Here is a 57,671-nt window from a genome sequence, read left to right as displayed (position 1 = left end):
ACACTTTTCAGGATATCCGTTCCATCTACCCTGAAGTTGCCCCTGTCCCATTTCTCCTTGAGTGCCAGACATCGCAACAGTGTCGATTTGCCGCTTCCGCTGGCTCCCAGCAGAACCACAAGTTCACCTGCTTCTAATTGAAAGCCAATATCCTGCAGTACCGGATTCTTGTCTTCTCCTACTGCTTTGGCCAGATGTTCAACTGTAATCATAGTTCAGCCTCTCCCTGTCTTCTTCTCTACTCTACTCTATAGTGTACTCTGAAAGCGGGATCAAATTCCATGCGAGCACTCGTTCTTATCTTACCTCAAATCAGCTTCCGTGGCGAGAATAATAACCCTGCCAGGCCGAACACAATATATAGAACACCCAGAAGAACAAAAACCCCTCCGCCCCAGCCAAACTGCAGCAGCACGCCGCCGATTCCCGGACCCATAATGCTGCCGAAACTATAATGAAATGACGAGACTACGTTGGCGGCAGGCAGTAAATTGCGGGGAAGAATATCTGCAGCATAGCTGAGACCGAGTGAGAAAAAAGAACCCACAAGCCCGCCTGCTGCCATAAGCACAGCCAAAGTCCACAGGAAGTGGTCTCCCGTAAGCGGCAACAAGGCAAACGCCAAGCCCCCGCCCACACCGGAGAAGATCAGAATCTTTTTCCGCCCGTACCGGTCGCTCCATATGCCTAACGGCATTTGAAGCAGCAAGCCGCCTATCCCTGCGAATGGAAGAAGCGCTGCAATCTGATTAGCACTGAAGCCGATACGCAGCCCGTAGACCGGAAAGTTGCTGTTCAGGCTTGCCTCCATATATCCGTATAAAAGAGCGGGGATCAGCGCATACCACGCAAGACTGTAGCTCCGGGCGAACCGGCGAGCTTGCCCTTCCCCATGTTCTACTTTGTCCGGATGAGAGACCGGCAGCTTCAGCACCACCAGGATCAACACGAATAGAAATAATAACGCAATCACAACAAAAGGTGCCGCCTGCCCGAAACGGAGCAAACTTATGCCAAGCGGCCCCAGGCTGAATCCTAATCCGTAGGACATACCATACAAGGATAGATTACGTCCCCGGTGCTCCGCAGGTGTCATTAACAGCACCCAGAGCTGGGCAGCGTAATTGATAGCTGAGTCCCCGATCCCTACCAGAAGACGCAGCACGAACCATGCCTTGACACCCGGCAGCAACGGAAAACATATTAATGATACCAGCACAAGACTGATGCCTGCTGAGATCAATTTTTTGAAACCGATTGCGCTGAGAATCCGTTCCGCTACCAGCGTCATGGCAAACGAGCCTACATACAGTGCGGCGGCATTCAACCCGTTGAGTGAGGATGAGACTCCTTTTTGCTCCAGCAGAATGGATAAGACCGGCAGCAGTAAGCCTTGGCTCAGTCCCGCTGCGATGATAACAGTAATCAGAATGATGTAATTGAGCCTGCTGCTCTGGTTCACAGATATTGAGTGACTGTTAGACACAGATGAATCCTCCTATGTATTTCTTTGGTTATGGCTCGTGACACCGCCCTGGCAAACACGGAACATTATAGTGGACAACCTTCTTCAAAACAAGAGATAATAAATAGAAGTGACCGATTTTTCTGGGGGTGCAAGCTTCATGAACTATAAATTAGAAATTGATGTTTCGCCGGTATATGAGCTGCTTGACAGTTTTATGTTATATGTAACAAAAAAATGGATTTCCAATCTTGACATCGGCCCAGACTGGATCCGTGATGTGGACAGCCGGATTGCTCCACTCCAGATTTCAGTCTTGCGGCAGGCCGCAGAGTGGCCTTTTGACGACTATGATGTGCTCTATGCGTGGGCGTACAGCAGAGGTACGGCTTCCAAAGTAACACAGTTCCTCGATGACCTTGAATCCTGCTCGCTGGAAGAATGCTTCGAGCGTACAACCCCTTTTTTCCAAGAGTTTACTCTTGAAGAATGCGCCAGGATCAAATATGGATACACTCCACTTTTGCGCCTATGGTACGAGCAGTATTTCCGTCATACAGAGCAAAAGATTCTCCCGCTGCTGATTGAAGATGCCTCCGAGAAAAAAATGCTGGAGAGTAAAATGGACATTGTACCTCTAATTGAATATGCCTCCGGCGGAATTGTGATTGAAGACATCCCGGAGCTCGAAACCATCGTACTGCTGCCCACCGTTCATAATCGGCCCATTAATACCTATTGCTTCTATAAAACAATGATGTTGGTCCAGTATCCGGTCGATGTGCCCCTGGACAGTGAAGATGAGCCGCCTACAGTGCTGCTCCGCTTGACAAAAGCCCTTTCGGACCCGACCCGGCTGCGCATGTTGCGCTTTATTGCCCATGAGCCTAAGACCCTGTGGGAGATGCAGACAGAACTCAGCCAATCCAGAGAAATGCTGATGCATCACCTGCTCATCCTGCGTGTCGCCGGCTTACTGCGTGTACACCTTCGGGGAGAAGGCACAGAACGCTACAGCATTAGGCCTGACGGTGCTTCGGAACTTCAGATGTTCCTGGAGTCCTATATTCGTCTATAATAGTTATACAAATTCAGAAAGAAAGAAATACAGTCACAGAGCAGTTGTTCTCAAAACATGGCCTATGCTTCCGAAGCGAGTTTTGAACGAAGCCAGTCAAGGAGCAGTTGCTCTCAAAACATTTAGGAGTGAGCACTATGAAATATTTGACACAGCAAGTGATTTTTGATCTAGACGACACCCTGGTGCATTGCAACAAATATTTCGACCTCATTCTGGGGCAATATTTCGAGCTGATGTCCGAGTGGTTTGGTGAATATGGCGCGACTACCGCAGAATTCCGCAGTAAGCAGGTGGAAATCGATGTGCAAACCGTAAGCACAAGCGGCCTCGCCAGCGATAATTTCCCGAAATCACTCATTGCGACTTACCGCTTCTTTTGCATCAAATATAACCGTCCCGCTGAGCCTTTTCATGAACAACAGCTGATGAAGCTCGGGATGAGCGTTTATGACCAGGAGGTCGAAGCTTATCCGGGCATGGTGGAAACACTGGACACGCTGAAGCAGGACGGTCATGCGCTCTACCTCTACACCGGAGGCGACGATACCATCCAGCAGCGCAAAATTGAGCAAATGAAGCTTGATGTTTATTTTGATGACCGCATCTACATCCGCCAGCATAAAAACATCGAGTCACTGGAGAATATCCTGAGTACGCATAGCTTCGACCGCAAAAACACCTGGATGATCGGCAACTCTCTGCGCACAGATGTGCTTCCGGCTTTGACCGCAGGCATCAACAGCATCTACCTGAAGCAGAAGAATGAATGGCTATACAATCTCATTGAACTGCAGCGTGAGATGCAGCAGTCCGTCCAGACGATCTCCAGCATCAGCGAGGTTCCTCCGGTCATCCGATCTGCAGTACAGTATAAGAGTCACGGCTGATGCGCTTCCAGGTTCCTTGTTACAAATGACATATGCAGCCTGCAGTGGGTATGATTATACTATTTGAGTAGATTTTCATCCCACGCAGGAGGTTAGCAATGAATAAGAAAACAAACCCAAACACCTCAGCGAATACCAGACGATTATTGCCAATGCTGCTCGGGGTCGTTGTCATTCTGCTGATTGGTGCTCTTGTCTTTGTTACTACAAAAGGCAAAGCGAGCGAAACAGGCGAACTCGACCAACTCCCGAACTACACAGATGTCAAAGGAACCATCGTTGTGGACGGGCTGAAATACGAAAAACAACCGCATCTGGGAAGCGAAGATGCCAAAGTGAAAGTCATTGAATTCGCTGATTTCAAATGTCCCGCCTGCAAAAAGTGGACCGCCGCTTATCTGGATACATTCATTAAGGATTATGTGGATACCGGAAAAGTACAGTTCTATTTCATGAATTTCGCCTTTCTCGACCGTGACTCCTATCTTGCCGCCAGTGCAGGCGAAGCCATCTATCATCAAAGCAATGAGAAATTCTGGGAGTATGTTCACAAGCTGTACGAGAACCAGGGTGACGAGAGCAAAATATGGGCAACCCAGAAATTCATTCTAGGCTTCGTGAAGGATAACATTAAAGGCATTGACTACAACAAGTTCGAACAGGATCTGAAGAACCAGACCTACATGTACGATGTAAAAGAAGACTTCAAAATCGCCGGCTCCTATGGTGTAAACGGCACGCCGAAGTTTATGGTAAATGGAAAACTGCTGCCTGACTCCTCCTACGAGGGACTGATTGCTGCAATTGAAGCCGCCTCGTCTGACAGCAAATAGATTCATCAAAAGAGGATGCACCCCGGCCAGGAACCCTGGAGGCTGGAGTGCATCCTCTTTTATATTGTATAGACAAACATTCAGGCTGCGGATTGGTCAGCTGCTGGTATTCTTACTCGATGCCGAGCTGCCCTGTTTCACTGCTCTTCAGAACCAGCTTGCCCTCCAGCGGTGAGCAGTCCTCCGCAGTAAGCTTCAGCTTGCCGGTGCGCCCCTTCTCAATCAATGCCTTCACTTGGGCATCGGTAAGCGTCCGTCCAAATGTTTCTTTCCAGATCACGAACTTACAGCCTTCCTTGTAATGGGAGCAGCCATAACCTTTACGTCCCATAAAAATCAAACCTCCACAACCCGGACGCGGACAAGCTCCGATAACCTTAGGACCGGTATCTGTTGGGCTTTCTGATGTAGTCTGCTTGCTGCGGGGAGGCTTTGCTGCTGTAGCTGTGCTTGCCTCTTCCCCACTACGCTTCCTTGGCGCTGACTTCTTGTTGACTGGTGTCCGGGAGCCTGCGTTGCTTCGGCTCTTGGCTCCACCGCCGAGGGCAGGCGTCTCCCCTTCGAAAGAGGTTCTGTCCGCCCGGGACTGCACACGGACCTTATCCACGATCATGGAGGCGAAGCGCTTTACATTCGCCATGAACTGGCTGTCTGCAGCTGTTCCCCGGGCAATTTCATTCAGCCGCCGTTCCCACTGACCGGTCATTTCCGGTGAAGTGAGCAGCTCAACACCCGCTCCACGGATCAACTCAATCGCGGTCCGGCCTTTTTGGGTAATGGCAATTTTTTTACCCTGCATTTCCACATAACCCACATTCTTCAGCCGTTCAATGGTTGCCGCCCGGGTAGCCGGTGTGCCGAGCCCTGAATCCTTCATAGCGTCGCGGAGCTCTTCATCTTCAATCTGCTTACCCGCACTTTCCATCGCTTTGAGCAGCGTCCCTTCGGTATAGTGCTTGGGCGGTTGGGTATCCTTCTCTTTCACTATAGCATCGCTGCAGTGAACCTCAGCATTGGGATCCATCGAGAAGGGCTCACTAACCTCGATTTCTTCCTCTTCCTCGTCCTCCTTGCCCTTGCCTTTGGCCGGTTTGGACTTGTCCTTCTTCTGATCCCCGTAGATTACCTTCCAACCCAGACTCAGCAGTTCTTTGACAGTTGTTTTGAAGTTTTCCCCTTCAACCTCGGTAATGACCGTATGCACCTTATACTCCGCAGCCGGATAGAATTGCGAGAGAAACCGGCGGACAATCAGATCATAGAGCTTGGCCTCATCGGCGCTTAATCCGGAAGCCTTGCGGTTCGTTGGCAGAATGGCATGGTGATCCTCAACCTTGGACGGGTTGCAGATGAATTTATTGCCCTTGTGTACAAGGTTCCGGTTTGCACCTTTGACCCATTCGTCATAGGCTGTACCCTGGAGCGCAGACAATGTCTTGTGCATTTCCGGAATATTCTGCTCGGTCACATAGTTGGAATTCGTACGCGGGTATGATATCACCTTATGCTTTTCGTACAGTGCCTGGGCGAGATCTAGCGTTTTTTTGGCAGAAAAGGCATATTTGCCGTTGGCTTCCCGCTGCAGCAGCGTCAAATCATACAGCTTGTTCGGATATTCTTTGGTTTCCTTCACTTCGTAAGAAGCAACCCGCGCCGGCTTACCCTTCACCTTGGCAGCAAGTGCTTCAGCCTTGGCTCCGTCGGTCATCCGTTCTCCTTGCCACATGCCTTTGTAGGTCATCTCATTCTGGGCAAAATGACCCTCGACTTCAAAAAATTTCAGTGAGGAAAAGGCCTCGATCGTCTTTTGCCGGTCATAAATCAGCGCAAGCACAGGGGTCTGCACTCGGCCTACCGACAGCAGTACATTATGTTTGGTGGTAAACGCACGTGAGCCGTTCATTCCAATTAGCCAATCCGCTTCACTACGTGCCTTCGCAGCCTTGGTAAGATTCTCGTACTCAGACCCGTCCTTCAGCTCCTGAAAGCCTTTGCGGATCGTTTCCGGGGTCAGATCGGAGATCCATAGTCGCTTCACAGGCTGTGCAAGCTGCAGGTGACGCTGAATCAGTGAAAAGATATGCTGGCCCTCACGCCCGGCATCGCAGGAATTCACCAGCAGATCACTGCGCTTCGCCAGCTCCCCAATCACCTTCAGCTGATCCAGCGTACGCGCATTCGGCACCAGCTTGAACTCTTCGGGAATGATAGGCAGATCATTAATATTCCATTTTTTGTACTTCGAATCATACGCTTCCGGCTCGGCCAGACCGATCAGATGACCGATAGCCCAGGTAATGATATACTGCTCACCTTCCAGATAAGAGCGGTAGTTTTTGGCCTTCGGTTCTATTGCGGCGGCGATATTCCGCCCCATATCCGGTTTCTCCGCAATAATAAGTGTCTTCAAAAAGATTCGCTCCTTAGCCTCATTCTTCCAAAATACGTCCAGTAGTCTATTATAACATTAACTCCGCTACTTTTTAACGTATTCCAGGAATCTTTATCCCTTCATCTGATCTGCCCGGAAGCAACACGGGACACCGCTTCAGCAATGTCCATAACCTCTTTACTGCTCAATCTCCGGTCCATGTACTCCACTTTGTGCTCCCCAGCATCCTTACCGACAACAATGGCCACTGGTATGCCTATCAGACTGGAGTCTTTAAATTTCACCCCTGCACGTTCATCCCGGTCATCCAGTAAAGTCTCAATACCGAGCTCTGTGAGCTGCTTGTACAGTGCTTCTGCAGTAGACTTCTGTACCTCGTCTTTAACGGATAACTGCAGGATATGCACCTTGTAAGGCGCGAGGGCTACAGGCCAGATGAGCCCCTGCTCATCGTAATTCTGTTCAGCCACCGCAGCCAGCAGTCGAGAGATTCCTATACCATAGCAGCCCATAATCATAGCTTTACTTCTGCCGGTTGCATCGAGGAATGAAGCACCAAGCTTATCACTGTACTTCGTCCCCAGCTTGAATATATGTCCGATTTCAATCCCCTGATGAAAGTGTAGGACCCCTTTGCCGCAAACTGGACAACGCTCCCCTTCCTGAGCTGTTCGAAAATCCCCCACTTGTGTAAGACTGAAGTCGCGGCCAGGCACCACTCCACTGATGTGAAAGTCCTTTTCTCCAGCTCCAGTGGTCCCGGAAGTCATTGCAGCTACCGCCCTATCGACAAGCACAGTTAGTGAGAGTCCCACAGGCCCGACATAACCGCTCTCCACTCCTGCAGCCGTTTCTACAGCCCCGGCATCAGCCAGCGCGATCTCGTTAGCTCCGATATAGTTCCTTACCTTGACCTCATTAACCTCATGATCTCCCCGGACAAGTACTGCAAAGGTCTGGCCCCCGCCTTGATAGATCAACGTTTTGATTACCTGTTCCGGTACAATCTGCAGTTCTTGCTCCAATTGATCAATGGTGCGGATACCAGGAGTATGGAACTTCACTGCGGCAGGAAGGCTGTCCGTTGTGCACAGCACATCCTCCTCCCCGGAATAAACCTCTGCCTGCTCCAGATTAGCGGAATAATCACAGGAAGGACATACAGCAATCGTATCCTCGCCAATACTCGACAAGGCCATAAATTCGTGGGTTTCTCCTTCGCCCCCGATGGCTCCAGCATCTGCTTGAACGGCCCGGAAAGAAAGTCCACAGCGCTCAAAAATCCGTTGATACGCCTTGTACATCCTTGAATATGTCTCGTCTAGTCCTTCCCAGCCCGTGTCAAAAGAGTATGCGTCTTTCATCAAAAATTCTCTGCCACGCATCAATCCGGAACGGGGACGGCGCTCGTCACGGAATTTGGTCTGAATCTGATAGACAGTAACCGGAAGTTTCCGGTACGAACTGACTTCTCCCCGAATAAGAGAGGTAATGACCTCTTCATGCGTCGGTCCCAGTACAAACTCCCGCTCGTGCCTGTCCCTCAGCTTCATCAATTCCTTGCCATATACCTCATATCGCTCCGATTCCCTCCACAGCTCGGCGGGCTGCATGGAAGGCATCAGCATTTCCTGTGCACCGGCAGCGTCCATTTCCTCCCGCACGATATTCTCAATTTTACGTAATACCCGTCGTCCCAAAGGCAGATAAGTATAAATCCCGGCAGCCAGCTGGCGGATATATCCGGCACGCAGCAGCAGTTGGTGATTAATGGTTTCCGCTTCCGCAGGCGCTTCGCGAAGGGTTGTTGCTAACAGATTACTTTGGCGCATACTAATCAGCCTCTCTTATGGGAATAAAGTGAATTTCAGGCCCCTGAATTAACGCAAAAAAGACACATCCGTCAGGGACGAATGTGTCGTGATACCACCCTAATTCAACTGCCAGTACATGCCTGGCAGTCCTCGATACGGATAACGGCCGATCCCGGCAGCAAAGGATGCTGCAGCTTCCAAGGCAGGATATGCTTCTCTCGTTCTTTGAGGGACCTTTCAGCGGTGAATCCCTTCTCTGTTCGAACGATCCTGGAAACATAGATCCCCGGTCAATGCTTTTCGATATGAACAATGCTTTTAATCTATATGATTTTACTGGCAACGTCAAGTTAAGCTTGTATGGCTCCCTGCCTTGATCCAGAAGCAAGAGCGTCCACTCAACAAAAAATCAATGTGTAAGTAAATTTTTTCTCAGATCTTTTATTAGATATGAAATTAATGAGTCAAACAACCGAAATATCTATAGAGTTAAATAAAGAACGGTTGCGCAAAGATCAACTGATCATTTTGCGTATCCACGGGGGAGCCAACCATATGAAGCTTATTCAACTACTTGTCCAAAAAATCTCATCCAGATCATTGCAGAAACGGTTAATGCTAATATTCACCTTAATGTTGGTTATCCCCATTCTACTTGTAAGCTACTTCTCGTATTCCAGCTCAAAGAAACATTTGGAAATTAAAATGCAGGATTCAACCCGCGACAGTGTAGAGATGCTGCAAGGAACCATTAATGAAACCGTTACTGCTGCAACAAGAAATGTCCAGCAGCTCAGCCAGCAATTCGCATCCAGTAACATCGATGCCAAAACGCCGGAGGCCCGTGCGCTGATGGATTTATTCATGAAAGAACATCCTGAACTCGAAATCCTAATCCTCGGAAATGAGAACGGTGCCTGGATGAAATCTCCCAATGGCGGTAAAAAGGACTATGACCCCCGGGCCAGAGATTGGTACAAGGCTGCTATGAAGAATACCGGCAAGGTTACCATCATTAATCCTTTCATATCCGCTACATCAGGTAATTACAATCTCTATATCTCCGAAACACTTAAGGATGGCAAAGGCGCAGTCACAAGCAGTCTGAGCCTCAAGCATATGAGTGAAATGATTAACAAAATTAAACTAGGGAAAGACGGCTATATTTTCATAGTGGACGGCAATCACAAGTTTGTCTCCCATCCCGTCAAAGCAGCCGGTGAAGACGTTGCTCCCGATGTAGTCAAACTACTCGACAAGGACAGCGGACCTATATCCTATACCAGCCCGGATACAGGTCTGGTAATGCGCGGATACTATACCACCGACAAAGCTACAGGATTCAAAATTATCGGTGTACTTTCCACCCAGGAATTCTCCGACGCTTCATTGCCCATTCTTTATAACGGACTTCTGGTCCTGGGAGCCGCACTGCTTATTGCTATAGCGTTGATGTACTTTATTATCCGCGCCATCACCCGCCCAATTCTTAGCCTTAACCGTTCTGCCCGGCGGGTCAGCGAGGGTTACCTGAATGAGCAAATTCAGATTAACCGTTCGGATGAGATCGGGCAGCTGGCCCAAAACTATAATCTGATGGTTGGCTCACTCCGCAGCATCGTTGTCGATATCTCAGATACCTCCGGTTTGCTCGCTTCGTCCAGCCAACAATTGACGGCCACTACAGAAGAGAATTCCAAAGCAACCGGATATGTTGCTGAACTGGTACAAGATTCATCGACTGGAGCAGAGACCCAAACAGCAGCGATGGCTGAAACGGCCCGGGCCATGGAAGAGATGTCTTCCGGCATTCAAAAAATTGCCGAGGCTGCCGCCACCATTGTAGATTCCTCCGCTGACACCGAAGCCGATGTATCGACAGGCAGCCGCACAATCGAACAGATGACCTTGCAAATGGACGCCATCAGCCATTCTACTCACCAAGCCTCTGAGCTGATTGGTCAGTTAAACGGATTGAACAGTCAAGTTTCGGCGATGAGCAGCGCCATCTCCACAATTGCAGTCCAGACTAATCTGCTCTCACTGAATGCAGGCATCGAAGCTGCCCGGGCAGGCGAACACGGCAGGGGCTTCGCAGTTGTGGCTTCAGAAGTACGGAAGCTGGCAGACCAATCCAAGACTACTGCTGACAACATTCAGGAAACAATAGAACAGATGACCGCACTCATTGACCGCACATATGAAGCTATTCATCACACCGTCGCAGCCGATGTCGAGCTTGGCATTAAAGTTACTGTTGAAGCCAAAGAAGCATTCCATAGCATTGAACAGTCTACAGCCAAAATCAATGGGCAGATCCATGATATTTCCGCCATCACCGAACAAATGTCGGCCGGTGCGCAGGAAGTTGCAGCCTCCGTTCAGGAAATTTCCAATATTGCACGTTCAACGTCCGATGCCTTTCAGAACGTTACAGCGGCTACGGAGCAGCAACTGGCCTCCATGGATGAGATTTCCGCCTCCTCCACTGAGCTATCCAAGATGGCAGCTGACCTGCAGCAGAAGATCGAACATTTCAAGCTAGAGGAGTAGACTTACGTCTCTCCTCAACAAGCTATTTTAGATAATCTCGAATATTGCTTCCGGTTATGAATGTACATTAAAAGCCGTCTCTCCCGCACGATGCGGAAGAGACGGCTTTTATTTGGCTTCTATGTCAGCTTACACTAGAACTGTCGAGCCCATCAAATATTTATCTACTTCACGAGCGGCTTCGCGCCCTTCATTGATTGCCCATACCACAAGGCTTTGTCCACGGCGCATATCCCCGGCAGCGAACACTTTATCCACATTAGTGTTGAACTTGCCATAACGGGCCTTCACGTTGCTGCGGCGGTCCGTATCCAGCTTCAGTTCCTCAATAACATCCTGTTCCGGCCCGTCGAATCCAATAGCGATCAGCGCGAGCTGAGCTGGGTATACAGCCTCTGTTCCAGGAACCGGCTGATAGATCTTGCGGCCAGTCTCATCGACCATACGCCGGATTTGCACCGTATGAAGTTCCTTCAGGTTCCCTTCTTCGTCACCAACGAACTTGGTAGTCATGATGGAGAATTCGCGCGGATCATCTCCGAATAATGCTTTGGCTTCCTGCTGTGCATAATCCAGTGTATAGACATTCGGGAATTGCGGCCAAGGATTGGCGATCGGATCACGTTCAAGCGGAGCCTTGTCATGCGTACCGAATTGCGTGATGCTGCTGCAGCCATGACGCAGAGACGTGGCCACACAGTCAGAACCGGTATCTCCACCTCCAAGCACAATTACATCTTTGCCCTCGGCAGATACAAAGTTTCCATCTTCCAGGTTGGAATTGAGATAGCTTTTGATCGTTCCGTTCAGATAATCCATCGCGTACATAACGCCCTTCAGCTCAGCGCCTTCGACATTGAAACGGCGGGCTTTGGTTGCACCGCCACACAAAACGACTGCATCATATTCATCAACCAGCTGCTGGGCAGGAATATCCTTGCCGATCTCTGTGCTCACCACAAACTTCACACCCTCAGCAGCCAGCAAATCCACGCGGCGCTGAACTACTCGTTTGTCGAGTTTCATTGTTGGAATGCCGTAGGTCAGCAATCCTCCAATACGGTTACTGCGCTCAAAAACCGTTACCGTATGCCCGGCTTTGTTCAGTTGCGCCGCAGCCGCTAGACCAGCTGGGCCGGAGCCCACGATAGCCACTGTTTTGCCTGTACGCTTCTCTGGCGGATTTGGTACAACCCAGCCTTCCTCAAAGCCTTTATCGATAATCGCCAGCTCTATTGTCTTGATTGTAACCGGTTGTCCAATCAATCCAACAGTACAGGAGCCTTCGCAAGGTGCAGGACAGATACTGCCTGTGAATTCAGGGAAATTGTTTGTTTTGTGCAGCCGCTCCAGTGCTTCCTTCCACAAGCCACGGTATACCAGATTGTTCCATTCTGGTATAAGATTATGAACCGGACAACCCGAAGTGCCGCCGCTCATATCAATGCCGGTATGGCAGTATGGAGTTCCGCAATCCATACAACGCGCACCCTGTGTCCGAAGCTCGTCCTCGGTTAGGTGATGATGGAACTCTTCCCAGTCCTTTACGCGCTGCTCAGGATCACGATCACCTGGGAGCTGGCGCTTATACTCCATAAATCCAGTAGGTGTAGACATATTTACGATTCCCCCATCCGATCTCTTCGTGTTGATGTATAGTACATTGTAGCATATTGCGGCATCCATATGTTTTTCAGCGCAATGAAGTACCTGCACATTCTATAATACTTAAACCTTTGGCATTTGTAATTTTAATAATTATAGTAGCATCCAATACTTTCACACTGTAATGGACTAATCTGCTGATTATTTGTACTATTTCACATGTTGTGTCAGAGAAAACGCTTTATCCTCAAACCGATCGCTCGTAAATGAAAAATCGGTAATCATACGGATTCTTTTCATCCCGAATTCCCTGAATACTGGAGATCTCTCTCCACTCACTCCAGTCCACATCCGGAAACTTTGTATCCCCTTCAATGTCCTCCTCGATCCGGGTTACCATCAGCTTGTCGGCAAAAGGGAGCATCATTTTATAAATTTCCGCACCGCCTATAACCATCAGTTCATCGTCCTTGTGCCCTTCAGCTACAGCTTCCTCCAGCGAATGTACGACTTCAGCACCCATAGGAGCAAAGCTGTGATCACGTGTGAGAACAACACTAGTTCTGCCTTTTAGCGGTTTGCCGCCAAGCGAATCCCAGGTTTTGCGCCCCATCAGCATTCTCTTGCCAAGGGTCTGCGACTTGAAATAATCAAAGTCCCGCGGCAAATGCCAGGGCATGTCATTATCCTTGCCAATCACATGGTTGGCAGCCATGGCCCAAATCATGCTAATGCTCACAAAAATCCTCCCCTGCAATTAAAAATATTCCCATCACTTAAGGATTATATTGCAACCGGTGCTTTGATTCCCGGATGATAGACATAATCGGCAAACTCGAAATCTTCGAAGGTATAATCAAAAATACTCTCTGGTTTTCTTTTGATCACCAGCTTAGGAAGTAGAAACGGCTCTCTGGCCAACTGTGTGGCTACCTGTTCCAGATGATTTGTATAAATGTGCACATCTCCCCCGGACCAGACGAACTCCCCTACCTCAAGCCCTGTCTGCTGGGCAACCATATGTGTCAGCAGCGCGTAACTGGCTATATTGAAGGGTAATCCCAAAAAGGTATCAACAGAACGCATAGTCAGCATGCAGGACAGCTTGCCATCCGCCACGTAAAACTGAAATACAAAATGGCAAGGCGGCAGCTTCATCTGCTCAATCTCCCCCACATTCCACGCACTGACAATATGACGGCGGGAATCAGGGTTATTCTTAATAGATTCTATAACAGCTGAAATCTGATCAATATGGCGCCCATCCGCACTCTCCCAGGCCCGCCATTGCGAACCATATACAGGTCCAAGCTCACCATTTTCATCAGCCCATTCATCCCAGATAGAGACTCCATGCTCCTTCAAATAGGAAGTGTTGGTATCACCCTTCAGAAACCACAGCAGCTCATGCACTACCGATTTCAGGTGGATACGTTTGGTGGTAACCAGCGGAAATCCTTCAGCCAGATCAAACCGGAGCTGCCGTCCAAAAACCGATATAGTGCCAGTCCCGGTCCGGTCGCTTTTGGAGGCGCCGTGGTCCAAGATATCCTGAAGTAAATCCAAATATTTACGCAATTGTTCAGCACCCCTCTCCACTATTTTTCTTTAATCATTTTAACATGACCTTACCATCCTTGTAACTTGTTAAGACGCAGAAAAAGTAATTTCCATCACAGGTTGGACTGCTTCACTCTATGGTTTTTCCTCTTCATGTAAATAGTGGATATTTAAGCGGCTCGCTCCCCCGCCGAGCTCCTGCATCTTTAGTTTTCGGCTACATTAACGATTATTCGGCACGGAGGTCCCTGAACCATTCTTCATGCTCTATGTACTCTGTGTTAATCTCCTGCCTGCCATTAATTCCCTTGACCAACCGCCGCAATGTATCCAAAGATTCCTTCGTATGCATCAGGTAATGTGAACGAGCTAATCAGACAGTTTAATAATTACTGTGAGCAGTATGAAAAGAGGATGCTCCCAGCAACCGTCAACGGCTCTGTAGAGCATCCTCTTCCATCGCTTAAGTTACAAGCGTTAAGTTATATTATTTCACAACGTGAATCGGGTGTCCCTCAACCAGTTCAGCAGCTTCCATGACGATTTCGCCAAGGGTTGGATGCGCATGGATGGTGAGTGCGATGTCTTCGAGCGTTGCGCCCATTTCAATCGCCAGTCCCAGCTCAGCAATCAGGTTGGATGCTTCAATACCAACGATTTGTGCGCCGAGTACCAGGTTGTTCTCACTGTTAGCCACAATCTTGATGAAGCCTTCGGGAGCGTTCAAGGAAACCGCACGGCCATTGCCTGCGAACGGGAATTTACCCGCTTTTACTTTGAAGCCCTTATCTTTAGCTTCTTTCTCAGTCAGACCTACGCTGGAGCACTCAGGATCAGTGAAAACAACCGCCGGAATGACTTTGTAGTCAACAACGGATTTGTGACCGGAGATGGCTTCAGCAGCGATCTTGCCTTCGTAAGAAGCTTTGTGTGCCAAGGCCAAGCCTGGAACGATATCGCCGATAGCATAGATGTTAGGGATATTAGTGCGGCCTTGGTGGTCGACTTTGATCAGACCCCGTTCGTCAAGCTCTACGCCGATCAGATCAAGCCCTAGTTCGCCATCTGTGTTTGGACGGCGTCCTACAGTAACTAGCAGGTAATCCGCTGTAATCTCCTTGGACTCGCCGCCCACAGAGTATTTTACAGTTACTTCCTTGTCGTTCTGAACAGCACTTTCCGCTTTGGCATTCGTCACGATCTCAATGCCTGTCTTTGCCATGTTTTTGGCAACCAGACGGGTCATATCTTTATCGAAGCCTGGCAGTACCGTATCCAGACCTTCAATAATCGTTACTTTAGTGCCGAATTTGGAGTACATCTGGCCAAGCTCGGCACCGATGTAGCCGCCGCCAATAACGATCATGCTCTTAGGGATCTCAGGCAGATCCAGAGCTTCAGTCGAGGACAGAATGCGTCCGCCGAACGGGAAAGGCTTCAGCTCAATCGGACGGGAGCCTGTAGCGATGATGCAGTTATTGAATTTGTAGCGAGGGGATTCATGTTCATTGAACAAACGGGCTTCGTTTGTGTTGATGAACATAGCTTCTCCGCTGAATACTTCGATTTTGTTGCCCTTCATCAAGCTGGTAACACCGGTGGTCATTCTTTTCACAACACCGTTTTTGAATTCCATAGTTTTGGACCAGTCTACTTTAACGTTCTCAGCAGTTACACCGAAAACTTCGCCGTGCTGTGCAGCTTCATATTGATGGGCTGCCGAGATCAAGGCTTTGGACGGGATACATCCGCGGTTCAAGCAGACACCGCCGAGCTCCGATTTATCTACGATCAGTACCTTCTGGCCGAGCTGGGCGGCACGAATTGCCGCCACATACCCGCCGGGACCTGCACCAATTACCAATGTGTCGATTTCGATTGAAGCGTCTCCGACTACCATTTATTACACCTCCATAACTAACATATCAGGATTTGCAAGCAGGGTCTTAATGTAATTCATAAAGTTCTGTGCTGTTGCACCATCAATGATGCGGTGGTCAAAGCTCAGGGACAGCGCCATTACAGGAGCAGCAACAATTTCGCCGTTCTTAACGACCGGTTTCTCGGTAATACGGCCGGTACCCAGGATCGCCACTTCAGGGAAGTTGATGATCGGAGTGAAGAACATACCGCCTGCGGAACCGATGTTACTGATGGAGATCGTGCTGCCTTTCATTTCATTAGGAGCCAGTTTACCGTCACGTCCGCGGACAGCCAGATCAGTGATGGCACTTGCAATCATCCAGATACTCTTACGGTCAGCATCCTTAATTACAGGAACGATCAGACCATTGTCTGTATCTGTAGCAATACCGATGTTGTAGTATTTCTTGTAGACAATCTCATTGGTCGCTTCGTCAATCATTGCGTTAAGCGCAGGGAATTGACGGGAAGCGGCAACCAGTGCTTTGACGATGAACGGAAGGTAAGTAACCTTCACGCCTTTCTTCTCGGCAATAGGCTTCATGCGGGCACGGAAGGCTACCAGTTCGGTAACATCCACTTCGTCCATGATCGTAACATGCGGAGCGGTGTATGCCGATTTAACCATCGCATTTGCAATGGCTTTACGGATACCCTTGAACGGTACACGTTCTTCTTCGAGACTCACGTTGCCGGAAGCAGCTGCTGCTGGTGCCGCTGCTGGCGCCTTGGCTGCTGGTGCTGCAGCCGCCGGAGCTGTTGCTGAGGACGGTGCTGCTACTGCTGGTGCTGCCGCAGGTACTGCGGAGCCGCCTTTCAGGAAAGCTTCCACATCTTCATGCGTGATTTTCCCGTTTTTGCCTGAGCCATTCACCTTGGCGAGGTCAACCCCTTGCTCGCGGGCAGACTTGCGGACACTTGGTGTCGCTAATACATCGCGGTTAGGAGCTGGAACCGCCGCTGGTGCAGCCGCAGGAGCTGTTGCTGCCTGTGCAGCCGGAGCTTCAGCATGGCCGCCTTCCTCATGAGGAACATCGCCTTCTGCAGCAATAATTGCCACAACTTCTCCTACGCGGCAGACCTGTCCGTCTTTGGTGAACACTTCAAGCACTGTACCATTGACCGGTGAAGGCACTTCTACGACGGCTTTATCATTTTGAACTTCCATGATAATATCATCGTCTGTAATTTTGTCGCCCACTTTGATATGCATTTTGATAATTTCACCTTCATGCAGACCTTCACCAAGCTCAGGGAACTTATATTCAAAATTGGACGTTCCGCCAGTTGCAGGGCTGGTCGCTGCCGGAGAGGAAGTTGTATCTGCTCCGCCTTTGGCTGCATCCGCTTCTTGAGTGGAATGCGTATCGGCATGGCCGCCTTCTTGTTCAGGGACATCGCCTTCTGCATCAATGATTGCTACAACTTCTCCTACACGGCAGACTTGACCATCTTTAGTGAAGACTTCAAGCACTGTACCGTTAACCGGACAAGGCACTTCAACTACCGCCTTGTCATTCTGTACTTCCATTACGATATCGTCATCGGTCACTTTATCGCCGGCTTTGATATGCATTTTGATAATTTCACCTTCATGCAAACCTTCGCCCAGCTCAGGGAACCGGTACTCAAATTTTGCCACCTTAATTACCTCCTAAAAGTTTTGATAGCACTCACTTCTTAAATTTTGATAGCTGTTCAATATATTGCAGACACGGGTGCCGCCCTTTTACAAGGACGGCAAGGTCAGTTCCTCTTAGAATTCCATAACTTTCTTAACTGCTGCAATAACGCGTGCAGGGGTAGGAATCCATGAATCCTCAATTTGTGCGAACGGGAAAATAGTATCTGGACCTGCTACACGAAGCACAGGTGCTTCCAAATGCAGCAGAGCTTTTTCGTTAATCTGAGCAATAACCTCTGCGGCTACGCCGGAGCTCTTCTGTGCTTCTTGTACTACAATTGCACGATTGGTCTTCTTAATCGAAGCAACGATAGTATCGATGTCAATTGGGCTAACCGTACGCAGGTCGATGATTTCGGCCTTGATGCCGTCTTTTTCAAGCTGATCGGCCGCTTTGGTAGCAGTATGTACCATCAGGCCGTAAGTAATAATCGAGACATCCGTACCTTCACGAACGACATTCGCTTTGCCCAGTTCAACGGTATATTCACCTTCAGGAACTTCAGCGCGGAAGGCATGGTACAAGTTCAAGTGCTCCATGAAGAATACAGGGTCATTGTCGCGGATAGACGCGATCAGCAGTCCCTTGGCATCGTATGGATTGGAAGGAATAACAACCTTGATACCCGGACTTTGGGCAATCAGGCCTTCCAGGGAATCTGTATGAAGCTCGGCTGCTTTTACGCCGCCGCCGAATGGAGTGCGGAAGACTACAGGAGCATTGTATCTGCCCCCGGAACGCCAGCGCAGGCGCGCAGCCTGAATGACGATTTGATCGAGTGCTTCAAAGATGAAGCCGATAAATTGGATTTCAGCAATCGGACGGAAGCCTTGCACCCCAAGACCGAAAGCCAAACCGCCGATAGCGGATTCAGCCAGCGGAGTATCGAATATGCGCTCCTCGCCAAATTCCTTTTGCAGCCCTTCCGTTACACGGAATACGCCGCCTACATTACCAACATCCTCTCCGAAGATAAGAACATTAGGGTCACGAGTCAGTTCAACGCGCATTGCGTCACGGATTGCTTCTTTCATATTCATTTGTGCCATTGCCTGATATCCCCCTTATTCAAAATCGGCTTTTTGTTCTTCCAGATGTTTCGGAGTTACCTCGAACATGCTGTCGATCAAGCCGGGAATGGTCATTTTTTCGGTCTGCTCTGCCTTTTTGATCTGCTCGTTTACAGTCGCTTTCGCTTCTTCTCTTACACGCAGCGTGTCCTCTTCGGTCCAAAGCCCCTTCTTCTCCAAATACTTGGCCAGACGGGCAATCGGGTCCTTCTCGTTCCATTGGCCTTCTTCTTCCTTGGAACGGTATTTGCTGGCGTCATCAGACAGGGAATGCGGACGGAAACGGTAAGTTACAGCTTCAATCAGCGTAGCACCTTCACCTTTACGGGCACGTTCAGCAGCTTCCTGTACCGCGGAAATAACCGCAAAGATATCCATGCCGTCGATCTTGATACCGGGAATACCCGCAGCAACCGCTTTGTGGGCGATTGATTTGGCTGCCGTTTGTTTGGCAAACGGAGTAGTGATTGCATAACCGTTATTTTGTACAAAGAAGATGACCGGCAATTTGAAACGTCCGGCAAAGTTCATACCTTCGTAGAAGTCGCCTTCGGAAGAACCGCCGTCACCTGTATAGGTGATTGCTACATTCTGCTGTTTTTTAAGTTTGAAGCCCATTGCAATACCAGTGGCATGCAGAATTTGTGCACCGATGATGATCTGTGGCATAAGTACATTTACACCTTCAGGAATCTGTCCACCATGCTGATGTCCGCGAGAATATAGGAAAGCCTGGTATAATGGAAGTCCGTGCCACACCAGCTGTGGAATATCACGGTAACCCGGGCATACAAAATCTTCTTTCTGAAGAGCGAACTCACTGCCGATCATTGTCGCTTCCTGGCCGGACACCGGTGCATAGAAACCTAGACGGCCTTGACGGCCAAGGTTGACAGCTCGGTCATCCCAGGTCCGGGTAAATACCATACGATACATGATTTCTTTCAGCTGATCGTCGGTAAGTTTAGGCATCTTATCCTTATTGATAACTTCTCCATCGGGGGAAAGCACCGTAAGGGCCTCAACATCCTCTGTATACACTTCGTAAGGAACTTTAGTCATCATCTTCACCTCAATAAAAAAATTTGAATATCAGTGTCCTCTGTTATAGAATTATTATACACCTGTTTTATCTGTTTCGTCAAAGAAATACGCATAAAATTTATGTTTCCATAAATTTTGTATGTATAACAGGATGCTAAATATCCTATAACAGATAGACAAATATTTGGCAAGTAAATGATATTTAACACATTTACCACTTGGGTAATATTAACGCAACCCCGAGAGTAATGCAAAATCCGACAAGAAAGGATACGATTCAGCTATGAGCGAACCTGTTTTTCTGAAACGTACAATTGTAAAACAAACCTTATGGAGCGAACATCTTAATGAAGAACGCAAACTGCGTATCTATCTTCCTCCCGGATATAATGAGGTGCTCAGCTACCCCGTAGTCTACTGCCAGGACGGAGAGGAGTTTTTCAACTTCGGCCGTATTGCCACCCTTGCCGGTCAGATGATCCTGGAGCAGGATATAGAGCCGTTTATTATTGTCGGGGTAGAAGTGAATGTAGCCGTCCGGACACAAGAGTACGCTCCCTTCGGCAGCCGGTTTAAGCAGTACCTCTCATGCTTTGCCGAAGAAATTATTCCCTTCATTGAACATAATTATCCGGTCCGCCGCACACCAGATGAACGAATCATCGCCGGTGATTCGCTTGGCGGCAGCGTATCGCTGCATCTAGCACTGTCCTATCCCGGTTTGTTCAGTCGCGTACTAAGTCTTTCCGGTGCTTACTATCCGCAGACACGCGATCTCCTCGCTCAGGAGGAAGATCTGTCCTGGCTCGATATCAACATGGTAGTGGGACTGCAGGAAACGGAATACAAGACCGACACCGGTGTCTACGATTTTGTGCAGATGAACCGGGATACAAGGTCTCTGCTGGAGTCACGTGGGGCAACCGTTTCTTACCGGGAAAAAGACGGCAGCCATCTCTGGGGATTCTGGCAGAAAGAGCTTCCAGAATCGCTACTCTATTTCTTTAACCAATAAAACAGGTTTGAAAGACAAAAAAGTGAACATCTTAAGAACATATGTATCTTTTGTGCGTGATCACGCTTTCATAAAAGGATAGGCACTCCGGTGCCTGTCCTTTTTATAAGGACGGCAGCCGAACCTGCAACCCTTTCCGCAAACATTCCGTTATAGCCTATCCTTTATTATCTGATCCAGCAGAACATCACAACCCGCGTTGATCAATTGATATACCTGCTCGAAATTCCCTGTAAAATAAGGGTCTGGCACTTCCCTCAGCTCTTCATCTGGCAGCAGGTCCATGAAGAACAGGAGGTTCGCTTTTTCCCCACCCGGAATTTTGCGCACATTTTCGCCATTAGACTGATCCATGCAGAGGATGTAATCAAAGTCATCGAAATCATTGCCGCTTACAAGCCGCGCTTTCATATTCTCATAACTGATTCCATGTTCATCCAGAATATGCCGGGTTCCTTCATGCGGCGCTTTGCCAATATGCCAATCTCCGGTACCGGCAGAATCTACCGCAATCCGATCTGTCAGCCCCCGCTCCAGGATTTTGTGACGAAGAACAGCCTCAGCCATCGGCGAGCGGCAAATATTGCCCAGACATACAAACAGCACCTTAACGATCCTTCTCACCTCCAGCACAATTCTTCACTTCTTATACAGTATATTAGTTGTACAATATTTATTTTAGCGCGGGAGGATCATTTGTACAACTTTTCGTTCTGCATTATACTGGGTCTGGAAAAACTAAGTACGCAGTCACAAATCAGGAGGTACTCTATGCCAGTCAAACGGGTTGTTATTTTTGCCGGTGGAGATCTGTCGGCGGATTATTTGTCATTATTAGATGAAGAGGATTTTGTTATTGGAGCAGATCGGGGAGCTTTATTCCTGATTACTCACGGGATCGTTCCTGACATTTCGGTTGGAGATTTTGATTCCGTGACTCCTGATGACCTGGAATTTATTCACGCCGGGAGTAAAAAGACCATTACTTGTGATCCCATAGACAAGGACTTAACCGACAGTGAAATGGCGCTTGATCTGGCACTGGACACTCAGCCGGAATCCATTCTGCTGTTCGGGGTAACGGGCACCCGGATCGATCATACCCTTGCTAGTATTCAAATGATGACCAGAGCGCTGCAGCGCCAGGTTCGCTGCTCCGTAATGGATTCGCATAACTATATCACCTTGACCGGTTCAAAGGCTGAGATTCATGATGCAGGGTATACCTATGTATCTCTGCTGCCTCTTACCCCGGAAGTGACCGGAATTACGCTGGAAGGCTTTCAGTACCCTTTAGTTGATGCCACACTGAAACTGGGACAATCCCTTGGAGTAAGCAATGTTTTATCGGCGAAGATCGGAACCGTTTCAATAGACAGCGGACTGCTGCTGATCATTCAAAGCAAGGACTAAGTACATACGATTCAAGAGACAGCTCTGTAACCATTGTTTCAAAAGTATAAAGTCGGGAATCCCTTTCCGCAAAAGGGTTTTTCGACTTTTTTTGTTTATACTACGCTTCAAATATTAATTTTTTGTAACTTTTAATCATATTTTAATAAAACGCTTCCATCCCAATCCCCGCAAGGGTTTGAACTCCCTCCTCCATAAAATAGGAGATTCATAACCTGCTATACTACGAACAGGCAAGAAGATAGATATTTAGATATAACCTGGGAGGAATTACAACATGAAGAAACATCAATGGTTTAAGCAAGCAATTGTAGTAGGCATGTGCACCACGATTGGCCTGAGCACACTGATGGCAACTGGAGCAGGTACAACACCCGTTGCAGCCGCATCCGTGTCCTCTTCAACCGGTCAAAACATTGTAAACTTAGGTAAAAAATATATGGGAGTACGCTATGATTTCGGAGCCTCCACTTCATCTACCAGATCCTTTGACTGTTCATCATTCACCAAATATATTTTCGGGAAATATGGTGTGAACCTGCCCCGTACCTCTGTAGCTCAATCCAAAGTGGGAATATCTGTATCCAAAGCGAATTTGAAGGCAGGAGACTTGGTTTTCTTCTCCAGCGGCAGCAGAGCTAACGGTTCAAATGTAACTCACGTAGCTGTCTATATGGGGAATGGTAAAATCCTTCACACTTACGGTTCACCCGGTGTAACCATCTCCAACCTCAATTCCGGCAACTGGAAAAGAACTTATCTGAAAGCACGCCGCGTTCTGTAACAGCTCTATAATAACCTCTTTCAGACTTTTCCGGCGGTTGCTTACAAACAAAAAAGTGGTTGGCTTTGTTCAGAGTATGGTGTCAGCATGTGGCGCGCCTTCCGGCGCCCTCATTACATATCCGGTTCCACGTACCGTATGAATCAGTTTATTCTTGTGGCCTTTGTCCACTTTGAGCCGGATATGCCTGATATAGACGTCAACCACGTTGGTGTCTGCATGAAAATGATAACCCCATACCTGCTGCAGGATTTCATCGCGGGGACAAACCTCCCCCAGATTCTCAGCCAGATAATAGAGCAGATCAAACTCTTTAGGTGTCATTTTCAGATCCATTCCATCCCGTCTAACCATTCTGCGGGCGGGATCCAGTATCAGGCCATCCACCACCAATAGAGACGAAGGGTCGCGGCGGCGGCCTGTAAGTCTTATAATATTATCCACTCTGCACATGAACTCACCGGTATGTACAGGCTTTACCATATATTCATTGCCACCCGCTTTAAAAGCAGCAACCGCCGCCTCGCCATATGCTCCATTCGAAATCACCATCACCGGAATTCTTTTCCCCTGATCCCTCAGATCCGATATCAGCCTCCATCCAGTCCATTCTGCAGCATAATCCAGCTCAGCAATCAGCAATACGGGCTCCTCCCTTGACAGCAATAAGCGAAGATCCTCGAGATCTTCGCTTATTGCCGTATGCAGCCCCAGATCCTGAAGTGCCTGTAGCAGATTCATGCGTTCCTCTTTGTCACGACCCGCTTCTATGCCCTTAAGGGCACCAGCGGTCTGTCCGGACACAAACCAGGCGATGGTCTCATTCACTGTAATCCCCCGCATCAAGTCAGCCTTGCACCGGCATTGCCGCTGCAGAATAGCCTTAGATTTCCCGCAAAGCAAAAAGGCCATTCCCCGGAATGGCCTTTTCCCATCAGAATTGTTAATTATGATTCCATGAGGTCGATTTCCTGAAAACGCAAAACCTCGGTTTCCCAGCGTTCGCGCACAAACCGCTGATGATCCGGATGTGCGTTATAGGCATCGTATGCCTCCTGATTCTCAAACTCCATGGAGAAGCCATAATCGAAATCGCATTTCACACTAATCTGACGCAATACCTCAAAGTTTGCAACTACCGGAATAGCACTGAGGATTTCTTCTCCGTCTTTCAGGAACGCAGCCGCTTCCGCTGAACCCGAATCATGCTTCAATGTGAATAATGCCATATGTCTGATTGCACCGTTTGTCATCATCATGCCTCCTCTTTATCCGAAATACCGGTGATAAAAACTGCGGGCAGCAGCGACATCACTGGTTCCATGAATCAAAGCCCGTCCATCTCCAAAAACCACCATCCGGTACGGCTCTTCCGTAAAAGAAACCAAGTAAGCATTACTCTCGACCTTGCCGCTTCCAAGCTTTGAGAGCCTTGCAGCCGTATCCTGCAAATTCAGCTCCTGGCGGACCGCTGGCCTGATTTGCACTGTATCCCTGCCGCACAGCACATCACTGCGCTCAGTATTGGCTGCTGATAAATAAGATAAACAGGATGGCTTCCGCATGAAGGACAGCTGTCTTTTTTGGCAGCCTTGACGCCAATCTCCTGGTGCTCATTGCGCCATACATCAAACGACAGCAGTTTGCCTCTGAGCTGTTCCTGCCGCCCGCCCAGCAGTTTTAGAGCTTCCGCTGTGGCATTTGCGGTAACCAGCTGCACGGCTTGCGGAAGAATACCCGCCGTATCGCAGGTATCGCCCCCAAGCGGCACAGCGCCCAGCAGACAGTTCAGGCATGGCGTTTCACCCGGCAGGATTGTGAATGTTATTCCATAACTGCCGACACAAGCCCCATAAATCCAGGGTATACCGTGCTTTTGAGCCATATCGTTAATAATCAGGCGGGTGTCGAAATTATCTGTTCCATCCATGATGAGATTCACACCACCCAGCAGACTCTCCAGCTCTTCGGCCCGCACATCCAGTACCTGGGCCTCAATCGTAATCTCCGAGTTAATCTGCTCAAGTCTCGCCTTGGCCGCTGCGGCCTTGGGCATCCGCCGCAAAGCATCCTCTTCCGTATAGAGCTGCTGGCGCTGGAGATTGCTCCATTCCACATAATCCCGGTCAGCCAATATGATTCGTCCTACTCCACAGCGGGCTAATGTCTCGGCAATCCCTGTTCCCAGCGCGCCTACTCCGATAATCAGCACCGTCGAGCGGGCAAGGCCAGCCTGCCCGTCTGCACCAAAAGGGGTGAATCTTACCTGACGCGAATACCGGCCGTCCCGCCCGCTTTCCCGGAAAGCTGTAGTTTGTTCTTTATCCATGTGGCTCATTCTAAGGTCCCCCCATATATGTAAAAGCCGGAAAGGAGCATGTACTGCTCTTTTCCGACTTCAGATGATATTAGACCGTCTGCGCTGACCACTGCTCAACATCCCAAATTTTGGTGACCCAATCCTCGTAGAAATCCGGTTCATGGGAAACCAGCAGAATTGTGCCCTTATATTCCTGCAGTGCCCGCTTCAGTTCTGCCTTGGCGACAACATCCAAGTGGTTCGTAGGTTCATCGAACAGAATCCAGTTGCTATCGCGCATCATCAGCTTGCACAAACGAACTTTAGCCTGTTCGCCCCCGCTCAGCATGTTCAGCGGACGGGTGATATGCTCGTTTTTCAGGCCGCAGCGGGCCAAATGTCCGCGCACTTCATTCTGGGTGAGACTGGAGAATTCATTCCACACATCATCGATCGGCGTAATATTCTCTGCTTTCATCTCCTGCTGGAAATACGCAGAACTCAGGTAATCGCCCAGATATGTTTTGCCGCTGAAAGTAGGGATCACTCCAAGAATCGTTTTGAGCAGTGTCGATTTTCCGACACCATTGTAACCGACAATGGCGATCTTCTCGCCGCGTTCAATCATCATATTAAGCTTGCTCGGCAGCAGTGGACGATCATATCCGATTTCAAAATCAACACCCTCGAACACCGTCTTCCCGCTGGCCCGGCTCTCTTTGAACTGGAAGGAAGGCTTCATCGCTTCTTCCGGACGGTCAATCCGTTCCAGACGTCCGAGCTGCTTCTCACGGCTCTTGGCCCGGCCCGATGTGGACGCCCGCGCTTTATTGCGCTGGATGAAATCTTCCTGCTTTTTGATGAAGTCCTGTTGCTTCTCATACGCATCGATATGCTGCGCTTTGTTCATATCCGCCATATCCAGGAATTTCTCATAGTTGGCTGTATAACGGGTCAGCTTGGAGAACTCCAGATGATACACCACATCCACAACTTTATTCATGAATTCTGTGTCATGGGAGATCAGCATGAAGGCATACGGATATTGCTTCAGGTAATTAGTCAGCCAATCGATATGCTCCACATCGAGATAATTGGTAGGCTCATCCAGCAGCAGCACATTGGGTTTCTCCAGTAGCAGCTTTGCCAACAGAACCTTGGTCCGCTGCCCCCCGCTAAGAGAGGCTACGTCACGGTCCAATCCGATTACCGACAGACCAAGGCCGCCCGCCATATCTTCTACTTTTACATCAATGAGATAGAAATCGCCGATATCCAGCTGTTCCTGAATATCCCCCATCCGTTCCAGCAACTGTTCCAGCTCTTCCGGAGTAGCATCACCCATTTTATCAGTGATAGCCAACATTTCTGTCTCCAGCTCCAGAAGCGGCAGAAAAGCATCCTTGAGCACATCCCGGACGGTTTTGCCTGGTGTTAGCAGGGTGTGCTGATCGAGATAGCCATAACGGACGCGCGGGGTCCACTCGACTTTTCCGCTGTCCTTCAGTAATTTACCGGTCAAAATATTCATCAGCGTCGATTTGCCTACGCCATTCGCTCCAACAATCCCTACATGTTCTCCATCCAGCAAGCGGAAAGAGACATCCTTGAATAATACCCGGTCCCCAAAATTATGGGAAACGTCTTCTACAGTAAGTAAACTCATAAATTCTCCATATGCTCCTATCTATATTTAAAAATAAGGCGACATTCTAGTTCCAACGATACATTCAACGATTAATTTTAGCACAAGTAAGCGCCACACTGATATAGGAGATTGCCTTTGAACTGCTGTATGGAAAGAAAAAACTAGTTATTCCACTGTTTTTTCTGAAACTTTCCAAGGCTTTTCGCAAATATCCTTCTCTTCCCAGGTTCTTTTATTAGACGTTCAAGAGCCTCAGACAGTTTGCCCCTAGCTTGAAAAGGGTCCGGCTGAAACGGTAAGCTGTGTACCTTGATTCCGCCCAGGGCGGAGCCCAGCAGATCCGCTGCGGCCTGAGTAGAGAGCGGCAGACATATCCTCCAGTCCGGCAGTGGAGTGAGTCCGCTGCGGGCCAGCCAATGCAGGGTATCCTCCAGCCGCCAATCTGCACCAGAAGCTACGAGCAGCGGAATATCGCTAGCCGTAAATTCTTCCAGTGCTCCCTCATACTCGCCTATACCCAAATCCAGAATTACAAAATCATACGATCTCCCCGGCAAGAAACTGATTTCGCCTTCGGATGGCCTATTATAGAAATGTACTCCTTTCCATATAACTGGAGTCTTGGCTTCTCCTGGTTCACGGTCTGACACCTGTGTCCCCAGCATACTAGAAATTCGGTTATAGACTGGTGATAACGGGTTGAAATCCACCCAAGCGACAGTACCCAACCGGCTCAGACAGCGGCTGGCAGCCAATGAGGTATGCGTAGTGCCCAGTCCCGGAGCGACACCAAGGAGCGCAACCACAGTCGTTTCCTGCTTTGGACGGAGTGAGACGGTTATACTGCGCTGATCATTCGGGCTGACAACATGTGCCGCTTCGGCTTCAATAGGCCCTAGAACATTAAGGACAGCTTCCGCGCTCGAATATCTTTCTTCCGGATGCTGACGCAGCAGCCGCCGAATCACCGGAATCAGTGCATCCGGCAACTGGATGCGTAGCTTATCCTCCAGTCCCGTCTGCCAACGGCTATACTGGCCGCCGGATGCCATATACAGCAGCAAAGCACCCAATCCGTACAGATCCGAGGCAGGCTCGCTTTGCCCTCCGCCATACTGTTCAGGAGCGGCAAAACCAACCGTACCAAGCTTTTCAGTGTCCTCACTCCCGTCTCTTTTATGCTTACGAGCAATGCCAAAATCAATCAGCATCAGCTCATCCCGTCCAGTCAACATAATATTTCCAGGCTTCATATCCCGGTGAACAATCGGCGGATGATGTCCGTGCAGATACTCCAGAACCTTTAGGATCTGCTGCGCATACCGGATGATACTTTTTGCCGGCAGCGGCCCTGGGTTATCGGCAAGGTATTGGCTTAACGTGATACCCTCGATATAATCCATTACCAAATAACAATAACCCTCCCGGTCCGGCGGAAAAAAATCAACCACACCCGGCAGCAGCGGGTGACTCAGAGAGATCAGCAGTTCAGCTTCTGCCTGTATATCTCCAAATGTGCCCCCGTTATCAATACTCTCCTTCACTGCCCAGCGCTTTCCCGGAAGACGCAAATCCTCTGCCAGATAAACATGACTCATCCCTCCTGTTCCTAGCATTCCTGCAATTCTATATCTATTTCCCAGGGTCACTCCAACCTTGAGTTTAGTTTCAAAGACCACAATACACTCCTCCATTCTTTCTGATGCAAAAAAGGGAAAGCCCCCGTTATCCTCACATGCAGCGGCATAATGCCGGCTGTATAGGTAACGGGATGCTTTCCCTTTGGGTAACCCTATGCTTCCTAATACTTAATCATATAAAGTGTAATTTCATCACGGTTATGGAACAGCTGTTTGGCCCGCTGAATCTGCATCCGTTCGCCTTCAAACATGGCGATAATTTCCTTAATCACCGCCAGCGGCTTCTTATGCATCAGCTTCACAGTAACGATGGCTGTGCCGCCAGGTGACAGACTGTGCAGCAGCCCTGTAACCAGCTTGGCCATCAGCTTGGGACTCCAGCTCATATCGCAGACCAGCAAATCAAACTCATTGTCCGAGAATTTCACTTCTCCGGCATTTTTGCGCAGGATCTTAAGTGACGAATTCTTGCGGAGCGACTCGTGCATCAGCGCCGGGTCAATGGCTGTCACCTTAAGCCCCCGTTCCAGCAGAAACGAAGTCCATCCGCCTGGAGACGCGCCAATGTCCACGGCATTCCGGAAGCTCTGGAACGGAATCGAGAACTCTCTTTCCGCTTCCATCAGTTTGAACTTGGCTCTTGAAATCTGCCCGTCCTCTTTACGGAAACGGATCATACCGCCATTCCAGCTCGACAGGTTATCCTCAGGCCTGGATACACCGGCATACAGTGCCTCACCATCGGCATACACGGAAATAACCCAATCCGGATCTTGTACGGTGAACTCCGCACCGAGGTCCTGCAGCCTTTCCTGAAGCCATTCACGCAATTCTCCCGGACTGTCCGGCCAGAAGGAGGAGCTTCCCTTACGAACATGCAGTGATACCTTCATCCCTTCAAGTTCGCTGCGGCGGCCCAGATAAACAGCGAGCCGTTCCAGCGCAGTCATGTCACCCTGATCCTGGAACTGTACAGGCTGAATGTGCCGCAAAAAGATCGGCAGACTGCTGGCCAGTCTGCGCGACACCTCTTCTGGTTCAGCTTCCAGCGTGGCCAGGAATATTTCACCCGGCAGCAGCAGCGTGCTTTTCACCGACCCGAACAAGCGGCGCAGCTCTTCCTGGGCATATGGAGCAAAGCCGTGGTTGGCGGTGCAAATATACCGTGAATGTACTTTTTCTTCCGGAGCAGAAGTCTGCTGGGGAGTTACTTCTATCAAATCACTCAAAGGGTTGTGCCTCCAGGTCTTATTTTAATCCAGGGACGACCGCTATCCCATTCTATATCAGCAGGAATATCGTAGGTGGCCAAGATCATTTCTTTCGTTAATACTTCTTCTTTGGGACCAGAACCGGCCAGCTTGCCGCCCCGGATCAATGCCACATGTGTAAAGAGCGGCACAATTTCCTCAACATGATGGGTAACATATACTACGGATACGTTATGCTGCTTCAGCTTGTCGATTTCGGCAAGCATTTTTTCACGCTCGTACAGATCTAGTCCGGCACAGGGCTCATCCAGAATCAGAAGCTTGGGCTCAGCCATTAGGCAGCGTGCCAGCATTGCCTTCTTACGTTCCCCTTGGGATAGGGTTCCAAACGGATGGTTGGCCATCTCACCGAGATTCATGTCCTCCAGCAAACGGATGGCCCGCTCATGCACGGAACGCGGAATATCCTGATAGAAGCGAAGATAAGCATAGGCGCCAGTAGCAACAACCTCCCATACGGGATCAGTCAGCGACAGCTTTTCCATCAATGACGGTCCGATATAACCGATTTCCTTGCGTACCTCGCGCAGATCGCACTGGCCGTATTTATAGCCAAGCACCTCGACAGAACCTTTGCTTGGAAACAAATAACCAGTCATCATTTCCAGCAGTGTGGTTTTGCCTGAGCCGTTGCGGCCCAGAATCACCCAATTTTCGCCCTGCTTCATTTCCAGCGACACATCATCCAGAATCAGGCTTTGCTCTCTGCGTAGAGACAGATGTTGTAGAGATATCATTATGAGATCACACTCCTTATGTAGTCCAGCACCCGTTCCACTGAGCCCATTGAATAATAAATAGCCGGATCCCTGCTACGGTCAGCCGATGCAACCAGTAGAGCAGGCACACTGGAGATCCGGTACGAATTCACCAGTATTGGCAGCATGTTCACATTCCCCGTTGCAATCAATAGTTCCTGCGGCAGCAGATGCTCTGCCACCTCCAACATACGGCGGGCAGCTGTACAGGTTCCGCACAGCGGAGTATACAAAAACACAACGAGAGGCTCACCCTCCCGTTCGAGTACCTGCAGCAGCTCCTGTTGATTCATCTCGATCATCGGCTTACCGCCACTGAGGCAATCTCCAGAAGTCTGGACGGATCCAGCGGACCATTGTGGAGCCCAACATCAGCAGGAATTGCAGGGTACAGAATTTCGTACATCTCCCTGCGTCCTTGCAGACTGGAGGTATGCAGATATATTTCGCGGGGGAACAGCTTTTCCAGTACAATTCTTTTCGCTACTTCACTGCCGCTATAATCATCAGGCCCCATGTCATAATCCAGCGATAAAAGTTGAACTTCACATTCCCGGAGCAGCAGCAGACATTCCTCCGTGGAACGTGCCAGCGTGAAGCCTCCGGGCCTTTTTCGGCAGTCGTCCATGAACAGATTGATCATTGCTGCCCCTCCTCTTCATACCACGTACGTACTACAGCAATCTCCTGCCGGTGAGTCCCATCCGGTCCCTTCCCGGTCTCCAGAGCAATGGCTACCCGGCGAAAAGGTTCCGCTATCATCAGACTGCGCAAACCATCTTCCCCGGTACACCCCTTGCCGATATTAGCATGCCTGTCCCTCTGCAAGCCGAAAGCATATAATGAATCGTTAAGATGAACCGCCACAAGATGCTCCCAATAGCCGAGGTCTGTGCCCTTCTGGATAAATTCTTCCGTATGCTCCGGATTCCAGATCCCGGCGGCGAATGCATGACAGGTATCCAGGCAAAAACCGATTTTCTCCGGGTAACGGCTTAGTTCACGGATTTTGACCAGTTCTTCGAGAGTCATGCCCTCTTTGCCGTGATTGCCCGCCTGATTTTCAATCAGCAGCTTGGCATGTCCGTCCCAGTTTTTCAGTGTATCATTTATACATTGTATAATATTTTGATAGCCCTGTAACGGCTCTATGCCGCTAAAATGTCCAAAATGAACTACAATGCCAAGAGAACCGCAGGCCTCGGCAATCTCCAGGTCGTTCAGCAGAGATTCCACCATGGTCGTCCTGGATGCCGCTGTGGCCGCCAGATTAGTTGGATAAGGAGTATGCGCGATCGACACCATTCCCTTATCCCGGCAAAAGGACGCACAGCTCTCCGCATCCATCAAGTCCAGCTGCTTCAACCGCAGACTGCGCGGATTCTTCGGAAAATATTGAAAGCACGCCGCACCGCTCTCCCAGGCAAACCGGGCTGCTCGCCCGAATCCGCCGCGAGTGCTGACATGTGCCCCAATTTTGGGCTTATTCGGCATGCTGGCAGTCCGGGCAATAAAACACCTTGCGTCCGGACAGCTCTATTTTGACAATGGTTCCCCCGCCGCGCAGACATGGCTCGCCTTCACGGTCATACACTTTGCACTGATCATTATAAGAACCGGTAACCGTATCCCCTGACATAAACGGCATCTCCATATAACCGCCGATTTCAGTGGCTTCCGTCAGCACCTTGCGTACACTTTCATACAGCCGTCCCACCGTTTCCGGTGTCAGGTTCTGTACCAGTGTTGTTGGCAGGAGCTTGGCATCATAAGCGATTTCATCAGCGTAGCAGTTGCCAATGCCGGCCATAACCTGCTGATTGACCATTAGGCTCTTCAGCGCACCCCGGCGTCCTTTGAGAAGTCCGGCGAACCGTTCCGGTGTCATGCGCCGGTCCAGCAGTTCAGGCCCCAGTTTGCCCATTGCCGCTTCGCTCTCCTTAACGGACAGCAGATGCAAGTATCCCAGCCGTAGTCCCATAAAATACAGAATGTGCTCCCCAAATGCAAGCTCTACCTGTGTTGAGCGTTCAGGCCGTTCTTCCTCTGTCCCGTAGAACAGAAGTCCTCCCAGCATCAAATGCAGCAGCAGCCTGCGGCCATCGTGAAGATGAAACAGTATATGCTTGGCTCTGCGCTCCACAAATACAATACGTGCCCCAATCAGCGCCTGGGTGAATTCTTCGGTCTCCATATTGATCGTTTTCTCCCGATTTACGGTTACACCTGTAATTGGGACATTTATAAGATGCTGGCTAAGCAGCTTTCTGTAGTTCTCCATTTCCGGCAGTTCCGGCATAATGACATCTTCCCTTCGTAGATAGGTAAAAGCACACCTTTGACATTATACACCGAGTGCAAGCATAAGTTCAGCTAAATCGGCACAAATTTCATCCGGGTTCACTCCGGTGAGGAGCTGATAGTCTTCCAGATTGTCTCTAGTCGTAAGACCCGTCAGCACAAGGATGGTCCGGCAGCCTGCGCGCGCCCCTGCGGAAATATCTGTGCGCATATTGTCACCAACCACAACGGCCTCGCCCGGTTCAATACCCAGCAGTGACGTAGCATAGGTAATGAGGTGCGCCTCAGGTTTGCCAATGACTACAGGAGAAAATCCGCTTGCCGCTTCGATTGCGGCTCCCAGTGTCCCGGCTCCAGGCATAACGCCGTCATCGGAGGGAAGCATCAGATCCGGGTTCGTCAGCACAAACTTTGCCCCCTCACGAATCCAGCGCGAAGCCCGTGCCAGGGTATCATATGTAAAAGACCGGTCAATGCCCTGTACAACATATTCCGGCGTTTCGGTCACCAAAACTAGCCCCGCTTCGCGGCAAGCCTCGATCAATCCCTCTTCCCCAAGTATCGCCACAGTTGCTCCTGGTGATTCTCCGGCGATATAGCGGGCAGCCGCCAATGAAGAAGTACACACCTCATGCGGCTCTGCTTCAATGCCCATTCCACGCAAATGTGCCGCTACGCTGGCCGGAGTCCGGGAAGAGTTATTCGTTACAAACAAATAAGGTATTCCAGCCTTGCGAAGTGAAGAAATGAGCAGATCTGCGCCGGGAATCATCCGGCCTCCGTGGTATAATGTTCCGTCCAAATCAATCAACAAACCCCCAACAGATTTCATAGCTTCCCTCCTAATCTATTTTTAGTTCACTCCGTTAATATTAAATCTTGTTAATTATCTGTTTTCCCTTGTAGCTTTCAACCAATTAGCCAGTCGTTCTATAAGGGAAATGAGTTGGCCTATAGGTATTCCGTACGCATAACTTGCCGCTTTTTCGCCAATATCTTTGCTTCTTCGTTTCTTTTTCATTCTGCTAATCCTTAAAATTTAACATACCTCGTCGAACACTATCGAACGCCCGCCCCGCCAGTCTTTTTTTGGCATGGCACTGTCATTTCCTGCGCTTTCCCGGAAAATAATTCACTTTCCCGGATCATTTCCCTGAGGATTTCACGGAGATCTGCGGTATACCGGAAAGGTGCAGAACTCTTCAGCCAACAGCGTCTGAGGAAAGATTGCCTGCGCTTCCATGAGCAGCGGCAGCAGCTCCTCCTGTGAAGTGTAGCGGGAACTGAAGTGAGTCAGCAGCAACTCCCGCCCACCTGCTTCGCGGGCCAGCTCGGCGGCCTGGACGGCAGTGCTGTGATGATACTGATAAGCCATATCCTTCAGATCGTGGCCAAAGGTTGCCTCATGGATGATCAGATCCGCATCCAAGGCAAGCGGTAAAGCCCCCTTACAGGGTCTTGTATCTCCCAGGACAGTTATAATCCGGCCTCGTTTCGGAGCATTCACCACTTCCGCTGCACGGATCAGGACGCCCTCCTCATTCGTTACATCTTGCCCCTTTTTCAATAAGCCATAGAGCGGTCCCGGTTTCAGACCATAGCTTTGCAGTATTTCTGTATTCAGGTTGCCCGGACTGTCTTTCTCCGTCACCCGGTAACCATAGCTGTCAATCCGGTGTTCCAGCAATCCAGCCTCAACCTTAAAGCTGTCATCCTCAAAAATCAGGCCTCCGCTATGTTCAACAATTTCAATTGCATATGGAATCCGGGACTGGCTGACTGACAAGGAGATGTCCAGATAGGCTTTTAGACCAGGAGGCCCATACACTGTAAGGGGTCCAGTACCGCCTTGATATCCGCGGCTGGATAACAGACCCGGTAATCCGAACAGGTGGTCACCATGGAGATGGGTGATGAACAGCTTTTCAAGCTTTCCCAGCCGAAGCGGGGAGCGTAGTACCTGATGCTGCGTACCTTCTCCACAATCGAACATCCAGAAGCTTCGGCGTTCTTCCAATAAGCGGAGTGCAACCGATGTTACATTTCTCTGTAGCGTTGGTACCCCGGCATTTGTACCCAAAAAGTATATTTCCACTCATGCTCCTCCTCTCTATATTTTTAAGAACGCTTCAAATGCTGTAGAGCAGAATCTCATGCAGAGAATTTTACCCTTTTTGGGACAAAAAATCATCTTTCCGGTAAACGTACAGCTCCAGCAAAAAACCTCCCGGTTACGGGAGGTTCCGCTCTAATAGGTTGCAATCCCTACATATTGAGTATATCGGACGGAAGCTTATTGCTTCTCCACATTAAAATACTGCGCTTCCGGGTGCGCGAACACCATCGCCGACACCGAAGCCTCGGGCTCCATCATGAAGCCTTCAGTAAGCTCGACACCAATATCCTCTGGAGACAGCAGCTTGAATAGAGGTCCCTGATCCTCCAGATCCGGGCAAGCAGGATAACCGAAGGATACGCGAATGCCTTGATACCGGGCTCCGTGTCTTTGCTTCATGGTCATATCGGCCGGATCCGGGAACCCCCATGTATCCCGCATCATATGATGGACGCGCTCCGCTAAGCCTTCAGCAACCTCCAGCGCAACCGCCTGCAGGGCATGGGAACGCAGATAATCACCTTTGTCCTTCAACTCAGCAGACATTTCGCGGACACCATGACCTGCCGTAACCACCAGGAAACCGACATAATCCATAATTCCGCTGTCAACAGATTTCAAGAAGTCTGCCAGACATAGATAAGGCTCCACATTCTGTCGCGGGAAAGTGAAGGTATGGAGTACCTTGGTTGTATCCTGCGGATCGTAGATCAGAATGTCATTGCCACTCCCTTGAGCCGGGAAAAATTGATACATGGCTTGCGGAGTTATCGTGCCTTCCAGCATTGCTTTATGCAGAATTCCATCCACGGTCTCCTTGAGTTCCACTGTGCGCGGGTCACCGGCGGCAAGCTGAGCTTCCACTGAACCCTTGAGTCCAAGATGATGACCCAGCAGCATCTGCATATTTACATAAGGAATAATATGTCCTAAGGGGTAATTGCGCAGGACATGCCGCTCCACATCAGGCGGTGTAAAGACCGGTGCATCCGCCGAAATCTTGGAACGGACCGCCCTTGTCAGCACTGGCATCTCCTGCTGTGGAGCCACGGCTACCGCTGCCTCAGCATCAAGACGCACTTCCTCTTCAATTTTCAAACGTTCGTCCGGATTCATCAACCGGTTGGCGATATCTAGGCCATCCATAGCGTCCTTGGCATAGAGGACCAGACCGTCATATTCCGGCCGGATACGTGTCTTGGTGAACTTGCGTGTCAATGCGGCGCCGCCAACCATGATCGGCACATCAATACCCGCACTACGCAGATCCTGAGCAGTCAGCACCATTTGCTGCGCCGACTTCACGAGCAGGCCGGACAGGCCAATCGCATCCGCTTTTTCCCGCCGAAACGCCTCGATGATATTCTCCGGTGGTACTTTTATACCCAGATTGATAATCTCGTAACCATTATTGGAGAGGATGATCTCCACCAAATTTTTACCGATGTCATGCACATCACCCTTAACCGTAGCCAGCATGATCTTACCCTTTACAGATGTCTCGTCCTTCTGCATGAACTGTTCCAAATGGTTGACAGACGCCTTCATCACTTCAGCGCTTTGGAGCACTTCCGCGACAATCAACTCATTATTGTTGAACAACCTGCCAACTTCAGACATCCCAGCCATCAACGGACCGTTAATGATCTCCAGCGGACCCGACTTGTTCAGCGCTTCATTCAGATCGGGAATCAAGCCTTCTTTGGTCCCTTCCACTACATAGGAAGCCAAGCGCTCCTCAAGGGAGAGATTGGAGATCTTCTCTTTCTTCTCCACCTTCTTACCACGAAAAGCGGCAACGAATGCGGCCAACGTATCATCATTTGTATTATAAATCAACTGCTCGGCCAAATAACGATCTTCTTCTGAAATGGAGGCATACCGCTCTACCTTTTCCGTATTCACAATGGCATAATCCAGTCCGGCCTTAGTGCATTCATAAAGGAATACTGAGTTAAGCACCTCGCGGCCCGCTTCAGGCAGACCAAACGAGACATTGCTTATACCCAGGATGGTATGCACTTCAGGAAGAGCTTCCTTGATTAGCCGTATACCGTCGATCGTCTCCTTGGCGGAACCGATATACTGCTCATCCCCGGTACCTACAGGAAATACCAGTGTATCAAAAATCAGATCTTCCGGCGCCAGACCATACTTATTGACCAACAGCTCATATGAACGTTTCGCAACTTCCAGCTTATCTGTAGCTTTAATAGCCTGTCCCGTTTCATCTATGGTGCCTACAACAATGGCGGCTCCATATTTATGGATAAGCGGAGTGACCAGCTCGAATTTTTCTTCACCATCTTCAAGATTAATGGAGTTAATGATCGCCTTACCCTGGCAGTATTGCAGTGCCAGATCAATTACCTTGGGATCGGTGGTATCAATCATCAACGGAACCTTCACCTTTTTGACCACCAGTTCCAGAAATTTCTTGATATCTTCACTCTCATCACGGTCCGGGTCCTGAACACAGACATCTATCACTTGTGCACCGCTCTTCACCTGAGCCCGGGCGATTTCGGAAGCCTCTTCATATTTGCCTTCCACAATCAGCCGCTTGAACTTCCGCGAGCCAAGAACATTCGTGCGTTCACCCACCATATAAGGGCGGTTGTCGCTCTCAATATATACCGGATCAATCCCCGAAAGTGCCGGCGGGTGCTGTCCTTCCAGACCACGGGGCGGATACACGCGAAGTGCCTCAGCCATTGCACGGATATGGTCCGGTGTGGTTCCGCAACAGCCCCCGGCAATATTTAGCCAACCTTTCTCGGCAAAACCTGCAAGCTTGCGGGCAAGAGAATCCGGCGACTCGTGATAATTACCGTTTTCGTCGGGCAGTCCCGCATTCGGGTAGCAGCTTACTGCTGCTGAGGAGATTGCCGAGAGTGAACGGATATGATCACGCATAAACTCAGGACCGGTCGCACAGTTAAGCCCGATGGAGATAGGTTTCAAATGCTCCAATGAAATGTAAAAAGCTTCAATGTTCTGCCCGGCAAGTGTAGTCCCCATCGGTTCAATCGTCCCGGAGATCATGACCGGCAGTGTTACCCCCGTCTGCTCAAAAGCATTCCGGATGCCGATGCTTCCAGCCTTTACATTGAGTGTATCCTGAGAAGTTTCGAGCAGCAGCGCATCCACTTTCCCGTCGATCAGCGCAACCGCCTGTTCCTCATAGCTCTTCACAAGTTCATGGAATGTGACACCACCAGTCACCGAAAGGGTCTTCGTAGTCGGTCCCATAGCACCTATAACATAGCGCGGATGGTCAGCTGTATCATATTTATCTACGGCATTCCGGGCCAGCCTGGCGGCTTCGAGATTGATCTCGCGTGCCCGCTGTGGAATATCATATTCGGCCAGTACGACAGATGTCGCACCGAAAGTATTTGTCTCAATTAAATCCGCACCGGCTTCCAGATATTTCTCATGAATATCCTGTATGACCTCAGGCCGCGTAAGCACCAGCATTTCATTACAGCCGTCAAGTTCTTCTCCGCCAAAATCCGCACCGGTAAGCGGCACCTGTTGAATCATCGTACCCATTGCTCCGTCAAGAATCAGTATGCGCTGTTGTAAGCTTTCAGCAAGTGTGAATTTAGCCACTTTCTATCCCCCCAGTAAAACATTAGAGTAAGTTTAGCAGAATATATGGAATTCGAAAAGCCTTCCTTTCCACTCTGCATTATCTGTTATTGCTGGCGGCAGCCCCCCGCCTTAAGTTTTGTTGTATTAAGGCTGAACCACAAGCTTTTTACTGGGCATAGAATGCTGTGTTCTAGCAGTTACATGGGAAGTCACAGTATACTCGCCGTCCGTTTCTACTATTCCTTCGGCCCTATATGTACCATCCCCTGCTGATTCCCCAGTGAACTCCAATTTCTCATCCGCATTGCTGTTATTTATGATTTCAAAAAGAACCTCTTTTGCATCATTCACCGGTTCGCCATCCTGTGTAACCAGCGCTTCAAAAGTCACCTTCTGGCCTGCAGTGACCTGCCGGGGACTCCAATTTAGCTCTACTTTTATAGGTTCCATAGACATGTTTGCCACAGTATGCATATGACTTTCCGTCTTCCCGCCTCCTGAACAGCCTGAAAGAGCTGCTGCGATCATTACCGATAATAACACTGCCAGCTTTCTTTGATGGATCATATGGAATCCCTCCGAGTCAAGGTAGGTTAATATCATACTGACATACCATGAAGCATTTCATATCTATTATACACATAATATTCAGAGAATCAGTAATCAAACTCTTTTTCCGCTCCATTTTGTGAGATTGATCACAGACACCACCACCCTTATAAAAGTACTGATCTACAAAAAAACCGCATCCCAATTGGATCAGGATAACGGTTCTTGGAAGAGATTCTATAAAGATTTCACAAGCGGAAGAAGCTCACTGAGATGACTGATCTGATAGTCCGGTGTAATTTCGGGATCAGTTTCTTTACCGGTGCGGTTAATCCATACGGTAGTCAAGCCTGCGCCAAGACCGCCAAGGATATCAGTAGTCAGCTTGTCGCCAACCATAATTCCTTCCTCCGGCGAAATATCAAGCAGTTCCATCGCATGTGTGAATATCCCTTTGTCCGGTTTGCCTTTACCGAAGTTCCCTGAGATCACAATATGGTCAAAGTAAGGAATCAGCTCAGGTATACTATCCAGCTTCTCCTGCTGCAATGCAGGACACCCGTTCGTCAAGAGCAGCAGCTTCACCTTACCCTTAAGCTGATCAAGTACATGCAGCGTTTCTTCATACATGTATGGCCGGCTACGGCGTTCTGCGGCAAATTTAGCAGCCAGCTCTGCAGCCAGCGCTTCATCCTCCACACCCAGTGCTGCCAGCCCGCGGCGCCAGGATTCGTTGCGGTAGACAGGAGCAAGCTGCTCCATCTTCCGGAATTCAAGCTGTTCACCTGCTGTAAAATTCCCCCACAGCGCTTCAAAAGGATTGATTCCAATCAGCTTAGTGAACGGAAACGTTTCATATGATTCATACAGATTCCTCGCTTCCCTGCGGACAGCTGCTTCCAGCTCCTGAGGGTCGACGGCTTCACCTGCTCCTTCACTGGCATAACGAAATGCTTCTTCAACGCTCCGCTCATCCCAGAGCAGTGTGTCATCAAGGTCAAAGAGTACGGCGGAAATCGGCATTATAGTTCTCCCTCTCCCTCTGCTGGTCGTATCTTTCTATTCGTTCACATATTCCACATGATTCTGCTTGGCGAACTGCTCCAGACGCTCACCCATTGCATTAATGTCATAACGGTTGAACAGCCTGGAGAATACCCACTGCGTGCGTTTACCTTTATACTTAATGGAAACTGCACCACGTGTAACAGTTATTTTTTCAATATCCGCTGCCGGAAGCTGGCGCTCACGGTTGTATTTAATGGTAGCAAGTCTGGCACGTTCAACCTTTAAATATGGACGGCGGAAAAACAGCAGTGCCGCTAGCAGGAAATACAGAACCACTCCCAACCAGTTGGCAAGAATGCCGCTGCCTTTAGCTTCATCAATTGAGCCAACTACCCAGAACATGATGCCAAGCATCAACAATATTACCGGAAATATAATATTACGGCCTTTAAAAATATCGCTGCTCTTTGCAGCTGCAGAAGTGGTTGATGCATAGATGGAATCTTTCCCTTGCTTCTTGCGTTGCTTGTTGATTTGCTGTGTGTTGCGTTGAACCATTCTTTCCCAAGAACGGGCCATGTCATTTCCCCCTAGTCATCCTATAATATCTATGAAAAGGAACAGAGCATCATTAACTCCTGCCTTGTTGCCTTGTTCATGCGCTTATTTGTCCACAATTTCAATATTATTAAGTTGAGCACGGAAGTTACTGCGGATATTACCCAGATAGATCTCGCGAAGCTTGGCTCTTTCCGCAAGCTCCTCTTCATTCAAGCCGTCACTCTTCTGTTTGCGCGCTAATTCATTGATGCGGGCGACCAATTCGTCAATGTTCAATATGTTCCCCTCCCCTATAAATTCATTCTAACTTTGCCATGAGAAAAAGAGCTTGTCAAGGTCTGCTCCCTGAAAGCTCCTGGTATCCATCTATAGGTACTCCATCAGTATTAATATGCAGGCAGACTCAGCACATCGCCGGCTTGGATATTGCTGTTCTCCAGACCGCTCGTCCGTTTGATTCCTTCTATATATACAGCCGTTTTCATATGAGCCGGTTTATTCTTAAGTGCTATGCTCCAAAGTGTATCCCCGCGTTCAACAACAACCCTCTTCTCCTGCTTGGATGACAACACCGATCCTGCAAAAACATTGCCTACCACAGTAAATCCGGAAATTACTAATAGGAAAATCAAGGCTAGCTTTACAATTGTGTCCTGGCGGAGCAATCTGCGGCAGGGTGCCGCTAAAGAGAAAAGAAGATTCTTCATATCTAGTCTATCATTGTATGCAGAACGGGCTCTCGCTGTATGGTCCTCATGAACCTCGTCGTAAATACTACGGTATGTGCTGTACTTTAACATATTAACCGACCTCCAAACACTTGTTCTTACTTTCGAAATTAATATAACACGAACATGTGTTTTGATCAATACTTTTTTCGAACAATTGTTCCCTTATTCTTCGAACCCCATTTTCTGTTATATCAACCCTGTTTTTCCATTCTCCACCTAATACTCTGGATCGTTTTAGAACTTATGTTTGTACGAACGGAAGTTCTATGTTATAATTTTCCCAAACATAGTATATGGGGTTGATTCCGATGTCAAAGATTTCGAGTCGCCAACTGGCGATCCTGGAATTTATTCGTAACGAAGTCCGCAGCAAGGGGTATCCACCTTCTGTCCGGGAAATCGGTGAAGCTGTAGGACTGGCTTCCAGCTCCACGGTACACGGTCACCTGGACCGGTTGGAGAAGAAAGGGCTTATCCGCCGTGATCCAACGAAACCGCGTGCAATAGAACTGCTGGGACAAGAGGATTCCGAGAATGTTCATCAATTTGTTCAGACGGTAACACGCATTCCAGTCGTTGGAAAGGTTACCGCCGGGGTGCCGATTACAGCAACAGAGAATATTGAAGATTACTTTCCGCTTCCTACTCATTACGTAGGTGATAACAAAGTGTTTATGCTGTCTGTTCTTGGTGACAGCATGGTCGACGCTGGCATTATGAATGGTGACTATGTAATCGTTCGCCAGCAGCAGACAGCAGATAATGGCGATATCGTCGTTGCCATGACTGAAGAAGATGAAGCAACAGTAAAGACCTTCTACAAAGAACGTGACCATATCCGTCTGCAGCCGGAGAATCCGGCTTATGAGCCTCTACGTCTGAATCGAGTTACGATTCTGGGCAGAGTTATCGGCCTATTCCGCGATATTCATTAGTAATTCCCCGTCTCATTTAAAACTGTTCCGCTTAGTAGCGGAACAGTTTTTTCCTTTTCCCTTCAATCTACTAATTATTTGATCTATTTTGTTCTCCTATGACTGATTAATCAAAGGGAACAATTGTTCGCATTCGGTTTTCTATCTAACTTTCCAGAACTCTCTCTACACTCCACTCATATCCTGATCATAAAAGGAGTGTTGATCAAAATGCCCAACTATCGAATCATTATCGATCTGTCACAGCGAATACTGTATCTTCTGGACAATGACACTGTAATTAGAGGTTTTCCTGTCGGCATAGGCAAGATGCTGTCCGTCTCTCCAGTTGGAGAATATACCATTATCAACAAACAGAAAAACCCCGGCGGCCCTTTCGGCGCTTTTTGGATGGGCCTGTCTAAGCCGCATTATGGGATTCACGGAACCAATGACCCTTCCTCCATCGGCAAAAAGGTCTCCCATGGCTGTATTCGCATGTATAATGAAGATGTGCTAACCCTCGCAGCAACAGTTCCCATCGGAACCCGTGTTACTATTCGGGAATAACAGCACAAAGGACACTTTAGCGAGACATTTTTCAACGTCTCACTAAGTGTCCTTCATGTTCAAACATTTATTTTGCATACAAACAGGAAAAGCGGAGTAATATGTCGAAACCTGTATATTGGTAAATTAAATCTTGAAAGGAAGTGTCTGGTTTGAATCAATCCAAAATAAGAACCCATGTCGACTTCAAAGTCGACGCATTAGGTAAGCTCTCCAATCTTTTACTGAACAATAATCATGGGGAACGCAGAGTCAATATCCTTACAGCCTTTGGCAGCATTCAAGGCAACGTTGCTTCGAACACCAGCAGTAATGAGGATGTATTTAACCTCAAATCATTGATGGACGATGTCATCGTTGATGAATACATTTCCTACTTGGGCGCTGAGCATCCTGAAAAGACATTCAATTACAATTTTGTAGTTTTGGATAATGTAATTGTTCGTCCTTTCGCCAGCTTTGGAACTGAAATTGAATATAAACAGCTGATTGTCTATGCCGAGCAAATAACGTCCTTCAACTTCATGTAAAACCTGTTTATGACTACATATTGAAGTAATAGACGGATAATGTCTCCCGGTGAAACTCAACTTATACCATTCACGACCCGGGAGCACATTGTTCTTATTGCTTAGTCTGTTCATATCCAAGTTCATCCAGAATACCTTCAGCCAGTACAAGTTGCACTTCTTCCGGCTCCTTCAGCTTCCTGGCGTAAACCACTGCACTTTTGGTAACTTTCTCAATCAATCTTCGGCCCTGTTCCTTGGTGATCGATACTTCTACCCCAGAGCGCCCTACCACTTCAGATAAGCAGAAAAAGACAATGCGCATACTATAATTCTCCCTGCTTAAAAAGTAGAACAAGTAAGGAACATTCTTTAACAGACGATCCACCCAATTCGTAATCTCACGGATCTGATAAATCTCCCTGCGATCTTGCTCATACCCGTTAAATATGAGCGTTACCTTTCCGCGCATTTTCTTTTTCTCATACTTCTTAAATTCCCGTAAATAATTCTCCAGTCTTCCCTTCTCCACATCTTCCCTAGAGATATTCATTACTGTAATATCTTCATCCTTTTCCATCTTTATCACCTTCCACATATGTAAAATATTCGGGATTACACCTATGAGAAGGCATCCCGGGGGATGCCCTGGATTACAAGACTTCTTTTAATAATTCTGTACCAAGCATTAAACCTTACAGCACGCTTCTAAGCAACCTGATCGCCGCAGCGTTTAAGCGCAATGCTTCCCTTATGGAAGCTCGCGCAGCTAGCAGCTCACGTCTGGCACGGCTCGGGTTTGGCACCCGCCGCAAGTTTTCATTGATTTCTTCCAGTCTTTCCAGCAAAATAGCTCTTTGTGTCCGCAGCAAACTAATAGCTCTGCGGATTCTCGCACGTTCGCGTTCTGTCATCATTACACCTCTTTTACGTTTTATAGTATAAGAGATGTAATAACAGCCGCATTGGTATGTGTTATCCGGTAACAATAACAGCTTATAAAACAAAAGAGCTGCTTTTCAGCAGCTCACAGAGTCAGGTTAAGCTTCCTTGACTTTAATAGAGATCACGTTCGCCGGATTAATATGTTTGCCACCCGCCATAATCCATTCTGTAAGACCGCTAGATTTCAGATGTGCCCGTGCTTCCTCTGCCGTCTTGAATGTAGATTCTAGCTCTTCAATTTGTCCATTTACATATTGAAGCTCGTAATGAACTGCACTCACAATGAACACCTCCTATTCTATTAATTCGACACCAGGAGAGTTTACCTTTACCAAGGCAGTCAACTGATAGAGACTAACGTTGAACTTGTCCGTTACTCTTGCTTCTTAGGCACACGGACTCTGAACTCAAACCCTTCCCGGCTGTAACACATTCCTGCTACAAGTACATCTTCAGGCGTCCATCTCTGAACAGGTCCGGCATAATCTGCTATGACATGCGGTTTGCCATCAATCAATTGAACAACGTATACCTTCACTTGTGCGAGAGCTGCCGCGAACAAGTCGGCATCGCTCGTTAGAACCTTATATGTTGATTTCAAAACAGCTCCTCCTTATCTACTGTTTCCCACTGCTCATAAATTACACATTTTCAAGCAATTATGTAAGAATTCCAAGCAGCAAATCCGTTCAGGCAAATATTACAATACATTTCAAATAGTCACATACATAATACCACGATTATCTTCCCATTAATCAGAACCTAACCACAAAAAAATAAACATGCGGGTCATATATCATTCTATAGGTAGTATACAGCCGCATGGAACAATATGTAAACTATTTAGCAGGCTTATTTTATCAAAAGTCATTGTTTTTCTTTTTGGCATTCGTTCAACAGGATGTGCTTCCGCGGATATGCGTGTCATTTTCATGACTAAGCTTGCCTTTCGGCCCGCGATTTGATAAGACTAAAGTAGTTTGTTCCCAGATTGGAAATGAGGAGGATGCACATTGGAAGAAGTACGGATACAAAAAAAAGACCGTGCCGTCAGCTTTAGGGTGATCGAGGAGGAAGGGGAGTATATTGTTTTTGATATGTCACTCTCAAACCCGGCCAGCAGCCGTACCAACTACAGCGGTAAACAGTTCGCAGAGGCTTGGAAAGCAGTTGAATCGATTCTAGGCAAAACCGAGATTCCTGATGAAATAATAAAATATGCAACTCTTTAACTTAGAACTTAAGGGCCCCGGCAAACGGGGCTTTTCGTTTATTTAGCGATATCATTTTACGAATAATCCCTCGCTATTTAGTTATCCGCAAATTATTTAAGTTGAATTGGTTAGTGCTTGTCATGCGGAGTATCTACATACTGCCCGGTCAGTGGATCAAAGTGGGGACGCGGACCCGCGATCCGATGTTCAATCCGCAGTATAGAACGGAGCAGCTCCCCGAACCCTATAAAAAACATTCCCCCAATAGTCGACCACATAGCTGTATATACACCAGTCAGAATACTTTCTGAGTCAATTGCTATTGGAACAGAGACAATTATTCCCACTACCAATAATAAACCGCCAAAATATTGAAGATATTCACCTTTCACTTGAGTCACTCCTCGCTACTATAATTCACGGTTGCAATCAATGAGACTTTATTTGCCAGCATATTTGCAATGAGCTTTTGCACTTGATCCAGTTCTGCCTTTTCGCGGTCGATCTCCTTCAGTTTCCGGTGGAGCATCGCGATATTGTGGTTCACGGGCAATCTTTCTCCCCTCCAGCCTGATTCAACTCCTTAAGCTCGACTAATGTAAATCCAGATGCTTGAAGCCTTTTGACCATGAGTTACGTTTCTACTGTTTTCTTCATCACTTGTGATCGCAAGTCAATAACAGCCTAATTATAATGGATTTGGAACATTCTGTGAATGTTATATCATTGATACGTAGGTAGCCTGGCCACATAAATAAAAAATCACTATTGCTTCCCCTAAATAGGCGCACCACAATAAAAAACCGCAAGTTCACTGACTGACGGGCCAATGATCACGTTAAATAAACGGTTCTTGAATCAAAGTAGTAAAGTTAAATTGGTGCTGACGGCCATCATTTAAAGATCTCACGTTCTTTAATATAGGATTTTTATTCTGCATTCGTAGCCTGCCTCATTATAATAGGGAACAGGAACTTCCTATTGAGGCAAGCGAATGTTTGTCTTAGGCAACTGTTAAAATCCTAATGATTTTTTACTACTTATACCCTTAATTCACTAAAAATATTAAAGTATGCTTGATTTTGCAGGCATTTTATAAGCCCCTGTTTCTGGGATGAGGGGGTAACCCCTCCTCCCGAAGCACCTACGCATCTAAGCCATACCCGAGAGTTACTTCTACTCTTTTACACAAACTTCTTAACACTACCTTTTGAAGAGTTCATAAAACTCCACTGATCAACACAAAAAAACCCTCAACGCCAACGGCGCCAAGGGCTGCTTCATCCTAGTAAAGAGTCATGTACTGATCTCTTTCCCATTCGTGTACTTGTGTACGATAGATATCCCATTCGATCTCTTTCAGTTCATAGAAGTGAGCTAGTGCATGTTCACCAAGGGCTTCGGTGATAACATGGCTGCGGATCATTTCGCTTAACGCTTCCTTCAGATCGGACGGCAGACTAGGAATTCCTTCTTCAATCCGCTCTTCCTCAGACATCACATAGATGTTGCGGTCGATGGGAGCAGGAAGATCCAGCTGGCGCTTGATACCGTCCAGACCTGCCTTCAACATTACAGCAAGTGCCAGGTAAGGGTTAGCTGCAGGGTCCGGGTTACGAACTTCAATACGTGTGCTAAGTCCTCTGGAAGCCGGGATACGGATCATTGGACTACGGTTGCTTGCAGACCAAGCTACGTAGCAAGGGGCTTCATAGCCGGGCACAAGACGTTTGTAAGAATTCACTGTCGGGTTCGTGATGGCTGCAAAAGCACGTGCATGCTTCAGGATACCCGCCATGTAATAACGGGCAGTTTTGCTAAGTCCAAGAGTGTCGCTCTCGTCGTAGAACATATTTTCACTGCCCTTGAACAGGGATTGGTGCGCATGCATCCCGGATCCATTCATACCAAACAGAGGCTTAGGCATAAAAGTAGCATGCAGGCCATGTTGACGGGCAACCGTCTTCACGACGAGCTTAAAGGTTTGAATTTGGTCGGCAGCCTTGATGGCATCAGCATATTTAAAGTCAATCTCATGCTGGCCGTAAGCGACTTCATGATGAGAAGCTTCAATTTCAAAGCCCATTTCTTCCAGTGTCAGTACGATTTCGCGGCGGCAGTTCTCCCCAAGATCGGTCGGCGCCAAATCAAAATATCCACCCTGGTCATTCAGCTCTGTTGTCGGATTGCCCTTCTCGTCCGTTCTGAACAGGAAGAACTCCGGTTCTGGTCCTACGTTCATGGCTGTAAAGCCCATTTCTTCAGCTTCCTGCAGACAGCGTTTAAGAATTCCACGCGGGTCTCCGGCAAATGGCGTACCGTCAGGCATGTACACATCACAAATCAAACGTGCAACCCGGTTTTCTGCAAACCAAGGGAAGATCACCCATGTACTGAGGTCAGGAAAGAGGTACATGTCAGATTCTTCGATTCGTACATAACCTTCGATGGAAGAACCATCGAACATCATTTTGTTGTCCAGCGCCTTTTCCAGCTGGCTAACGGGAATTTCTACATTTTTAATCGTACCGAGCAGGTCGGTAAATTGCAGACGAATAAAACGGACATTTTCTTCCTTTGCAATACGCAGGATATCATCTTTTGAAAAGTTCACTTTACCCTCTCCCTTTCAAGTCTCTTTGTATTATTTATTAAAAAACCGGGATAGCTCGCCTTGAATAAGAGATACTTGTCCCGGTCTTTTCCCGGAAACCAGTTCCTGCTTCAATAAACGGTGCAGCTGTGAATCAGACAGTTCCCTACGTCTAACCTCAGTGTCAGGGGTAATGACAGTAGCTTCTTCCGATTCCTTCGATACAGGGTTCATCACCTGTTTGATACCGGCGATATTTACCCCCTTCTCGATTAATGCTTTGATCTCTAACAGGCGTTCTACATCATTGAATGAGAACAAACGCTGATTGCCAGACGTGCGTGCGGGCACGATCAGACTGTGCTGCTCATAATAACGAATTTGTCTTGCAGATAAATCAGTCAACTTCATTACGATTCCTATAGGAAATAATGCCATATTTCTGCGGATTTCATCACCCATGACTCATCCAACCTTCCAATGATCTTTTTCTCATCTCATTGTACATTTCCTTATTTGGCGTGTCAATGGTGTGTAAGATATTCTCACAAGATTTTATGTAACCTTAAGATTTCAAGTGAAGTGAATGTAAGCTAAAAACATAACATGACCTCCGAAGTATATCACAGAGAACAATCCACAAGCAAAAGCTGGAACGCTCCGTAACCCAAAAAACCCACCAGCCGAAGCTGGTGAGCAATGCTATAGAACTGTTAAGGCAGCATACTGAGAATTATAATTCATTAAGGATAGCCTATCACTGATCGTCTTTATGTACCGACTCATAGCGTTCCCGGATTTCACGGTTCTTTGCATAATTGTACAAGTCCAGAGCCGTAATTCCTCTACGGGCCAGCTTCACAAATAAAACAAATGCGTAAATTCCCAGTCCAATACAAACCAGCCAAAACAAAAATAGCAATACGCTCAATCCTCCTGCAAAGAAAAAACCAGGTTGTTGGGTTGCCATTGTTCACCTCTTCATTCTTATGTATAAAATGAAAACCCCCACCAGGATTGAAGTAGGGATTTGCATGTCTGCCCGAACACTGTTTCAAGCATATTAGATTTGGGGGATTATGTAAATCATTATTCTATAAATTTCACAGTAATTTACGCTCTCTCATACTCTGCAGTGCCATCAAAACTCCGAACTTTACATGAGAATACGTTAATCCGCCTTGCATATATCCGATATACGGAGCACGTATGGGGGCATCTGCTGATAACTCCAAGCTGCCACCCTGAATGAACGTACCTGCCGCCATGATGACAGGATGCTCATAACCGGGCATATCCCAAGGTTCAGGAACCACATGACTGTCCACAGCCGCCGCACGCTGGATGCCCTGGACAAAGGCAATCAAATGCTCCGGGCCATCAAAAGCAACCGCCTGGATCAGATCCGTACGCGGCTCATGCCATGCCGGCTTAGTTGTAAAGCCGCAACGCTGAAACACGGCAGCTGCAAAGATACTACCTTTGACTGCTTGCCCAACTGTATGCGGGGCCATAAATAGTCCCTGGTAGAGCCCGCGTGTCGTTCCCAGCATAGCGCCCACTTCACCGCCAATACCCGGCGCAGTTAGCCGGTATGCTGCCAGTTCCACAAGATCTTGACGGCCGCAGATGTACCCGCCGGTTTCCGCGATTCCGCCGCCGGGATTTTTAATGAGCGAGCCCGCTACGAGATCAGCCCCAACCTGTGGCGGCTCAAGCTTTTCCGTAAATTCTCCATAGCAGTTATCTACAAATACAATGACGTCAGGTTTGATAGATTTGACACGTTCCACCATTTCGCCGATTTCAGCAACAGTGAATGAAGAACGCCAGTCATAACCCCGTGAGCGTTGAATACCGATGACTTTGGTCTTTTGGTTGACAGCCAGTTTTACCTCTTCCCAATCGATCTTCCCTTCAGCCGTTAACGCCGTTTCACGGTATCCAATTCCGAAATCGGCCAGCGAGCCTGTCCCGTCTCCCGGTTTGCCGACTACCTTGTGCAGCGTATCATACGGACGTCCCGTAATATACAATAGTTCATCTCCGGGCCGCAGCACACCAAAGAGTGCAGTTGAGATTGTATGTGTACCGGAGGCGAAATGCGGGCGCACCAGCGCCGCTTCGGCCCCGAAAACCTCGGCATAGACCAAATCCAGCACTTCTCGCCCGCGATCATTATAGGCATATCCGGTAGAACCGGCAAAATGGAAGTCACTCACCTGCTGGCGCTGAAAAGCTTCGATCACCTTCCACTGATTATGATCTACAATCCGGTCAAGCACCTTCACTGCACTTTCAATTTCGAGCTCTGCGGCCTCTGCCGCCTGTATGATATCCTCCGCAAAAACTGCCATACCTTTTGTTCTCTCCTTATCTCAATCTATTACTTTGTTCATAAACAAATTAGACCAGCAAGAAGAAACGGCTGGATATCCGCCGTTTCCGAAGTAATACCTTGGATTCACCTAATTCCGGCTACTCCAGCTCTACGTATTCCGCAAGCTTGTAACTCCATTTTTCGTAATCCTCTTTATTGAGACGCACGTTGTACAACACATCATTTTCTTCAAAACTCTGTTCAAGCACCTCTCCTACACGGTAAAGCAGCGATGAGAGGTCTCCTCGGTCTCCGGGGATGCGGAAGGTTAGTGTATCACCGGCAAGCTCCTCGGCTATAATTTCTGTGATCCGGGTCAGATCTTCCGGGTTAAAGGCGCTAATCTTCAGATAGTCAGGACCCGAAGGCAGCATCTCCAGCTGTTCAGGCTGGCAAATGTCAATTTTGTTGAAGAGTACAATTTGCGGTTTTCCGGCTGCCCCAAGGTCCTGGAGGATGGATTGCACTACATCCATCTGTTCCTGTCTCATTGGAGAAGAAGCATCCACCACATGCAGCACCAGATTGGCCTCATTGACCTCCTCTAGAGTTGCACGGAAGGAGGCTACCAAATCATGCGGCAAGTTCTGAATGAATCCTACGGTGTCAGTCAAGACGACTTCTTTGCCTGCAGGCAGCTGAAGAACACGTGAAGTAGGGTCAAGGGTAGCAAACAGCTGATTTTCGATATAAACATCTGCATCAGTAAGCTGCTTCAAGAGTGTAGATTTCCCTGCATTGGTATAACCGACCAGCGCTACCTGGACAGCGCCGCTCTTGCGGCGCCGTTCCCGGTGAAGTTCACGTGTCTTGACTACTTCGTCCAGTTGACGTTTCAGTTCAGTGATCCGGTCACGGATATGGCGGCGGTCTGTTTCCAGCTTGCTTTCCCCCGGACCTCTGGTTCCGATCCCCCCGCCAAGCCTGGACAGATTCTTGCCATGGCCAGATAAACGGGGCAGCAAATAAGAGAGCTGTGCCAGCTCTACCTGAATGATACCCTCTCGCGTTTTGGCCCGGCCAGCGAAAATATCCAGAATCAACTGGGTTCGGTCAATGATTTTCAGGTCAAGCGCTTCCTCAAGGTTACGTACCTGTGCTCCGGAAAGCTCTTGATCAAAGATAGCCGTATTCGCCCCGAGACCATCAGCGGCCATCCGTAGTTCTTCTACCTTCCCCTTGCCGATAAACCACTTGGAATCGGGGGTCTCCTTGTTCTGGCGCAGCACGTCGAGCACCTGTACTCCGGCAGTCTCTGCCAACTGAACCAGCTCCTGCAGAGAGAGCTCAGGGTCGATGCCCGTGCGCTTGATTTTGTCAGTAACCAGACTCACCAGAATAGCCCGGTCCTGTACTTCTGTTTCTGTATCGTGGGTGGTGATTGCCATGAATGTCATGCTCCTTGTCCTTGTACACATCAGTTGTGTATCATCCGTGGTGTATAATGTCGCTACAATTTGAAGTCTTCGATGCGGAGTGTCATCAGTTCCTGCTTCCCCGGGCTGTTGCTCTCATATTGATTCAGGAGCCGAACCGCTTGGGCACGTACCGCCTTTTCAATAGAGTTGCGGACATACCGAGCATTACTGAAGGCATGTAGACTCTCCGTCTTCTCCAGCAGCAGATGCTGCTTTAGTTTGAGTATGGCCTGAGGCATCAGAATATAATCGCGCTCTTTGGACATCAGTTCAGCAATCTGCAGCAATTGGTCTATAGTGTAGTCCGGAAATTCCACCTGAATAGGAAATCTGGAGGGAAGACCGGGATTGCTCATTAGGAAATAATCGATCTCGCTGGAATACCCGGCAAGAATCAGTACGAATTGACTACGGTGATCCTCCATGGATTTAACTAGGGTATCAATCGCCTCTTTGCCAAAATCCTTATCTCCGCCACGGGCAAGACTATAAGCTTCATCAATAAAAAGAATGCCTCCGAGCGCCTTTTTCACCAGGTCTCTTGTTTTCTGGGCTGTATGTCCGATATATTCGCCTACAAGATCCGCTCTCTCTACTTCTATCAGATGGCCTTTGCTCAGAACGCCCATCCGCTGAAACAGCTTGGCGACAATCCTGGCTACTGTAGTCTTTCCGGTTCCCGGATTACCTTTGAAGACCATGTGATAGGCCTGACTCCCGCTGGCAAGTCCCGCATCACTGCGCATCCGCGCAATCTGAAGCAGTGCATATATCTCGAACACCAGCTCCTTGATATTATCCAGGCCTACAAGTGCGTCCAGCTCCCGGCTGAGCTCCTGAAACAATTCGCTGTGTCCATTATTTTTGGGGACCGCAGCCTGAGCGATACTGTCTGCAGCAGCGTGGGCCACTGCTGGCGTCTCCTGATTCCGCAGCACAATATTAATTTGACGTGACGGTCTGCCTTCCTCCCGTCCATTTGCCGCCGCTACGCGTCCGTTCACCTAGTTCACCTCATTATCCAGGGCTGACTTTTTCTATATCCTATATCAAGTCTATTCCGGTTCACGAGGTCTTATTAGCAGTTTCAGGAACTTGAGGACAAATTAGCTGATCAGATCACGGCAGTCTGCACAGGGCTTGCTTTTTTACAGAAAAAGCTGCTGCATCTTCCATTTCGTATAAGCCAGAATCTCACGGGTTTTGTATTTGAACATCGACATGACCTTGGAATCGGTCAATCCCAGTTCAGGATGGGAATAATTCAGCTCTTTGGCAATTTCAAATGCGCGCTGGCCATGAAATGTATGCGTAATAATAATAGCTGTCTTTAATCCTTCCGATTGCATAACCCTTTGACTGAACTGGAGATTCTCATAAGTGCTGGTAGACTTGTTCTCCAGAAGGATAGCTGTTTCAGGTACACCCTTCCCTACCAGGTAGTTCTTCATTCCTTCGGCCTCAGTATATTTATAGTCAGCCTTATCCAGACCACCGGACACGATAAAACGGGTGAACTTGCCTTCCCGGTAGAGTCCAAGCCCATAGTCAAGCCGTTCCTTTAGTCCGGGACTAGGTTCATCTCCCCACATGGACATACCGAGAATAATACCAGCATCCGCTTCCTGCATTGGATTCGTCGTGGCACCACTGTTGATTCTGCCTAGGACTAACGCACACCATAGAAGTCCGGCAATGGCACAAATGACCAGAAGAATGAACAGATTTCGTTTCAGCCGAAAACGTTGTCCTTTGCGGGATACCTTGCGAATCGGGGATGAGCCTCTTTGATAGACATACCAATCCATTGTTATTTCCTCCTGAATTCTCCGTGATGGAACAATTCGGCACGATGCTTCAGGGAGAGGGAAAAATAAGGAAAAGCATGAGCATCTATGCTGCGAAGAATATTGTTTGCTGTAGCCCAGGCTAAATTATAGTCGCTGTCTGTAATGTCCTCCCGTTCCAGCGCCTCCTCCAGCTCGTCTTCATCGAGCAGAAACACCTCTCCGTTCCATAGCACCACAACATCCAGATAAAGATCATCGAACCAAGGTACCCCCTGGTCTGTGACTCCTTGTACTTTGCAGGTATCAATATACCACTGTACGATGTTATGCCGTTCGTCGAACATAGCCGTCACAATATAATGACTGTCTTTTGGAAAATACTGCAGCCATGAGTACCCTTTATCTGCTATACGGTATGTATGCTTCCCGTAGCTCTTCCATAACGGTTCCTTCAACCCATAAATCGTATATAGTGTGATGTATCCGCTGAATTCCCGGCTCTCTACATAGCGGCAGGCAAAATGGCGGCGCGTAATCCGGCGCCAGTTGGCCCGGTCTCCGAATTTACGTTTCATATGAATGACCCTCTCAAGAAATGGTGTATTCAGCTTAACACATTTGCAAGATACACTCAAAACATCCCTTGTAAAATCCGGTAGCCATTGTTGATCAAAAAAAAGACAAAAACCCCGGCAGCCGGAATCTCTGGTTGAAAGGCGAGATTCTCCGCTGCCGGGGCAATTGGATCATACATTATAGAATTAGCAAAATCTACTGCGGAACACTACCCTCATTCACCAATCCTGCGGCCGGGTCGGTGGTGGGAGCCACACCGCCCTCTGTCCCGGCATTGCCGCTGCCTGCTCCAGAGGTTACAGCGGGATCGGCAGGAGCTGTAGCAGCCGGTGGCGGAGTCGCAGTGGCTTGGGGAGAATCGGACGGTGTACCTCCGCCATTACCTTTTCCATTCCCATTTCCGCCAGGGTTGCCGTTACCGGGATTTTCTCCGTTTCCTGCACCATTCCCATTTCCATTGCCGTTCCCGTTGTTTCCATTAGGATTGCCATTGTCTTGGCCATTGCCGTTATTACCGCCATTGCCCGTTTCATCTGTTGGAAGATTCGGATCAATTGTCGCTTCCGGCTCCTGTGTAGGTGGTTCATCCTGAACCTCAACAGTGACGGTAGCAGAAGGTTCGCTCTCCACATCCAGTTTCGGATAATAAGCAGTGACGTAATATTCATAGGTCAATCCAGGCATCGCACTGATATCTCCAACACTGGACGAGACTGTATTCAGCAGCGGGCTGAATTCTGCTTCCGATGTTTCACGGCGGTAGATCCGGTATTCCACACCTTCTACCGGTGCAGGCTCCCAGCTCAGGTTAACCGTCATCGTCGAAGCGTCATACGCTGCCTTCAGACCACCCACAGGCAGCGCCGTTTCCGGTGTTGCCGTTGGTTCAGGATCACTTACGCCTTCAGGCTGCGGGAACGACTTGTTAGGAACACCCTCCAGTGCTTCCTCCATCACTTTTCCCCAGAATGCAGCTGCCAGCGGACTGCTGTTCTTCAACAGATGGGTTTTACTTGGTTTGTCATAGCCCATCCAAACTGCAGCGGTCCACTCCGGAGTATATCCGACAAACCATACATCTCGGTTCGAGCTGATGCCCTCGTATCCGCTTTGCGTTGTACCGGTTTTACCTGCTACAGGCCGGTTAATCTTGGCTTTTTTACCCGTGCCGTCTTCTACAACCTTTTGCATCATTTCAGTCATTTGGTAGGCCGTGTTCTCACTCATAACCCGTTCAGGCTTGGTATTGGCCTTATAGACGGTGTCTCCATCGCTATTCGTAATCGATTTAATCGAGTATGCCTCACGCAGTTCACCGCCGTTAGCAAAGGCACTGTAGGCCTGAGCCATTTCCATGGTGTTCGTGCCTTCGCTCATCCCGCCCAGAGCCAAGGAAAGGTTTTTGTCCTCGTCCTTTAGGTTAATTCCGAGCTTTTTGGCAAATTGGAATCCCGTATTCACACCGATTTCGTTCAACAGCCATACCGCCGGGATATTCTCCGACTTCGTCAAGGCTGCCGTCATGCTGATGGTCTTTGAATAACCATGCAGGTTATTCGGACAATAGGTGCCAAAGCACTGCTTCTCGTTGCTGAGCATGGAATCATTCGTGAATTTCCCGGATTCCAGTGCAGGCGCGTAAGAAACTAGCGGCTTGAAGGATGAACCTGGTGAGCGGCGGCTGCCGTCTACCCGGCTATAACCTTTTTTCTCATAATTCCGTCCGCCAAGAAGCGCCACAATGCCGCCATTCTCCTGGTTGATGATCGTCATCGAGCCCTGAACCAGTTGATCATCGACACTTTTTTCAAAATTTTCGCTGTCGGCAAAAGCATTTTCCACCGTCTCCTGGGCATGTTTGTCCATGGTAGTATAGATTTTGTATCCGCCGATATTCAAATCGTCCTCAGTCAATCCGAATTTTTCTTCCGCTTCATCAATTGCATAGTCTATAAAGGCCTGGTACCGTTGTTTGCTTTCCGGCGGCTTATAGTTATAATCCACCACTTTCGCCTCATCCATCTGCTCCTTGGTGATATAGCCCTGCTCATACATCAGCTGGAGTACTACACCACGACGTTCTTTTGATAGCTCAGGATTACGCAGCGGGTTATATCGGGAAGGCCCCTTCGGCATCGCGGCAAGGGTTGCGATCTGCCAGACTTCAAGTTTGTTTAGATCATTTTGGCCAAAGTAACGGATGGATGCCGCTTTGATCCCGTAAATCGTGCCGCCAAAGTTAATGCGGTTGAGATACTTGGTGATAATCTCTTCTTTGGTGAATTTGTTCTCCAGCGCTACGGCGATCGAAACCTCGGTTGCCTTACGGAAAAAGGTTTTGTCCCGGGTTAGGAATATGTTCTTCGCCAGCTGCTGAGTGATTGTACTTCCGCCTTCGACCATGCTGCGCGCCGCAATATCCTTCACTGCCGCACGGCCGATCGACCATAAATCAACACCGCTGTGTTCAAAGAAACGTCTGTCCTCAGTCGCAACAAAAGCATTGACCAGCAGCTTCGGAATCGCATCATACTCAACGGGTTCGCTTTTTTCCAGCGCAAGCTCACCAATTAGGTTCGCATTACGGTCATAGATCTTAGTAGTCTCGTTGACGGACAGTTTATCCTGGTTCGCATCCAGTAGCTTCTGACCGTTCAACATAATGAACAGGTAACCGCCCAGCGCACAAAAAACCGCTAACGCCGTGGCAAAAAACAGCGTCCACAGCACACGCTTCTTGGTTAGAAATTTTTTCTTTTTCTTAGGTTTACCTTTTGAATTTGAATTTGAGTTCGATGACTGGCTTCCTCTGTCTCTATTGCGGTTCGTCCTGGATATCTCGTCTCTGGACATGCTGCCTCCTGACTCCCTCTCGGAACTTTCCTGTAATGAAGTGCACGAATGAAAAGAACAACCTTCACAGGTTGCTCTCTCGCACTCTCTATTCAAACGATTTATAAACAAAAAGGTTTCGCTTTAAGACTGTAAATCTTATTCTTCACTTCCATTGTCCTGCATAAGTGATACGCTGCGCTGTGGTGTAAAGGTGGAAATCGCATGCTTGTACACCATTTGCTGGCGGCCGTCACTGTCGATGACAATTGTGAAGTTGTCGAAGGCTTTGATGATTCCCCGGATTTGAAAACCGTTGGTCAAATA

The 57,671-nt window shown here is 48.5% G+C and carries 57 protein-coding genes and 1 pseudogene (2 of these 58 cut by a window edge); 11 read left to right on the top strand and 47 right to left on the bottom strand.

Features of this window, described 5'->3' with window-relative positions; all coding sequences use genetic code 11:
- Both A3849_RS21330 and A3849_RS21325 read right to left on the bottom strand, forming a co-directional pair.
- On the bottom strand, window positions 1-212 hold the 5' end (the start) of the coding sequence (locus A3849_RS21330; protein WP_074113228.1) for a phosphonate ABC transporter ATP-binding protein. It extends 514 nt beyond the left edge of the window; the window shows 212 of its 726 coding nt (coding positions 1-212); its start codon is at window positions 210-212; its stop codon lies beyond the left edge, outside the window.
- 95 nt (window positions 213-307) lie between these two features.
- Window positions 308-1,486 carry an MFS transporter gene (locus A3849_RS21325; protein ID WP_256700848.1) on the bottom strand — a complete coding sequence of 393 codons (1,179 nt, stop codon included), beginning with the start codon at window positions 1,484-1,486 and terminating at the stop codon, window positions 308-310.
- Between the two features lie 139 nt (window positions 1,487-1,625).
- Here A3849_RS21325 and A3849_RS21320 point away from each other — a divergent pair, with 139 nt between their 5' ends.
- From A3849_RS21320 to A3849_RS21310, 3 genes are all read left to right on the top strand, one after another.
- Window positions 1,626-2,543 (top strand): ArsR/SmtB family transcription factor, encoded by a 918-nt coding sequence (locus tag A3849_RS21320; RefSeq protein WP_074113226.1) that lies wholly within the window; start codon window positions 1,626-1,628, stop codon window positions 2,541-2,543.
- Window positions 2,544-2,680: 137 nt separating this feature from the next.
- A complete protein-coding gene (locus A3849_RS21315) occupies window positions 2,681-3,433 on the top strand; it encodes an HAD family hydrolase (protein ID WP_074113225.1) in 753 nt (250 codons plus the stop codon).
- Between the two features lie 98 nt (window positions 3,434-3,531).
- Window positions 3,532-4,266: a DsbA family protein gene (locus A3849_RS21310; protein WP_074113224.1), complete on the top strand. Its 735-nt coding sequence runs from the start codon at window positions 3,532-3,534 to the stop codon at window positions 4,264-4,266.
- 112 nt (window positions 4,267-4,378) lie between these two features.
- On the opposite strand, the gene A3849_RS21305 is transcribed toward A3849_RS21310, so the two are convergent.
- Together A3849_RS21305 and A3849_RS21300 are read right to left on the bottom strand one after the other, a co-directional pair.
- A complete protein-coding gene (locus tag A3849_RS21305; RefSeq protein WP_074113223.1) occupies window positions 4,379-6,676 on the bottom strand; it encodes a type IA DNA topoisomerase in 2,298 nt (765 codons plus the stop codon).
- Between the two features lie 101 nt (window positions 6,677-6,777).
- Window positions 6,778-8,490 (bottom strand): proline--tRNA ligase, encoded by a 1,713-nt coding sequence (locus tag A3849_RS21300; RefSeq protein WP_074113222.1) that lies wholly within the window; start codon window positions 8,488-8,490, stop codon window positions 6,778-6,780.
- Between the two features lie 687 nt (window positions 8,491-9,177).
- Between A3849_RS21300 and A3849_RS21295 the strand changes: the two genes are divergently transcribed.
- Window positions 9,178-11,025, top strand: a complete 1,848-nt coding sequence (locus A3849_RS21295; RefSeq protein ID WP_256700845.1) for a methyl-accepting chemotaxis protein — start codon at window positions 9,178-9,180, stop codon at window positions 11,023-11,025.
- Window positions 11,026-11,154: 129 nt separating this feature from the next.
- Here the strand turns inward: A3849_RS21295 and A3849_RS21290 are convergent, their stop codons facing one another.
- From A3849_RS21290 to pdhA, 7 genes are all read right to left on the bottom strand, one after another.
- Window positions 11,155-12,642: a glutamate synthase subunit beta gene (locus A3849_RS21290; RefSeq protein ID WP_074113220.1), complete on the bottom strand. Its 1,488-nt coding sequence runs from the start codon at window positions 12,640-12,642 to the stop codon at window positions 11,155-11,157.
- A gap of 235 nt (window positions 12,643-12,877) precedes the next feature.
- Window positions 12,878-13,369, bottom strand: coding sequence for a dihydrofolate reductase (locus A3849_RS21285; RefSeq protein WP_074113219.1), 492 nt, complete (start codon window positions 13,367-13,369; stop codon window positions 12,878-12,880).
- Window positions 13,370-13,413: 44 nt separating this feature from the next.
- On the bottom strand, window positions 13,414-14,208 hold the full coding sequence (gene thyA, locus A3849_RS21280) for a thymidylate synthase (RefSeq protein ID WP_074113218.1): 795 nt from the start codon (window positions 14,206-14,208) through the stop codon (window positions 13,414-13,416).
- A gap of 469 nt (window positions 14,209-14,677) precedes the next feature.
- A complete protein-coding gene (lpdA, locus tag A3849_RS21275; protein ID WP_074113217.1) occupies window positions 14,678-16,090 on the bottom strand; it encodes a dihydrolipoyl dehydrogenase in 1,413 nt (470 codons plus the stop codon).
- Between the two features lie 3 nt (window positions 16,091-16,093).
- Window positions 16,094-17,755 (bottom strand): 2-oxo acid dehydrogenase subunit E2, encoded by a 1,662-nt coding sequence (locus A3849_RS21270; RefSeq protein ID WP_074113216.1) that lies wholly within the window; start codon window positions 17,753-17,755, stop codon window positions 16,094-16,096.
- Between the two features lie 114 nt (window positions 17,756-17,869).
- Window positions 17,870-18,847, bottom strand: coding sequence for an alpha-ketoacid dehydrogenase subunit beta (locus A3849_RS21265; RefSeq protein ID WP_074084536.1), 978 nt, complete (start codon window positions 18,845-18,847; stop codon window positions 17,870-17,872).
- Between the two features lie 15 nt (window positions 18,848-18,862).
- Entirely contained in the window at window positions 18,863-19,930 is a 1,068-nt protein-coding gene (pdhA, locus tag A3849_RS21260) for a pyruvate dehydrogenase (acetyl-transferring) E1 component subunit alpha (RefSeq protein ID WP_074113215.1), read from the bottom strand.
- 265 nt (window positions 19,931-20,195) lie between these two features.
- On the opposite strand from pdhA, the gene A3849_RS21255 reads away from it, so the two are divergent.
- Window positions 20,196-20,927, top strand: coding sequence for an alpha/beta hydrolase (locus A3849_RS21255; RefSeq protein ID WP_074113214.1), 732 nt, complete (start codon window positions 20,196-20,198; stop codon window positions 20,925-20,927).
- Window positions 20,928-21,077: 150 nt separating this feature from the next.
- Here A3849_RS21255 and A3849_RS21250 read toward each other — a convergent pair whose 3' ends face one another.
- Window positions 21,078-21,542, bottom strand: coding sequence for a low molecular weight protein-tyrosine-phosphatase (locus tag A3849_RS21250; protein ID WP_074113273.1), 465 nt, complete (start codon window positions 21,540-21,542; stop codon window positions 21,078-21,080).
- Between the two features lie 156 nt (window positions 21,543-21,698).
- Here A3849_RS21250 and A3849_RS21245 point away from each other — a divergent pair, with 156 nt between their 5' ends.
- Together A3849_RS21245 and A3849_RS21240 are read left to right on the top strand one after the other, a co-directional pair.
- Window positions 21,699-22,340: a thiamine diphosphokinase gene (locus A3849_RS21245; RefSeq protein ID WP_074113213.1), complete on the top strand. Its 642-nt coding sequence runs from the start codon at window positions 21,699-21,701 to the stop codon at window positions 22,338-22,340.
- A 277-nt stretch (window positions 22,341-22,617) separates the two neighbouring features.
- A complete protein-coding gene (locus A3849_RS21240) occupies window positions 22,618-23,124 on the top strand; it encodes a C40 family peptidase (RefSeq protein ID WP_074113212.1) in 507 nt (168 codons plus the stop codon).
- Between the two features lie 69 nt (window positions 23,125-23,193).
- On the opposite strand, the gene A3849_RS21235 is transcribed toward A3849_RS21240, so the two are convergent.
- The 19 genes and pseudogenes from A3849_RS21235 to A3849_RS21145 all read right to left on the bottom strand — a co-directional run bounded on the left by A3849_RS21235 (window position 23,194) and on the right by A3849_RS21145 (window position 41,672).
- Window positions 23,194-23,952: a winged helix-turn-helix domain-containing protein gene (locus A3849_RS21235; protein WP_218619252.1), complete on the bottom strand. Its 759-nt coding sequence runs from the start codon at window positions 23,950-23,952 to the stop codon at window positions 23,194-23,196.
- Window positions 23,953-24,071: 119 nt separating this feature from the next.
- On the bottom strand, window positions 24,072-24,377 hold the full coding sequence (locus tag A3849_RS21230; protein WP_074113210.1) for a Dabb family protein: 306 nt from the start codon (window positions 24,375-24,377) through the stop codon (window positions 24,072-24,074).
- A gap of 15 nt (window positions 24,378-24,392) precedes the next feature.
- A pseudogene (locus tag A3849_RS21225) lies at window positions 24,393-25,453 on the bottom strand (ThiF family adenylyltransferase).
- A 79-nt stretch (window positions 25,454-25,532) separates the two neighbouring features.
- Window positions 25,533-27,089 carry an ABC-F family ATP-binding cassette domain-containing protein gene (locus tag A3849_RS21220; RefSeq protein WP_074113209.1) on the bottom strand — a complete coding sequence of 519 codons (1,557 nt, stop codon included), beginning with the start codon at window positions 27,087-27,089 and terminating at the stop codon, window positions 25,533-25,535.
- A 143-nt stretch (window positions 27,090-27,232) separates the two neighbouring features.
- Window positions 27,233-28,765: a serine/threonine-protein kinase gene (locus A3849_RS21215; RefSeq protein ID WP_083613611.1), complete on the bottom strand. Its 1,533-nt coding sequence runs from the start codon at window positions 28,763-28,765 to the stop codon at window positions 27,233-27,235.
- 107 nt (window positions 28,766-28,872) lie between these two features.
- Window positions 28,873-29,940 carry an SAM-dependent methyltransferase gene (locus A3849_RS21210; protein ID WP_074113208.1) on the bottom strand — a complete coding sequence of 356 codons (1,068 nt, stop codon included), beginning with the start codon at window positions 29,938-29,940 and terminating at the stop codon, window positions 28,873-28,875.
- Complete coding sequence (locus A3849_RS21205) at window positions 29,937-30,719, bottom strand: ABC transporter ATP-binding protein (RefSeq protein ID WP_074084546.1); 783 nt, start codon at window positions 30,717-30,719, stop codon at window positions 29,937-29,939. The genes A3849_RS21210 and A3849_RS21205 overlap by 4 nt, the downstream gene beginning before the upstream one ends.
- Complete coding sequence (locus A3849_RS21200; RefSeq protein ID WP_074113207.1) at window positions 30,719-31,042, bottom strand: thioredoxin family protein; 324 nt, start codon at window positions 31,040-31,042, stop codon at window positions 30,719-30,721. Before A3849_RS21200 ends, A3849_RS21205 begins: the two co-directional genes overlap by 1 nt.
- The gene (locus A3849_RS21195; RefSeq protein WP_074113206.1) at window positions 31,039-31,383 is read right to left on the bottom strand and encodes a cyclic-phosphate processing receiver domain-containing protein; all 345 of its coding nucleotides are present in this window, start codon (window positions 31,381-31,383) and stop codon (window positions 31,039-31,041) included. Before A3849_RS21195 ends, A3849_RS21200 begins: the two co-directional genes overlap by 4 nt.
- Entirely contained in the window at window positions 31,380-32,234 is an 855-nt protein-coding gene (locus A3849_RS21190; RefSeq protein WP_074113205.1) for a deoxyribonuclease IV, read from the bottom strand. Before A3849_RS21190 ends, A3849_RS21195 begins: the two co-directional genes overlap by 4 nt.
- Window positions 32,224-33,039: an Fpg/Nei family DNA glycosylase gene (locus A3849_RS21185; protein WP_074113204.1), complete on the bottom strand. Its 816-nt coding sequence runs from the start codon at window positions 33,037-33,039 to the stop codon at window positions 32,224-32,226. The genes A3849_RS21190 and A3849_RS21185 overlap by 11 nt, the downstream gene beginning before the upstream one ends.
- Window positions 33,040-33,084: 45 nt before the next feature.
- Entirely contained in the window at window positions 33,085-33,873 is a 789-nt protein-coding gene (locus A3849_RS21180) for a TIGR01457 family HAD-type hydrolase (protein ID WP_074113203.1), read from the bottom strand.
- A gap of 330 nt (window positions 33,874-34,203) precedes the next feature.
- The gene (rnz, locus tag A3849_RS21175; RefSeq protein ID WP_074113202.1) at window positions 34,204-35,136 is read right to left on the bottom strand and encodes a ribonuclease Z; all 933 of its coding nucleotides are present in this window, start codon (window positions 35,134-35,136) and stop codon (window positions 34,204-34,206) included.
- 198 nt (window positions 35,137-35,334) lie between these two features.
- Window positions 35,335-38,712, bottom strand: coding sequence for a methionine synthase (gene metH / locus A3849_RS21170; RefSeq protein ID WP_372237785.1), 3,378 nt, complete (start codon window positions 38,710-38,712; stop codon window positions 35,335-35,337).
- A 186-nt stretch (window positions 38,713-38,898) separates the two neighbouring features.
- Window positions 38,899-39,321 (bottom strand): FixH family protein, encoded by a 423-nt coding sequence (locus A3849_RS21165; protein ID WP_178382767.1) that lies wholly within the window; start codon window positions 39,319-39,321, stop codon window positions 38,899-38,901.
- A 219-nt stretch (window positions 39,322-39,540) separates the two neighbouring features.
- Window positions 39,541-40,326 carry an HAD family hydrolase gene (locus A3849_RS21160; protein ID WP_074113199.1) on the bottom strand — a complete coding sequence of 262 codons (786 nt, stop codon included), beginning with the start codon at window positions 40,324-40,326 and terminating at the stop codon, window positions 39,541-39,543.
- Window positions 40,327-40,362: 36 nt separating this feature from the next.
- Window positions 40,363-40,890, bottom strand: a complete 528-nt coding sequence (locus A3849_RS21155) for a hypothetical protein (protein WP_074113198.1) — start codon at window positions 40,888-40,890, stop codon at window positions 40,363-40,365.
- An 84-nt stretch (window positions 40,891-40,974) separates the two neighbouring features.
- Window positions 40,975-41,148 carry a DUF896 domain-containing protein gene (locus tag A3849_RS21150; protein ID WP_074113197.1) on the bottom strand — a complete coding sequence of 58 codons (174 nt, stop codon included), beginning with the start codon at window positions 41,146-41,148 and terminating at the stop codon, window positions 40,975-40,977.
- Between the two features lie 110 nt (window positions 41,149-41,258).
- Window positions 41,259-41,672, bottom strand: coding sequence for a LysM peptidoglycan-binding domain-containing protein (locus tag A3849_RS21145; protein WP_074113196.1), 414 nt, complete (start codon window positions 41,670-41,672; stop codon window positions 41,259-41,261).
- A 239-nt stretch (window positions 41,673-41,911) separates the two neighbouring features.
- On the opposite strand from A3849_RS21145, the gene lexA reads away from it, so the two are divergent.
- The 3 genes from lexA (at window position 41,912) to A3849_RS21130 (ending at window position 43,617) form a co-directional block, all read left to right on the top strand.
- Window positions 41,912-42,538: a transcriptional repressor LexA gene (gene lexA / locus A3849_RS21140; RefSeq protein ID WP_025704214.1), complete on the top strand. Its 627-nt coding sequence runs from the start codon at window positions 41,912-41,914 to the stop codon at window positions 42,536-42,538.
- A 210-nt stretch (window positions 42,539-42,748) separates the two neighbouring features.
- On the top strand, window positions 42,749-43,087 hold the full coding sequence (locus A3849_RS21135) for a L,D-transpeptidase (protein WP_074113195.1): 339 nt from the start codon (window positions 42,749-42,751) through the stop codon (window positions 43,085-43,087).
- A gap of 152 nt (window positions 43,088-43,239) precedes the next feature.
- Window positions 43,240-43,617, top strand: a complete 378-nt coding sequence (locus tag A3849_RS21130) for a hypothetical protein (protein ID WP_074084560.1) — start codon at window positions 43,240-43,242, stop codon at window positions 43,615-43,617.
- Between the two features lie 94 nt (window positions 43,618-43,711).
- Here the strand turns inward: A3849_RS21130 and A3849_RS21125 are convergent, their stop codons facing one another.
- From A3849_RS21125 to A3849_RS21110, 4 genes are all read right to left on the bottom strand, one after another.
- The gene (locus tag A3849_RS21125; RefSeq protein ID WP_074113194.1) at window positions 43,712-44,176 is read right to left on the bottom strand and encodes a hypothetical protein; all 465 of its coding nucleotides are present in this window, start codon (window positions 44,174-44,176) and stop codon (window positions 43,712-43,714) included.
- 115 nt (window positions 44,177-44,291) lie between these two features.
- Window positions 44,292-44,510, bottom strand: a complete 219-nt coding sequence (locus A3849_RS21120) for a hypothetical protein (protein ID WP_074084562.1) — start codon at window positions 44,508-44,510, stop codon at window positions 44,292-44,294.
- Between the two features lie 126 nt (window positions 44,511-44,636).
- Complete coding sequence (locus A3849_RS21115) at window positions 44,637-44,822, bottom strand: hypothetical protein (protein WP_074084563.1); 186 nt, start codon at window positions 44,820-44,822, stop codon at window positions 44,637-44,639.
- A 92-nt stretch (window positions 44,823-44,914) separates the two neighbouring features.
- The gene (locus tag A3849_RS21110) at window positions 44,915-45,142 is read right to left on the bottom strand and encodes a hypothetical protein (RefSeq protein ID WP_074113193.1); all 228 of its coding nucleotides are present in this window, start codon (window positions 45,140-45,142) and stop codon (window positions 44,915-44,917) included.
- A 412-nt stretch (window positions 45,143-45,554) separates the two neighbouring features.
- On the opposite strand from A3849_RS21110, the gene A3849_RS21105 reads away from it, so the two are divergent.
- Window positions 45,555-45,773 carry a hypothetical protein gene (locus A3849_RS21105; RefSeq protein ID WP_074113192.1) on the top strand — a complete coding sequence of 73 codons (219 nt, stop codon included), beginning with the start codon at window positions 45,555-45,557 and terminating at the stop codon, window positions 45,771-45,773.
- A gap of 110 nt (window positions 45,774-45,883) precedes the next feature.
- On the opposite strand, the gene A3849_RS21100 is transcribed toward A3849_RS21105, so the two are convergent.
- The 12 genes from A3849_RS21100 to hfq all read right to left on the bottom strand — a co-directional run.
- Window positions 45,884-46,147, bottom strand: coding sequence for a hypothetical protein (locus tag A3849_RS21100; RefSeq protein WP_074113191.1), 264 nt, complete (start codon window positions 46,145-46,147; stop codon window positions 45,884-45,886).
- Between the two features lie 5 nt (window positions 46,148-46,152).
- Window positions 46,153-46,302: a hypothetical protein gene (locus A3849_RS33050; RefSeq protein WP_178382766.1), complete on the bottom strand. Its 150-nt coding sequence runs from the start codon at window positions 46,300-46,302 to the stop codon at window positions 46,153-46,155.
- A 738-nt stretch (window positions 46,303-47,040) separates the two neighbouring features.
- Window positions 47,041-48,369 carry a type I glutamate--ammonia ligase gene (gene glnA / locus A3849_RS21095; RefSeq protein ID WP_074113190.1) on the bottom strand — a complete coding sequence of 443 codons (1,329 nt, stop codon included), beginning with the start codon at window positions 48,367-48,369 and terminating at the stop codon, window positions 47,041-47,043.
- 30 nt (window positions 48,370-48,399) lie between these two features.
- On the bottom strand, window positions 48,400-48,810 hold the full coding sequence (locus A3849_RS21090; RefSeq protein ID WP_019910684.1) for a MerR family transcriptional regulator: 411 nt from the start codon (window positions 48,808-48,810) through the stop codon (window positions 48,400-48,402).
- Window positions 48,811-49,105: 295 nt separating this feature from the next.
- On the bottom strand, window positions 49,106-49,270 hold the full coding sequence (locus A3849_RS21085) for a hypothetical protein (protein ID WP_256700838.1): 165 nt from the start codon (window positions 49,268-49,270) through the stop codon (window positions 49,106-49,108).
- 181 nt (window positions 49,271-49,451) lie between these two features.
- Window positions 49,452-50,705, bottom strand: a complete 1,254-nt coding sequence (locus tag A3849_RS21080; protein ID WP_074113188.1) for a methionine gamma-lyase family protein — start codon at window positions 50,703-50,705, stop codon at window positions 49,452-49,454.
- A gap of 121 nt (window positions 50,706-50,826) precedes the next feature.
- On the bottom strand, window positions 50,827-52,116 hold the full coding sequence (gene hflX, locus A3849_RS21075) for a GTPase HflX (RefSeq protein WP_074113187.1): 1,290 nt from the start codon (window positions 52,114-52,116) through the stop codon (window positions 50,827-50,829).
- Window positions 52,117-52,178: 62 nt separating this feature from the next.
- Window positions 52,179-53,150, bottom strand: a complete 972-nt coding sequence (locus A3849_RS21070) for an AAA family ATPase (RefSeq protein WP_074087139.1) — start codon at window positions 53,148-53,150, stop codon at window positions 52,179-52,181.
- Between the two features lie 144 nt (window positions 53,151-53,294).
- Complete coding sequence (locus tag A3849_RS21065; RefSeq protein WP_074113186.1) at window positions 53,295-53,954, bottom strand: YdcF family protein; 660 nt, start codon at window positions 53,952-53,954, stop codon at window positions 53,295-53,297.
- Between the two features lie 2 nt (window positions 53,955-53,956).
- Entirely contained in the window at window positions 53,957-54,511 is a 555-nt protein-coding gene (locus A3849_RS21060) for a ribonuclease FAU-1 family protein (protein WP_074113185.1), read from the bottom strand.
- A 196-nt stretch (window positions 54,512-54,707) separates the two neighbouring features.
- Window positions 54,708-57,365, bottom strand: coding sequence for a transglycosylase domain-containing protein (locus A3849_RS21055; protein ID WP_074113184.1), 2,658 nt, complete (start codon window positions 57,363-57,365; stop codon window positions 54,708-54,710).
- A gap of 138 nt (window positions 57,366-57,503) precedes the next feature.
- A protein-coding gene (gene hfq / locus A3849_RS21050) for an RNA chaperone Hfq (protein WP_025703341.1) crosses the window boundary here: on the bottom strand, window positions 57,504-57,671 show its 3' portion. Its footprint extends 72 nt past the window's final position; only the last 168 of its 240 coding nucleotides appear in the window; the start codon falls outside the window, past its right edge — the gene reads right to left on this strand; the stop codon is at window positions 57,504-57,506.

The organism is Paenibacillus sp. P46E, from assembly GCF_001909095.1.
In the GTDB taxonomy this organism is placed as follows: Bacteria; Bacillota; Bacilli; order Paenibacillales; family Paenibacillaceae; genus Paenibacillus_AQ; species Paenibacillus_AQ helianthi.
Note: the sequence above shows the minus strand (reverse complement) of the source record. Positions and strands in the feature narration are given on the sequence as shown.

What these genes read in the sequence shown, in the direction of transcription:
- A3849_RS21320 (WP_074113226.1), top strand. Translation starts at nt 1,626, where the DNA reads ATGAACTATAAATTAGAAATTGATGTTTCGCCGGTATATGAGCTGCTT.
- A3849_RS21315 (WP_074113225.1), top strand. Translation starts at nt 2,681, where the DNA reads ATGAAATATTTGACACAGCAAGTGATTTTTGATCTAGACGACACCCTG.
- A3849_RS21310 (WP_074113224.1), top strand. Translation starts at nt 3,532, where the DNA reads ATGAATAAGAAAACAAACCCAAACACCTCAGCGAATACCAGACGATTA.
- A3849_RS21300 (WP_074113222.1), bottom strand. Translation starts at nt 8,490, where the DNA reads ATGCGCCAAAGTAATCTGTTAGCAACAACCCTTCGCGAAGCGCCTGCG.
- A3849_RS21295 (WP_256700845.1), top strand. Translation starts at nt 9,178, where the DNA reads ATGCAGGATTCAACCCGCGACAGTGTAGAGATGCTGCAAGGAACCATT.
- A3849_RS21290 (WP_074113220.1), bottom strand. Translation starts at nt 12,642, where the DNA reads ATGTCTACACCTACTGGATTTATGGAGTATAAGCGCCAGCTCCCAGGT.
- lpdA (WP_074113217.1), bottom strand. Translation starts at nt 16,090, where the DNA reads ATGGTAGTCGGAGACGCTTCAATCGAAATCGACACATTGGTAATTGGT.
- A3849_RS21265 (WP_074084536.1), bottom strand. Translation starts at nt 18,847, where the DNA reads ATGGCACAAATGAATATGAAAGAAGCAATCCGTGACGCAATGCGCGTT.
- pdhA (WP_074113215.1), bottom strand. Translation starts at nt 19,930, where the DNA reads ATGACTAAAGTTCCTTACGAAGTGTATACAGAGGATGTTGAGGCCCTT.
- A3849_RS21255 (WP_074113214.1), top strand. Translation starts at nt 20,196, where the DNA reads ATGAGCGAACCTGTTTTTCTGAAACGTACAATTGTAAAACAAACCTTA.
- A3849_RS21245 (WP_074113213.1), top strand. Translation starts at nt 21,699, where the DNA reads ATGCCAGTCAAACGGGTTGTTATTTTTGCCGGTGGAGATCTGTCGGCG.
- A3849_RS21240 (WP_074113212.1), top strand. Translation starts at nt 22,618, where the DNA reads ATGAAGAAACATCAATGGTTTAAGCAAGCAATTGTAGTAGGCATGTGC.
- A3849_RS21230 (WP_074113210.1), bottom strand. Translation starts at nt 24,377, where the DNA reads ATGACAAACGGTGCAATCAGACATATGGCATTATTCACATTGAAGCAT.
- A3849_RS21220 (WP_074113209.1), bottom strand. Translation starts at nt 27,089, where the DNA reads ATGAGTTTACTTACTGTAGAAGACGTTTCCCATAATTTTGGGGACCGG.
- A3849_RS21215 (WP_083613611.1), bottom strand. Translation starts at nt 28,765, where the DNA reads ATGGAGGAGTGTATTGTGGTCTTTGAAACTAAACTCAAGGTTGGAGTG.
- A3849_RS21205 (WP_074084546.1), bottom strand. Translation starts at nt 30,719, where the DNA reads ATGATATCTCTACAACATCTGTCTCTACGCAGAGAGCAAAGCCTGATT.
- A3849_RS21200 (WP_074113207.1), bottom strand. Translation starts at nt 31,042, where the DNA reads ATGATCGAGATGAATCAACAGGAGCTGCTGCAGGTACTCGAACGGGAG.
- A3849_RS21195 (WP_074113206.1), bottom strand. Translation starts at nt 31,383, where the DNA reads ATGATCAATCTGTTCATGGACGACTGCCGAAAAAGGCCCGGAGGCTTC.
- A3849_RS21190 (WP_074113205.1), bottom strand. Translation starts at nt 32,234, where the DNA reads ATGCCGAATAAGCCCAAAATTGGGGCACATGTCAGCACTCGCGGCGGA.
- A3849_RS21185 (WP_074113204.1), bottom strand. Translation starts at nt 33,039, where the DNA reads ATGCCGGAACTGCCGGAAATGGAGAACTACAGAAAGCTGCTTAGCCAG.
- A3849_RS21180 (WP_074113203.1), bottom strand. Translation starts at nt 33,873, where the DNA reads ATGAAATCTGTTGGGGGTTTGTTGATTGATTTGGACGGAACATTATAC.
- metH (WP_372237785.1), bottom strand. Translation starts at nt 38,712, where the DNA reads ATGGGTACGATGATTCAACAGGTGCCGCTTACCGGTGCGGATTTTGGC.
- A3849_RS21165 (WP_178382767.1), bottom strand. Translation starts at nt 39,321, where the DNA reads ATGATCCATCAAAGAAAGCTGGCAGTGTTATTATCGGTAATGATCGCA.
- A3849_RS21160 (WP_074113199.1), bottom strand. Translation starts at nt 40,326, where the DNA reads ATGCCGATTTCCGCCGTACTCTTTGACCTTGATGACACACTGCTCTGG.
- A3849_RS21155 (WP_074113198.1), bottom strand. Translation starts at nt 40,890, where the DNA reads ATGGCCCGTTCTTGGGAAAGAATGGTTCAACGCAACACACAGCAAATC.
- A3849_RS21145 (WP_074113196.1), bottom strand. Translation starts at nt 41,672, where the DNA reads ATGTTAAAGTACAGCACATACCGTAGTATTTACGACGAGGTTCATGAG.
- lexA (WP_025704214.1), top strand. Translation starts at nt 41,912, where the DNA reads ATGTCAAAGATTTCGAGTCGCCAACTGGCGATCCTGGAATTTATTCGT.
- A3849_RS21135 (WP_074113195.1), top strand. Translation starts at nt 42,749, where the DNA reads ATGCCCAACTATCGAATCATTATCGATCTGTCACAGCGAATACTGTAT.
- A3849_RS21125 (WP_074113194.1), bottom strand. Translation starts at nt 44,176, where the DNA reads ATGGAAAAGGATGAAGATATTACAGTAATGAATATCTCTAGGGAAGAT.
- A3849_RS21120 (WP_074084562.1), bottom strand. Translation starts at nt 44,510, where the DNA reads ATGACAGAACGCGAACGTGCGAGAATCCGCAGAGCTATTAGTTTGCTG.
- A3849_RS21090 (WP_019910684.1), bottom strand. Translation starts at nt 48,810, where the DNA reads ATGGGTGATGAAATCCGCAGAAATATGGCATTATTTCCTATAGGAATC.
- A3849_RS21080 (WP_074113188.1), bottom strand. Translation starts at nt 50,705, where the DNA reads ATGGCAGTTTTTGCGGAGGATATCATACAGGCGGCAGAGGCCGCAGAG.
- hflX (WP_074113187.1), bottom strand. Translation starts at nt 52,116, where the DNA reads ATGGCAATCACCACCCACGATACAGAAACAGAAGTACAGGACCGGGCT.
- A3849_RS21065 (WP_074113186.1), bottom strand. Translation starts at nt 53,954, where the DNA reads ATGGATTGGTATGTCTATCAAAGAGGCTCATCCCCGATTCGCAAGGTA.
- A3849_RS21060 (WP_074113185.1), bottom strand. Translation starts at nt 54,511, where the DNA reads ATGAAACGTAAATTCGGAGACCGGGCCAACTGGCGCCGGATTACGCGC.
- A3849_RS21055 (WP_074113184.1), bottom strand. Translation starts at nt 57,365, where the DNA reads ATGTCCAGAGACGAGATATCCAGGACGAACCGCAATAGAGACAGAGGA.